Source organism: Streptomyces sp. Ru73 (genome assembly GCF_002920575.1).
Lineage (GTDB): Bacteria > Actinomycetota > Actinomycetes > Streptomycetales > Streptomycetaceae > Streptomyces.
On sequence record NZ_PQSQ01000062.1, the window covers coordinates 1 to 48,886 of the forward strand.

The 48,886-nt window shown below is 72.9% G+C and carries 35 protein-coding genes, 1 tRNA gene and 1 riboswitch; of the genes, 25 read left to right on the forward strand and 11 right to left on the reverse strand.

The genetic code is table 11. From position 1 onward, the window contains the following. The 3 genes from C3486_RS23965 to C3486_RS37425 form a co-directional block, all read left to right on the forward strand. Positions 1-1,677, forward strand: a 1,677-nt coding sequence (locus C3486_RS23965) for an SUKH-4 family immunity protein (RefSeq protein WP_181138667.1), incomplete at its 5' end; no start/stop codon positions are given. Between the two features lie 224 nt (positions 1,678-1,901). Further along, a complete protein-coding gene (locus C3486_RS23970) occupies positions 1,902-2,837 on the forward strand; it encodes an LCP family protein (protein WP_103834851.1) in 936 nt (311 codons plus the stop codon). Positions 2,838-3,008: 171 nt separating this feature from the next. Beyond that, complete coding sequence (locus tag C3486_RS37425; protein ID WP_181138668.1) at positions 3,009-4,325, forward strand: cellulose-binding protein; 1,317 nt, start codon at positions 3,009-3,011, stop codon at positions 4,323-4,325. A 34-nt stretch (positions 4,326-4,359) separates the two neighbouring features. Here C3486_RS37425 and C3486_RS23980 read toward each other — a convergent pair whose 3' ends face one another. Beyond that, positions 4,360-5,892 (reverse strand): MFS transporter, encoded by a 1,533-nt coding sequence (locus C3486_RS23980; protein ID WP_103834852.1) that lies wholly within the window; start codon positions 5,890-5,892, stop codon positions 4,360-4,362. An 838-nt stretch (positions 5,893-6,730) separates the two neighbouring features. On the opposite strand from C3486_RS23980, the gene mfd reads away from it, so the two are divergent. Continuing rightward, complete coding sequence (gene mfd, locus C3486_RS23985) at positions 6,731-10,267, forward strand: transcription-repair coupling factor (protein WP_103834824.1); 3,537 nt, start codon at positions 6,731-6,733, stop codon at positions 10,265-10,267. 150 nt (positions 10,268-10,417) lie between these two features. On the opposite strand, the gene C3486_RS23990 is transcribed toward mfd, so the two are convergent. Next, a complete protein-coding gene (locus C3486_RS23990) occupies positions 10,418-11,884 on the reverse strand; it encodes a DUF2079 domain-containing protein (protein WP_103834825.1) in 1,467 nt (488 codons plus the stop codon). 218 nt (positions 11,885-12,102) lie between these two features. Here C3486_RS23990 and C3486_RS23995 point away from each other — a divergent pair, with 218 nt between their 5' ends. Beyond that, a complete protein-coding gene (locus C3486_RS23995; protein WP_103834826.1) occupies positions 12,103-12,867 on the forward strand; it encodes an HNH endonuclease family protein in 765 nt (254 codons plus the stop codon). Between the two features lie 53 nt (positions 12,868-12,920). Here the strand turns inward: C3486_RS23995 and C3486_RS24000 are convergent, their stop codons facing one another. Continuing rightward, the gene (locus tag C3486_RS24000; RefSeq protein WP_103834827.1) at positions 12,921-13,742 is read right to left on the reverse strand and encodes a DUF4190 domain-containing protein; all 822 of its coding nucleotides are present in this window, start codon (positions 13,740-13,742) and stop codon (positions 12,921-12,923) included. A gap of 269 nt (positions 13,743-14,011) precedes the next feature. On the opposite strand from C3486_RS24000, the gene C3486_RS24005 reads away from it, so the two are divergent. The 14 genes from C3486_RS24005 to C3486_RS24070 all read left to right on the forward strand — a co-directional run bounded on the left by C3486_RS24005 (position 14,012) and on the right by C3486_RS24070 (position 31,764). Continuing rightward, a complete protein-coding gene (locus C3486_RS24005) occupies positions 14,012-16,204 on the forward strand; it encodes an N-6 DNA methylase (protein WP_374936912.1) in 2,193 nt (730 codons plus the stop codon). A 144-nt stretch (positions 16,205-16,348) separates the two neighbouring features. Further along, positions 16,349-17,026 (forward strand): hypothetical protein, encoded by a 678-nt coding sequence (locus C3486_RS24010; RefSeq protein WP_103834828.1) that lies wholly within the window; start codon positions 16,349-16,351, stop codon positions 17,024-17,026. Then, the gene (locus C3486_RS24015; RefSeq protein WP_103834829.1) at positions 17,023-18,870 is read left to right on the forward strand and encodes a serine/threonine-protein kinase; all 1,848 of its coding nucleotides are present in this window, start codon (positions 17,023-17,025) and stop codon (positions 18,868-18,870) included. Before C3486_RS24010 ends, C3486_RS24015 begins: the two co-directional genes overlap by 4 nt. Positions 18,871-19,068: 198 nt before the next feature. Continuing rightward, positions 19,069-19,698 carry a SurA N-terminal domain-containing protein gene (locus C3486_RS24020; RefSeq protein ID WP_103834830.1) on the forward strand — a complete coding sequence of 210 codons (630 nt, stop codon included), beginning with the start codon at positions 19,069-19,071 and terminating at the stop codon, positions 19,696-19,698. Between the two features lie 88 nt (positions 19,699-19,786). Then, positions 19,787-20,752, forward strand: a complete 966-nt coding sequence (locus tag C3486_RS24025; protein WP_181138669.1) for a nucleoside triphosphate pyrophosphohydrolase — start codon at positions 19,787-19,789, stop codon at positions 20,750-20,752. A gap of 177 nt (positions 20,753-20,929) precedes the next feature. Beyond that, entirely contained in the window at positions 20,930-22,210 is a 1,281-nt protein-coding gene (locus tag C3486_RS24030; RefSeq protein WP_103834831.1) for a cytochrome P450, read from the forward strand. Between the two features lie 282 nt (positions 22,211-22,492). Beyond that, positions 22,493-23,440, forward strand: coding sequence for a transglycosylase family protein (locus C3486_RS24035; RefSeq protein ID WP_308461263.1), 948 nt, complete (start codon positions 22,493-22,495; stop codon positions 23,438-23,440). Positions 23,441-23,673: 233 nt separating this feature from the next. Next, positions 23,674-23,885: riboswitch (cyclic di-AMP (ydaO/yuaA leader) on the forward strand. A 4-nt stretch (positions 23,886-23,889) separates the two neighbouring features. After that, on the forward strand, positions 23,890-24,567 hold the full coding sequence (locus C3486_RS24040; protein ID WP_103834833.1) for a transglycosylase family protein: 678 nt from the start codon (positions 23,890-23,892) through the stop codon (positions 24,565-24,567). A 276-nt stretch (positions 24,568-24,843) separates the two neighbouring features. Further along, a complete protein-coding gene (gene eno, locus C3486_RS24045; protein ID WP_103834834.1) occupies positions 24,844-26,133 on the forward strand; it encodes a phosphopyruvate hydratase in 1,290 nt (429 codons plus the stop codon). Between the two features lie 126 nt (positions 26,134-26,259). Further along, positions 26,260-26,730, forward strand: a complete 471-nt coding sequence (locus C3486_RS24050) for a septum formation initiator family protein (protein ID WP_103834835.1) — start codon at positions 26,260-26,262, stop codon at positions 26,728-26,730. Between the two features lie 86 nt (positions 26,731-26,816). Further along, complete coding sequence (locus C3486_RS24055; RefSeq protein ID WP_103834836.1) at positions 26,817-27,371, forward strand: DUF501 domain-containing protein; 555 nt, start codon at positions 26,817-26,819, stop codon at positions 27,369-27,371. After that, on the forward strand, positions 27,368-28,360 hold the full coding sequence (locus C3486_RS24060) for a Ppx/GppA phosphatase family protein (protein WP_103834837.1): 993 nt from the start codon (positions 27,368-27,370) through the stop codon (positions 28,358-28,360). The genes C3486_RS24055 and C3486_RS24060 overlap by 4 nt, the downstream gene beginning before the upstream one ends. Positions 28,361-28,781: 421 nt before the next feature. Then, positions 28,782-30,176: an NAD(P)/FAD-dependent oxidoreductase gene (locus C3486_RS24065; protein ID WP_103834838.1), complete on the forward strand. Its 1,395-nt coding sequence runs from the start codon at positions 28,782-28,784 to the stop codon at positions 30,174-30,176. Positions 30,177-30,450: 274 nt separating this feature from the next. Beyond that, complete coding sequence (locus C3486_RS24070; RefSeq protein WP_103834839.1) at positions 30,451-31,764, forward strand: cyclopropane-fatty-acyl-phospholipid synthase family protein; 1,314 nt, start codon at positions 30,451-30,453, stop codon at positions 31,762-31,764. A gap of 76 nt (positions 31,765-31,840) precedes the next feature. On the opposite strand, the gene C3486_RS24075 is transcribed toward C3486_RS24070, so the two are convergent. After that, positions 31,841-34,378 (reverse strand): ABC transporter permease, encoded by a 2,538-nt coding sequence (locus C3486_RS24075; protein ID WP_103834840.1) that lies wholly within the window; start codon positions 34,376-34,378, stop codon positions 31,841-31,843. Between the two features lie 60 nt (positions 34,379-34,438). Beyond that, the gene (locus tag C3486_RS24080) at positions 34,439-35,221 is read right to left on the reverse strand and encodes an ABC transporter ATP-binding protein (protein ID WP_103834841.1); all 783 of its coding nucleotides are present in this window, start codon (positions 35,219-35,221) and stop codon (positions 34,439-34,441) included. Between the two features lie 427 nt (positions 35,222-35,648). On the opposite strand from C3486_RS24080, the gene C3486_RS24085 reads away from it, so the two are divergent. From C3486_RS24085 to C3486_RS24100, 4 genes are all read left to right on the forward strand, one after another. Next, positions 35,649-35,730: transfer RNA gene (locus C3486_RS24085), tRNA-Leu, on the forward strand. A gap of 210 nt (positions 35,731-35,940) precedes the next feature. Continuing rightward, on the forward strand, positions 35,941-36,495 hold the full coding sequence (locus tag C3486_RS24090; RefSeq protein ID WP_103834842.1) for a MarR family winged helix-turn-helix transcriptional regulator: 555 nt from the start codon (positions 35,941-35,943) through the stop codon (positions 36,493-36,495). Beyond that, positions 36,492-39,107, forward strand: coding sequence for an MFS transporter (locus tag C3486_RS24095; RefSeq protein ID WP_258052969.1), 2,616 nt, complete (start codon positions 36,492-36,494; stop codon positions 39,105-39,107). The genes C3486_RS24090 and C3486_RS24095 overlap by 4 nt, the downstream gene beginning before the upstream one ends. Before the next feature lie 278 nt (positions 39,108-39,385). Then, the gene (locus tag C3486_RS24100) at positions 39,386-40,246 is read left to right on the forward strand and encodes a Bax inhibitor-1/YccA family protein (RefSeq protein ID WP_103834843.1); all 861 of its coding nucleotides are present in this window, start codon (positions 39,386-39,388) and stop codon (positions 40,244-40,246) included. A 129-nt stretch (positions 40,247-40,375) separates the two neighbouring features. Here the strand turns inward: C3486_RS24100 and C3486_RS24105 are convergent, their stop codons facing one another. Next, on the reverse strand, positions 40,376-40,606 hold the full coding sequence (locus C3486_RS24105; protein WP_103834844.1) for a DUF4287 domain-containing protein: 231 nt from the start codon (positions 40,604-40,606) through the stop codon (positions 40,376-40,378). A 98-nt stretch (positions 40,607-40,704) separates the two neighbouring features. On the opposite strand from C3486_RS24105, the gene C3486_RS24110 reads away from it, so the two are divergent. Continuing rightward, a complete protein-coding gene (locus C3486_RS24110) occupies positions 40,705-41,025 on the forward strand; it encodes a hypothetical protein (protein WP_103834845.1) in 321 nt (106 codons plus the stop codon). A 110-nt stretch (positions 41,026-41,135) separates the two neighbouring features. Here the strand turns inward: C3486_RS24110 and C3486_RS24115 are convergent, their stop codons facing one another. The 3 genes from C3486_RS24115 to C3486_RS24125 form a co-directional block, all read right to left on the reverse strand. After that, positions 41,136-42,026, reverse strand: coding sequence for a hypothetical protein (locus C3486_RS24115; protein ID WP_103834846.1), 891 nt, complete (start codon positions 42,024-42,026; stop codon positions 41,136-41,138). Positions 42,027-42,570: 544 nt separating this feature from the next. Beyond that, a complete protein-coding gene (locus C3486_RS24120) occupies positions 42,571-43,791 on the reverse strand; it encodes an acetyl-CoA C-acetyltransferase (protein WP_103834847.1) in 1,221 nt (406 codons plus the stop codon). Between the two features lie 282 nt (positions 43,792-44,073). Next, positions 44,074-45,105 carry an SGNH/GDSL hydrolase family protein gene (locus C3486_RS24125; protein WP_181138670.1) on the reverse strand — a complete coding sequence of 344 codons (1,032 nt, stop codon included), beginning with the start codon at positions 45,103-45,105 and terminating at the stop codon, positions 44,074-44,076. 202 nt (positions 45,106-45,307) lie between these two features. Here C3486_RS24125 and C3486_RS24130 point away from each other — a divergent pair, with 202 nt between their 5' ends. Next, complete coding sequence (locus C3486_RS24130; protein ID WP_103834848.1) at positions 45,308-46,690, forward strand: cystathionine beta-synthase; 1,383 nt, start codon at positions 45,308-45,310, stop codon at positions 46,688-46,690. 332 nt (positions 46,691-47,022) lie between these two features. Here the strand turns inward: C3486_RS24130 and C3486_RS24135 are convergent, their stop codons facing one another. Together C3486_RS24135 and C3486_RS24140 are read right to left on the reverse strand one after the other, a co-directional pair. Continuing rightward, on the reverse strand, positions 47,023-47,427 hold the full coding sequence (locus C3486_RS24135; RefSeq protein WP_103834849.1) for a hypothetical protein: 405 nt from the start codon (positions 47,425-47,427) through the stop codon (positions 47,023-47,025). Positions 47,428-47,436: 9 nt separating this feature from the next. Further along, entirely contained in the window at positions 47,437-48,849 is a 1,413-nt protein-coding gene (locus C3486_RS24140) for a cytosine permease (protein ID WP_103834850.1), read from the reverse strand. Positions 48,850-48,886: the final 37 nt, after the last annotated feature.

The window sequence follows — 48,886 nt, forward strand, 5'->3', positions numbered from 1 at the left end:
GGTACGCCTCCGGCTCCGGGTACGCCAGCGCCGCCCGGTGTTCCCGGAGCGGACCGGCCGTCTCCCGCGGAGGTCGCGGACGAGGCGGCCGACAAGGCAGAGGCCCGTCCGGCGGGTCCCGGTACGCCGCCGCCCGCGGCACCCGGTGGCCCGGCGGGCGGCTACGTGCCGACCCAGATGGTGTCCCAGCTGGACCCGAGTGCCGCGGGACCCGAGGGCACGCCGGACACGGCGGACGGCGCGCAGACGCCGCCGCCCGGCGCCCCCGGTGCTCCTGGCGCCCCCGGTGCGCCCGGTGGCGGGGTGCACGCGGCCGCCACGATGCTGGCCGACGGCGCCTCGCTGCCCGGCAACTCCGCCGCTGGCCGGACCGGTGGCGGTGCGCCGCCGCCTCCCGCGCCGCCCGGTACGCCCGGCGCGGCCGGTCCCGGCACGCCTCCGCCGCCGCCCGCCGCCCCCGGTACGCCGCCTCCGGGCGCGCCCGCCGGGCCCGGGGCGCCCGGTGGGGGCGTGCACGCCGCGGCCACGATGCTGGCGAGCCCCGGTACGCCGCCGCCCGGTCCGGGTGCGCCGCCCCCGGGCCCCGGAATGCCGCCGGCCGCGCCCCCCATGGGGCAGCAGCCCGGCGCGCCCATGGGGCAGCCGCCCGTCGGTGGCCCCGCGTACGGCTATCCGCAGGCGCCCGGCGGTCAGCCGACCGTCGGCCCCGGCTACATGGCCGTACTGCGCTACCGCGCGCCGGACGGTTCCGAGCAGCAGATCATCCGGCGTTCGGCGCCGGGCACGCCGCATCCGGAGTGGCAGATCCTGCACGAGCTGCGCGGCCTGAACGTGCCGCCGCAGCAGGTGCTGGAGCTCCACACCGAGCTGGAGTCCTGCGACCTGCCGGGCGGCTACTGCGCCCGGATGATCCGGGAGACCTGGCCGCAGGTGCGGATCAGCCACACCGCCGCGTACGGCCACGACCACGCCTCGCGGCAGCAGGGCGTACGCCATCTGATCGAGCATCAGGGTGAGCTGCACCAGGTGGCGGACGGCCCGGCGCGGCCCGCGCCGGTGCGGGTGCCGCTGCCGCACCCGTCGCAGATCCAGCTCGCGCCGCCGGTGCCGCCGCAGGTGATCGGCCAGGAGCTGGAGCAGGCGTTCGGGCCGCAGGGGGTGTTCCGCTTCGACCAGCGGGCCGTGTCCCGGCAGGGCGTGCCCGACGTGGTGGCGCAGACCCTGGTGTGGGCGGGTGTGCCGGTCGATTTCGGCCCGTTCTTCTGGGGGCAGGCGCAGCCGGGCCGGCCGGTGCCGACGCTGGCGGAGCTGGCCCAGGAGCGGGGCGTGCAGCCGGCTCCGGACGCGGGTTCGTACCTGGTCATGGGCACCGACTTCGGGCGTCAGCTGTGCGTGCAGTACGGCACGGCGCACATCGTGGCGGTGCCGCTGGAGGCGGGGCCCGGCGGGCAGGCGGCGACGCCGCAGTTCGTGAACACCGGGCTGCCCGAGTTCGTGCGCTGCATGGCGATGCTGGGCCGGATGTGGCGGCTGCGGTACGGGCTGAACCCGGAACAGGCGGGCCGCTGGACCACGGACTTCCAGGCGCAGCTGGTGGCGCTGGACCCGCAGGCGCTCGGTTCGCCGGAGAGCTGGTGGTCGGTGCTGCTGGAGCAGATGTGGGACGGCCTGCTGTAGCCGGCGTCCGAGGGCGCCGGCGTGGGGTGATGTCCTCCGTGATGTCCCCCGTACGGCGGTGACGGTGCGTCATACGTGGCGCTCGACCTGCGCGGCGGGCCGGGCGCCACGATCATGCCGGTATGGCCCCACCGTCCTTGCCGCCGCCGAGTTCGCCGACGCTGTACCGGGGCGGGCGCGGGCGGCGGCGCGGTGCGCGACGGTCGTGGCCGCGGCGGATCGCGCTGCTGGTGACGGTGGTGGTGCTGCTCGCCGTGGCGCTGGCGGTCGCGCTGTTCTTCTGGGCGGGCGGACAGCTGCACCAGATGGACGCGCTGAGCGGCTACCCGGGCCGGCCGTCCTCGGGCAAGGGCACGAACTGGCTGCTGGCCGGCTCCGACAGTCGGCGTGATCTGACCCCTGAGCAGCAGCGGAAGCTGCACGTGGGCCGTGATGCCGGGCGCAACACCGATACGGTGCTGCTGCTGCACTACGGGGACAGCGGCCCGTATCTGGTGAGCCTGCCGCGGGACAGCTATGTCGAGGTGCCGGGGCACGGCAGGAACAAGCTGAACGCGGCGTACGGGATCGGCGGCGCGAAGCTGCTCACGCGCACCGTCGAACAGGCGACGGGGCTGCGCGTCGACCACTACGCCGAGCTCGACTTCCTCGGCCTGGTGCGGGTGGTGGACGCGCTGGGCGGGGTCCGGCTGTGCCTGGACGCGCCGCTGAAGGACGAGAAGTCGGGCGCGGACTTCCCGGCGGGCTGCTCGCACATGGACGGCGTGCGGGCGCTGGCGTACGTACGGGCCCGTTACAGCGATCCCCGGGGCGATCTGGGACGCGTGACGCGGCAGCGGGCACTGATGAGCGCGGTGGCCGGGGAGATGCTCGGCCCGGGTGTGCTGCTGAACCCGTTCCGGCTGGTGCCGGCGCTGGACGCGGCGCTGGCCGCGCTGCGGGTGGACGAGCGTGCGGGGGTGGTGGACCTGACGCAGATGGGACTGTCGATGAAGCAGGTGGCGGACGGCTCGGGGAAGGCCGTGACGGTGCCGGTGACCGGCCCCGGCGAGCAGGTGGCCGGGGCGGGCGACGTGCTCGTGTGGGACCGGGAGAAGGCCCGGCGGCTGTTCCGTGCCGTGCGCGCCGACGAGCCGATTCCGACTTCTGCTGAAAAGTGACGCATCCTTGGGCAGGGATAGGTGCGGAGTGTCGCGTTATGGGTGCTTCGGACGGATCAACAAAGATGTGCGCGGACCACGTCATGTCGGAGAGGGGCTTGAGGGATGAGCGCATCGGTGTCGCCTCACGGGTTCGAGGTCGTACGAGGGCGTGGTTACCGTCCGGAGGACGTGGACCGCAGGGTCGAGGGGCTCTCCGTCGACCGCGACTCGTGCTGGGAACGGGCGGCCCGCCTCACCGTGCTGGCCAACGAGATGACGGCCGAGCTGGAGCGGCTGCGCGAGTACCTGGCCCAGATGCCGCCCCAGACGTACGAATCGCTGGGTGAGCAGGCCCGGCTGATCCTGACCACGGCGGAGTCCGAGGCGGAGCGGCTGCGCACGGAGGCGGCCGAGGCCGCCGAACGGCTGGCCGAGGAGACCGCGGAGTACGCGCGGGAGCAGGGTGACGCCGCCGACGCCTTCGCGGTCAAGCTGCACCAGGACACGGAGGACGCCGCGGTGCGCGCCGTGGAGGCGGCGGAGGCCGAGGCCAGGACGATGGTCGCGGAGGCCGCCCAGGAGGCCGAGGATCTGCGCCGGGAGGCGGAGGAGTCGCTGCGCGAGATGCGGCGGCGCACCGCCGAGGTCCTGGAGGAGCAGGAGAAGAGCCTGGCCGACAAGTGGGCGGCGGCCGAGCAGGAGCTGGCCGAGCGCGAGGCGGCCGTGGACCAGCGGATCGCGGCCCTGGAGGAGCGCGGCGAGGCGCGCATCGTGGAGGTGCAGCGGTACTACGCCAAGATGGAGGAGACCGCGCGGGAGATCGACGAGGAGGCCGCGGCCCGTGCCGCCGAGGTGATCGCGCAGGCCGAGGCCGAGGCGACGCGCGTCGAGCGGGCCACCGAGCGGACGCTGCGCGAGCACGAGGAGCGGCGCGAGGAGCTGCGCTCCCACATGGCACACGTGCGCAGCAGCCTGGCCGCCCTCATGGGCAAGGACCCGGACGCGGCCGAGCGGGACGCGGCGGACGCCGGGGACGCGGCGGAGGCGCGGGAATCCGGCCATGCGCACGACGTGGCGGCGGACGGCACGGAGGCCGTGCGCGAGCACACCGAGGAAGCGCGGGACGCCCGCCACGAGGGGGACGCGAACGCCGCGTACGAAGAGGCCGCGAACGCGTCGTACGAAGGGGGCGCGAACGCGTCGTACGAAGCGGGCGTCCACGAGACCCACGAAGGGGCGCCCGACGCCGGGTACGAGGGCCACCGGGACGACGGCCACGAGGCGCGCGGCGGGACGGCGTACGAGGGGCACGAGGCGGCGGCGTACGAAGCTGACGCCTCCGGCGCGGCCGGTGCGGGCGAGTACGCGCGGGCCCGGGAGGCGCGGCACGGCTCCGGGTACGCCGCCGAGGCGTCCGCCGCGCCCGAGGAGGCGCCCGCCAAGCGCGGCGTCGACCCGGACGAGGAGGACACCCTGGAGACCGAGCTGCCGCGCACGGAGGGCTGAGCCGGGGCCCCGGGCCAGGAGGGCGCGGCGTCCGTCAGCCCTTCCGGACGGGCGTGCCCTCCGTCGTGTCCCGCGCGTCCGCGTGCACGGGGAAGCGGCGCGGCGCGAACAGCAGCGCCGCCAGCGCGAGCAGCCCGGCGACGGCGGCCCCGTAGTAGACGTGCTCGACGGTGACGTCCACGGAGCGGCGCAGGTAGTCGGCGGCGCGCTCGGTGAGCGTGCCGGCGTGCTCCAGGGCCCGCGAGACGGCGTCCAGGCCGTCCGGCAGCCCGGCACGGAGGCCGGCGGGCGCGTCGGCCAGCCGCCCGGCGAGGGTGGCGTTGGCGACGGCCCCGAAGAGCGCGGCCCCGACGGACTGGCCGACCTGGCGGCAGAAGAGGATCGAGGCGGTGGCGGTGCCGCGTTCGGCGTACCCGACGGAGGACTGCACGCCGATGATCAGCGGCAGCTGGAACAGCCCGAGGGTGGCGCCCAGCGCGAGCGAGAGCAGGGCCGGCTGCCAGGCGGCGCCGGGGTAGGGCAGCTGCGGGAAGGCCAGCAGCACCAGTGTGGCCGCGCTCATCCCGAGGAGCGCGCAGGTGCGGATGCCGAAGCGGTTGTAGACGTGGCTGCTGAGCGCTGCGGCGATCGGCCAGCTCAGCGTCATCGTGGACAGCACGAAGCCGGCCGCGATCGGCCCGAGGCCCAGCACCGCCTGGGCGTAGGTGGGCAGGAAGACGGTCGGGGCGACCATCAGCAGGCCCAGGGCGCCGAGCGCCAGGTTGACCGTGGAGATGGTGCGGCGGCGCCATACCCAGCCGGGGATGATCGGTTCCGCGGCGCGCCGCTCGATCAGTACGGTGACGGCCGCGCACACGGCGCTGGCGCCCAGGAGGAGCAGCGACGGCAGGGACAACCAGGGCCAGGCGACGCCGCCCTGCACGAGTGCGGTCAGCAGCAGCCCGCCCGAGGCGAAGATGGCCAGCGCGCCGGGCCAGTCGATCCGTGGCCGCACCGTACGGGAGCGGCCCGCGGGATCCTCGAGGCCCCGCTTGTCCTCGAAGCCCCGCTTGTCCTCGAAGAAGTGCCGCAGGACGAGCCAGAGGGCGACCGCGCCGACCGGCAGGTTGACGAGAAAGATCCAGCGCCAGTCCGCGTACGCCGCGAGCAGCCCGCCGAGCGCGGGTCCGGCCACGGAGGAGGTCGCCCAGACGGTGGAGAGCCTGGCCTGGATCCGGGGCCGCTCCTTCATCGGGTACAGGTCGGCGGCGATGGTCTGCACGGTGCCCTGCAGCGCGCCGCCGCCGAGGCCCTGGAGCACGCGGAAGGCGATCAGCGAGGCCATGTTCCAGGCGCCCGCGCACAGCAGCGAGCCGGCGAGGAAGACCGCGATGCCGGTGACGAGGACGGGCTTGCGGCCGAAGGTGTCCGAGAGCTTCCCGTAGACCGGCAGGGTGACGGTGACGGCCAGCAGGTAGCCGGAGAAGAGCCAGGAGAAGACCGAGAAGCCGCCGAGGTCGCCGACGATCTGCGGGACGGCGGTGGCGATGATGGTGGAGTCCAGCGCGGCCAGCGCCATGCCGAGCATGAGGGCCGCGACGACCGGACCGCGGCGGGTGACCGTGGCGGGCGCGGGACCGCCGCCCTTCTTGGACGCCGCGCCGCCCTTCTTGGGCCCCGCGCCACCCGCCGCCTCAGGTGCCGCGTCGGCCGCTGCCTCCGGTGCCGCGCCGCTCGACGTCTCCGGTGCCGCGTCCGCCGTCCGCTCCCGGCCCGCCCGCTCGCCGGTCCCGTTCACCGCGCCACCGCCACCGGTCCCGCTCACCGTGCCCCCTCCCAAGTCCGTGTACCGGACACCATTCCACGCCGGCCCGCGTTGCGGAACGGGGCCGCCCACGGACCGGGACGGCCCCGCACGGGCCGCGGTGTCCGAGGGGCGCGGGGACGCACGGGGCCGGAGAGACGCGGACCGGGCCGGGCGGAGAGGAGCGGGGCAGGGCGCACCGGCGCGTGCCGCGGCGGCCGGACGCGGGTCGGGGCGGCCTGGCGCGGGTCGGGGCGGCCTGGCGCGGGCCGGGGCGGCGGCCGGATGCGAGGCGGGGCGGACGAGCGCAGACCGGGGTGGACGAAGCGTCGCAGGCGGGGCACGGACGCGTACCGCGGGCCGGTGCCGCCTGGCTCCGGAGACCGGTGCGGCCGGGCCCCCGGCGATCGGTGCGGCCGGGCCCCGGAGGCCGGTGCCGAGGGGCCCCGGAGGCCGGTACGGCCGGTGGCTGTCGGCGGTCGGGCGTACCCTGGGAAACCCCGGCCCGCTCTCCGCGCACCGGCTGCCGGCGTCACGTACGCCCCGTGCGTCGCGCCCAGCCCGCGGTACTGAAGCGGCCGGTCGTTCGCGTTGTCCGACTCCCTGGGACGGAAGCCTTTTCATGAGCCTGACAGGACTGCTCGACGCCGTCGTACGGGACCCGGCGCTGGCCGAAGCGGTCGAGGCCGCCGTCGACGGGCACCGCCCGCACGTGGACCTGGTCGGCCCGCCGGCCGCCCGCCCCTTCGCCGTCGCCGCGCTCGCCAGGGACGCGGGGCGCCCGGTGCTCGCGGTCACCGCGACCGGCCGGGAGGCCGAGGACCTGGCGGCCGCGCTGCGCTCGCTGCTGCCCGCCGACGGCGTCGTGGAGTACCCCTCCTGGGAGACCCTGCCGCACGAGCGCCTCTCGCCCCGCTCGGACACCGTCGGCCGCCGCCTCGCCGTGCTGCGCCGCCTCACCCACCCCAGCAAGGACGACCCGGCCGCCGGCCCCGTCTCCGTCGTCGTCGCACCCGTCCGCTCCGTCCTCCAGCCGCAGGTCAAGGGGCTGGGCGACCTGGAGCCCGTCGCGCTGCGCACGGGCGACACCGCCGACCTCGGCGACATCGTGGACGGCCTCGCGGCCGCCGCGTATGCCCGCGTCGAACTGGTCGAGAAGCGCGGCGAGTTCGCGGTGCGCGGCGGCATCCTCGACGTCTTCCCGCCCACCGAGGAACACCCGCTGCGGATCGAGTTCTGGGGCGACGACGTCGAGGAGATCCGTTACTTCAAGGTCGCCGACCAGCGCTCCCTGGAGATCGCCGAGCACGGCCTGTGGGCCCCGCCCTGCCGCGAGCTGCTGCTCACCGACTCCGTACGGGAGCGCGCTGCGGCGCTCGCCGAGGACCACCCCGAGCTGGGCGAACTGCTCGGCAAGATCGCCGAGGGCATCGCGGTGGAGGGCATGGAGTCCCTCGCCCCGGTCCTGGTGGACGAGATGGAGCTGCTGCTCGACGTCCTCCCGGCCGGCGCGATGACCGTGGTCTGCGACCCCGAGCGGGTCCGCACCCGCGCCGCCGACCTGGTCGCCACCAGCCAGGAGTTCCTGCAGGCCAGCTGGGCCGCCACGGCCGGCGGCGGGGAAGCCCCCATCGACGTGGGCGCGGCCTCCCTGTGGGGCATCGCCGACGTCCGCGACCGCGCCCGTGAGCTGGGCATGATGTGGTGGTCGGTGTCCCAGTTCGCCGCCGACGAGGCGGGCGAGGACGACGGGGACACCCTCAAGCTGGGCATGCACGCCCCCGAGACGTACAGAGGCGACACCCAGCGCGCGCTCGCCGACACCAAGCAGTGGCTGGCCGACGGCTGGCGCACGGTCTACCTCACCGAGGGCCACGGCCCCGCCTCCCGCACGGTCGAGGTGCTCGGCGGCGAGGGCATCGCAGCGCGCCTGGACCCGGAGCTGACGGAGATCTCGCCGTCCGTCGTGCACGTCTCCTGCGGCTCGATCGACAACGGCTTCATCGATCCGCAGCTGAAGCTCGCCGTCCTCACCGAGACCGACCTCTCGGGCCAGAAGGCGGCCGGCAAGGACGCCACGCGGATGCCGGCCCGCCGCCGCAAGACCATCGACCCGCTCACCCTCGAAGCCGGCGACTACATCGTCCACGAGCAGCACGGCGTGGGCCGGTACATCGAGATGGTGCAGCGCACGGTCCAGGGCGCCACCCGCGAGTACCTCCTCGTGGAGTACGCGCCCGCCAAGCGCGGCCAGCCCGGCGACCGCCTCTACATCCCCACCGACCAGCTGGAGCAGGTCACCAAGTACGTCGGCGGCGAGGCCCCGACGCTGCACCGCCTCGGCGGCGCCGACTGGACCAAGACCAAGGCGCGCGCGAAGAAGGCCGTCAAGGAGATCGCCGCCGACCTGATCAAGCTCTACTCGGCGCGGATGGCGGCCCCCGGCCACGCCTTCGGCCCGGACACCCCCTGGCAGCGCGAGCTGGAGGACGCCTTCCCGTACGCGGAGACGCCCGACCAGCTCACCACCATCGCCGAGGTCAAGGAGGACATGGAGAAGTCGGTCCCGATGGACCGGCTGATCTGCGGCGACGTCGGCTACGGCAAGACCGAGATCGCGGTGCGCGCCGCCTTCAAGGCCGTCCAGGACGGCAAGCAGGTCGCCGTACTGGTGCCGACCACGCTGCTCGTGCAGCAGCACTTCGGCACCTTCACCGAGCGCTACGGCCAGTTCCCCGTGAACGTCCGCGCGCTCTCCCGCTTCCAGACCGAGACCGAGTCCAAGGCCACCCTCGAAGGGCTCAAGGACGGCTCGGTCGACATCGTCATCGGCACCCACCGGCTGTTCTCGTCCGAGACCAAGTTCAAGGACCTGGGCCTGGTCATCGTCGACGAGGAGCAGCGCTTCGGCGTCGAGCACAAGGAGCAGCTGAAGAAGCTCCGCGCCAACGTCGACGTGCTGACCATGTCCGCGACGCCCATTCCCCGTACGCTCGAGATGGCGGTGACCGGCATCCGCGAGATGTCGACCATCACCACCCCGCCCGAGGAGCGGCACCCGGTTCTGACCTTCGTCGGGCCGTACGAGGAGAAGCAGATCGGCGCCGCCATCCGCCGTGAACTGCTCCGCGAGGGCCAGGTCTTCTACATCCACAACCGGGTCGAGTCCATCGACCGCGCGGCCGCCCGGCTGCGCGAGATCGTCCCCGAGGCACGCATCGCCACGGCGCACGGCCAGATGTCGGAGTCCGCGCTGGAGCAGGTCGTGGTCGACTTCTGGGAGAAGAAGTCCGACGTGCTGGTCGCCACGACCATCGTGGAGTCCGGCATCGACATCTCCAACGCCAACACCCTGATCGTCGAGCGCGGCGACAACTTCGGCCTCTCCCAGCTCCACCAGCTGCGCGGCCGCGTCGGCCGTGGCCGGGAGCGCGGGTACGCCTACTTCCTGTACCCGCCGGAGAAGCCGCTCACCGAGACCGCGCACGAGCGCCTGGCCACCATCGCGCAGCACACCGAGATGGGTGCCGGCATGTACGTCGCGATGAAGGACCTGGAGATCCGCGGTGCGGGCAACCTCCTCGGCGGCGAGCAGTCGGGCCACATCGCGGGCGTCGGCTTCGACCTGTACGTCCGCATGGTCGGCGAGGCCGTGGCGGACTACCGCGCCTCGCTGGAGGGCGGCGCTGAGGAGGAGCCGCCGCTGGAGGTGAAGATCGAGCTGCCGGTCGACGCGCACGTCCCGCACGACTACGCGCCCGGCGAGCGGTTGCGCCTCCAGGCCTACCGTGCGATCGCCTCCGCCAGCACCGAGGAGGACATCGCCTCGGTGCGCGAGGAGCTGACCGACCGTTACGGCAAGCTGCCGGAGCCGGTGGAGAACCTGCTGCTCGTCGCGGGCCTGCGGATGCTCGCCCGCGCCTGCGGCGTCACGGACATCACCCTGCAGGGCTCCAACGTCCGCTTCGGCCCGGTCGAGCTGCGCGAGTCCCAGGAGCTGCGCCTGAAGCGGCTCTACCCGCGGTCGGTCATCAAGCCGGCCACCCACCAGGTGCTGGTGCCCCGCCCCGCCACCGGCAAGATCGGCGGCAAGCCCCTGGTCGGCCGCGAATTGCTGTCGTGGGTGGGGGAGTTCCTGACGACGGTGCTGGGGTCGTAGGCCGGGTCAGGGCAGGCTCGGTCAGGCCAGGCCAGGCCAGGCTCGGTCAGGTCAGGTCAGGCCAGGCCGGGCCGGGGCGCCCGCTCCGTGAACGGGGGCGGGCGGGGCTGTCGCGGGTCCGTTGGGGCCGGTAGCCGGCGACCCCGTGCGTCAGTTCTTGGCGGCGCGCTTCAGGAGCGTCAGGCCGCCCGCCTCGCCGTCCGGGACGTACACCGTGCCCGGGTGGCGGGCGGCGGCCTCCGCGACGGCCTGCGAGGTGGTCCGGCCGTCCTGGAGCTGCACCGCGATGTAGTCCGGCGCGATGCCGCGGGTGTCACCTATCCAGTACACCGTCGTACGTCCCGTGAGACGGCTGATGGGCCGTACGTCGGCCTCCACGGTTGCCCCGTCCGGGATGCGGCCGAGCAGCGCGTCGGCCTCCGCGACGGCGGGCGGCGTGCGGTAGGTGTCCGCCTCGGTGAGCCGGGCGAGCGGCAGCGTCGTGGTCAGCGCGAGCGCCGCGGCCAGCGCGGCGGCCGGCAGGTGCGCGGCGTAACTGCGCAGCCAGGGCCGGCGGCTCGCGCGCAGCCTCGGCAGCGCGTCGGTCAGCGCCAGGAAGACCACCGGCATCAGGACGGCGCTGTAGTGCCAGTCGGTGCCCCAGTAGTGGTCGTCGTGCGAGACGAACCGCCAGCCGAGGGTCGGCACGGCGGCGAGCAGCAGCGGTGAACGCATCGCCAGCAGGCCGGTCGTGGGCAGCAGCGTCCACAGCAGCGTGCGGACGGCCGTGTCCACGGGGATGACGGGGGCGGGGCCGCCGTCGCCGCTCAGCTTGTTCCAGTAGTCGTAGGAGCCCGCGCCGTTGAAGGCCGGGATGATCACGCCGAGCGTGAGCGCGGTGGCGGCGAGCCCGAAGAAGACCAGCGCGACGGCCGCCGGCACCAGCCGCCGCGCCCGGATCACCACGATCACGCCGATGGCCGCGGCGGTCACCCCCAGGTCCTCCTTGACCAGGACCAGCGGGGCCGCCCAGCACACCGCAGCGGTCCAGCGCCGGTGCACCACCGCCTCCAGCGAGAAGGCGAGCAGCGGCAGCGCGAACGCGATCTCGTGGAAGTCGAAGTCCACGGCGCGCTGGACGCCCCAGGACAGCCCGTACGCCATGCCGATCGCGAGCCCGGCGCGGCGGCCGAGCAGCCGGCCGGCGCAGCGGGTGACCGGGACGGCGGACAGCGCGAAGAGCGCCGCCTGCGCGACGAGCAGGGTGACGGGGGAGGGGAACAGCCGGTAGAGCGGGGCGAGCAGGACGAGGACGGGGCTGAAGTGGTCGCCGAGGATGTTGGCGCCCGGCCCCTTGAGGTCGGCGACGGGTGCCCGGAGGTGGGCGTAGGCCCGTACGACCTGCTCGAATATCCCGAGGTCCCAGGAGAGCGTGCCCAGGGTGCGGTAGCGCTGCACGGACAGCACGGCGAAGAGGACGAAGAGGGCGGCGGCCGTCCAGTACGGGTCCAGGCGCGGGGAGCGGAGCGCTGCGGCCCGGGACCGGACACGGGCGGCCGGCGCCGCGGTCTCCCGGCCGTCCGCGGTGGCCGTACGGGCGCCGGTGCTCTCCGCCGCGGTTCCTGCGGCCGTGTCCATACCGATCCTTACTCCTCGACTTCCGAAAAGGTACTCGAAACCATCGAAACGGACGGGCCGTCCTACAAGGCGGCCGGGGCGACGTACGGTCGCCTTGATCACCCCGGCCCGGAGCCGCCCGGTCAGGCGGGTGCGGCCCTCGGGCCCGATGGCCGGCCCGGCCGGCCGGGGCGTGCCGCGTCCTGGCCCGCCCGTGCCGTGACTCAACCGAAGATTGGATGTCCCCCTTGATACGGTCCGTGCTTCCCGTGCGCCGTGCCGCGCTCCCCGTGACGGCTCTGGCCGCGACCCTCGCCCTCGCCGGCTGCAACCCGTCGGGCGGCAGTACTCAGGGAGACGGACGGGGCAGCCCGGACGTTCCCCCGGCGACCGGCGAACCGGGCAGCGCGCTCGCGGCGCTCGGCACCCTGCCGGTCAAGGGCCGTGCCCCGAAGACCGGTTATGAGCGGGAACGCTTCGGCACCGCCTGGGCCGACACCGACAGCAATGGCTGTCCGACCCGCGAGGACATCCTCAAGCGCGATCTGACGCGGGTGCGCTTCGAGGACGGCCACTGCAAGGTGGCCTCGGGTGAACTGGCCCGGGACCCGTACACGGGGAAGCGGGTGATGTTCCGGCGCGGCAGCAGCCAGGTGGACATCGACCATGTGGTGGCGCTGTCGGACGCCTGGCAGAAGGGCGCCCAGCAATGGCCGGCCGGCAAGCGGATCGCGCTGGCCAACGATCCGCTGAACCTCATCGCGGTCGACGCCTCCGCCAACCGGCAGAAGAGCGACGGCGACGCGGCCACCTGGCTCCCGGCCGACAAGGGCTACCGCTGCGACTACGTCGCCCACCAGGTCGCGGTGAAGAAGAAGTACGGCCTGTGGGTGACCCGGGCGGAGAAGGCGGCGATGGGCAGGATCCTGAACACCTGCCCGGCCGAGAAGCTGCCCACCGGCGGCAACCCGACGGCGGCGCCGCCCCGCTTCCACGCGAAGTGACGACACGACGGGGCCCGGCCGTGGTGGCCGGGCCCCGGGCGGTGGTGAGCTGACTACAGCTTCAGCTCCCACTGGGACGCCTCGTGGTCCAGACCCGGCGTCACCTCGACGTCCAGCTCCTTCGCGGCCGCGGGGGTGTCGAAGGCGAACTCCACGGTCGCGGTCTTGCCCGGCAGGATCTTGCCGCTGAAGCCCTTGCCGACCGACTCGTCGAATATCTGCTCGGCGTTCTTGCCGTCAGCGCCGGCCCGCGCCTCGACCAGGGTCAGGGTGCTGTCGAACTTCTTGTCGCCCTTGTTCTGCAGCTGCACGGTGACCTTGTAGGCCTTGTTGCTGCCCTTGTGGCCGACGGCGTACTGGCCGACGGCGTACGGCGACGCCTTGGACACGGTCACGCTCAGGCCGGTGTCGTACTCGGCGGTGTCGCCGGCGTGCAGCGCCTCGGTCTCCGAACCGCTCCCGCCGTCCTCGGTGCCGGCCGCGTCCTCGCCCTTCGAGCCGGTCTTCGGCTCCGCCGTGGAGGACTCCAGCGACTTGTTGATGTCGTCCACCGCGCCCTTGACCGCGGTAAAGGTGATCACCGCGCCGATCACCGCCACCACCATCGCGGCGATGCCCAGCAGCACGCCCGCGAGCGCGACGCCCTTGTTGGTGGCCTCACCGCGCTTGGCGCGGCCGCGGCCGACGAGGCCGAAGATCAGGGCCAGCAGGCCGAGGGTGCCGGCGAGCCAGAACAGCAGCGGTATCAGGCCGGACAGGACGCCGATCACGCCGAGCACGAGGGCCGCGACGCCCAGGCCGTTGCGCGCGGCCTGCGGAGCGGGGGCGCCCATCGGGGCCGGCGGGCCGGGCGGGAACTGCATCTGCTGGGACATGGCTGTGGGTCCCTTCCGGGAGTCTCGATCGGTTCTGGCGAAGCGACCTGGTGGAGAAAGAGGAGAAGACGCAAAAGAGAGGCAAAAGCTGAGAAAGGCGAGCAGGTGGCTCGATGGCTCAATAACACCAGAGGCTGTGAACCGAGTCAACACGATTCACGGGAAAGTGTGTATTCACGTCGTGAAGGGGTCGGTGGCGATGTCGTGGGTATGCTCGCTGACACAGGCGACACAGCGCGCGACGGAGCGATCGGACGGGAGCCAGTCAGGTGCCGGAGAACGCAACACCGGAGACCCCGGCGGAGACCCCGCTGGAAGCCGCGGTCGCGGCGGAGGTGACCGCGGCCGGCATCGCACGCCTGGCCGGCGTGGGCCGCGCCGCGGTCAGCAACTGGCGCCGTCGGCACGCCGACTTCCCCAAGCCCGTGGGAGGGACGGAGGCCAGCCCCGCCTTCGCTCTGACCGCCGTCGAGCAGTGGCTGCGCGAGCAGGGCAAGCTCGCCGAGGTCCCGCTGCGCGAGCGGGTCTGGCAGCAGGTCGCCGGGCACCCGGCCGGCGCCGCCACCGCCCTGCGGCACGTCGGCGCCGTGCTCCTCCTCGTCCGCGACCGCCCCGCCGTCTGGCGCGGCCTGGCCCGCGCAAGCGACGACGCCGAGCTGACCGGCCTGCTGCCGCCCGCCCTGGACACCGTCCTCACCGCCCGGCTCGGCCCCGCCCACCCCGTCACCGGCCTCACCCGCGAGGCCCTCGCCCCCTCCAGCGCCCTCGTGCGCGCGGCGGCGGAGCTGGCCGAGGACGCCGAAGGCGCGCCCCAGGCCTACGAATTCCTGCTCGGCCGCCACCTCGACGCCAACTCCCGGCAGTACACCCTCACTCCGCCCGGCCTCGCCGCCCTCATGGCCGAGCTGGCCGGCCCCGCCGCTTCCGTCCTCGACCCGGCCGCCGGCACGGGCACCCTTCTGCACCCCGCGCGCGAGCCGGCCACCGGCGCCGGTACGGACGAAGGGAGCGCACCGCCCGGGACGCGCCCCGCGGACGGCGCCGAGGACCGGGCCCGCCCGGGACCCGCCGCGCTCTACGGGCAGGAGGCCGACGCCGACCTCGCCGCCCTCACCGCGCTCCGCCTCGCCCTGCAAGCACCGCAGGCCCAGGTCCGCGTGCAGGCCGCCGACACCCTGCGCGCCGACGCCTTCCCCGACCTCACGGTCGACGCCGTCCTCACCCACCCGCCGTTCAACGAGCGCAACTGGGGCCACGACTCCCTGGCCTACGACCCCCGCTGGGAGTACGGCTTCCCCGCCCGCACCGAATCGGAGCTGGCCTGGGTCCAGCACGCACTGGCCCGCCTCAAGGCCGGCGGCACGGCCGTCCTGCTCATGCCGCCCGCCGCCGCCTCCCGCCGCTCCGGCCGCCGCATCCGCGCCGACCTGCTCCGCCGCGGCGCCCTGCGGGCCGTCATCGCCCTGCCCGCCGGTGCCGCCCCGCCGTACGGCATCCCGCTCCACCTCTGGGTGCTGCACCGCCCGGGCAGCGCCCCGCCGCCCGCGCCGCATCTCCTCGTCGTCGACACCGCCGAACTGGCCCCCGGCGGCCGGGACAAGCTCGACTGGCAGACCGTGCGCGCCACGGTCCTGGACGCCTGGCGCACCTTCGACCACGAGGGCGGCATCGAGGAACGGCCGGGCGTACGGCGCTCGCTGGCCGCCATCGACCTCCTCGACGACGACGTCGACCTCGCCCCCGCCCGGCACCTCCCGCCGCCCGCGGCGGCCGGCGGCCCCGCCGAACTGGCCCGCGCGCACGAGGAACTGACCGCGGCCCTCGCCCGCACCGCCGAACTCACCCCGGAGCCCGCCCCCGAGGGCCGGACCGCGCCCGCCCGCTGGCCGCTCACCACCGTCGGCGAGCTGGCCAGGGCCGGCGCCCTCCTGCTGCGTGCCGGCGGCCCCGGCACCGCAGCGCCCGGCGAAGGCCCCGTCCAGCTCACCGAGCACGACGTCATCGGCGGCACCCCGCCCTCCGGCACCCTCCCCGAACCGGCCACCGGCGACGCCCCCGAAGAGCCCGTCCTCCTGCGGGCCGGCGACGTCGTCGTACCGGTCCTGGGCGGCGGCGCCATCGCGCGGGTCGTCGACGCCGCCACCGAAGGGGCGGCGCTCGGCCGGAACCTCTTCCTGCTCCGGCCCGACCCGGCCGCGCTGGACCCCTGGTTCCTGGCCGGGTTCCTGCGCGGCACCGCCAACAACCGCCAGGCCAGCAGCTACGCCTCCACCGCCACCCGGCTCGACGTCCGCCGCCTCCAGCTGCCCCGGCTGGCCCCCGCCGAACAGCGCGAGTACGGCGAACGCTTCCGGGCCCTCGCCGCCTTCGAGGAAGCCCTGCGGGAGTCGGCCCGCCTGGGCGAGCGGCTGACACAGGGGCTGTACGACGGCCTGACGGACGGCTCCCTGCCGCCGGGATGAGCCCCGCCCGGGGACCCGGCCCGGGCGGGGCCGCGGTTGTGACCGGACCGCGATGCGGTTCCGTACAACCCCGGAGGCATTGTCAGTGTCGGTATATACGCTCGAAAACAACCGCCATGACGGCCATACCGACCAGGAGCAGCAATGCACGGCCCAGCCCCGGCCCCGCCGCCCCGCCCCCTCCAGCAGGGCACGGCCGTGCTGCTGCGGGTGGTCTTCGTGGCGGTCGCCGTGCTCAGCCTCGGCATGCTCGCCTGGGTCACGCTGCTGCGCGCCGCACTGGTCCACCGCCGGCCGGTGGCCTGGTGGCTCTTCGGGGTGAACGCGGCCCTGACCGTACCGCTGCTGGCCGTCGTCGGTTCGGTACCCGAGAGCGACTGGCGCGGGGACGCCGCACTGGCCCTGATCCTCCTTCAGCTGGTCGGCGCCGTCGCCTACTACCTCGTCATCGACATCCGCGCCCGCACCCGCTCCCTCGCGGCGTACGGCCCCGGACACGCCCGGACCACCCATCCGTTCGGGACCCCGGCGTACGGAGCGCCCGCGTACGGAAGCACCGCGATACCGGGAGCCCCGGCCGGGTACCCGAGTGGTGCGATGTACGAGCAGCAGACGATGCCCAGCGCGCCGGCGAGGCCGTACGCCTCCCCGCAGCCCCCGTACGCACCGCCCGCCCCCGCCCCCGCACCCGCGCCGCCGCAACCGCACCCGCGACCGCAGCGCATCGACCAGGTCCGGGCCGAACTGGACGAACTCAGCGACTACCTCCGCCGGGGCGACGGCCACGGAGGCCGGGCGCCACAGGGGGAGGACGGACGGTGAACGGCAGAGTCATCGCCGGGCGGTACGAACTCTCCGCACTGCTCGGCCAGGGCGGCATGGGACAGGTGTGGATCGCCTACGACCGGCGCCTGGACCGCCGCGTCGGCGTCAAGCTCCTCCGCCCCGACCGGCTGGCCGGCGCCCCGGACGCCGAAGAGCTGCGCCACCGCTTCGCACGCGAATGCCGGGTGACCGCACAGGTCGACCACCCCGGCCTGGTCACCGTGCACGACGCGGGCAGCGACGGCGACGACCTCTACCTGGTCATGCAGTACGTCGAGGGCGCCGACCTGGCCGACCATCTCGCCGAGCACGACCCCTACCCGTGGCCCTGGGCCGTGTGCGTCGCCGCCCAGCTCTGCGCCGTACTGGCATCCGTGCACGCCGTGCCGATCGTGCACCGCGACCTCAAACCGCGGAACGTCATGGTCAAGGCGGACGGCACCGTCACCGTCCTGGACCTCGGCATCGCCTCGGCGCTGGACACCGACACCACCCGCCTCACCCACACCGGCTCGCCCATCGGCAGCCCCGCCTACATGGCCCCCGAGCAGGCCATGGGAGGCACCGTCGGCCCCTACACCGACCTCTACGCGCTCGGCGTGCTGCTGCACGAACTGCTCAGCGGCAGCGTGCCGTTCGCCGGTTCCACCGCGCTGGGCGTGCTGCACCGCCACCTGTACGAACAGCCGGTACCGGTACGGCAGCTGCGGCCCGACGTGCCGGCCGAACTGGAAGCCCTGGTCCTGCGGCTGCTGGCCAAGGACCCCGAACACCGCCCGGCCGACGCGCAGGAGGTCTACCAGGCACTGGCCCCCCTCCTGCCCCGCGCGGGAGCCGGCCGAGAAGACGGCACGGGGGCCGAAGCGGCCGGCGGACTGCCACTGCCCGTGGCGCCCATGGACCCGACCCGCCCCTTCCTCCTGCCGCACGCGCCATGGCCCGGGCGCGCGGCACAGCCGGCCGGCGCCGCCCGGCCCGCGGTCACCGCCGTACCCGTCCCGGCCGCCGGCCCGGACGGCACCCCGGGCGAGGCGTACCTGCTGGCACCACCCGCCTCCACTCCGCCCGCCCCGGCCCCGCTCGCCGCAGCGCAGGCCGCCTCCGCCGCACCCGGCCCCGTACCGCCCGGCGCCGCGCCCCCTCCGCCCGCACCCGGCGTCCCCGTCCCGGTCCCCGTCGTACCGGGCGCAGCGCCGTACCCCGCTGCCGCCACCCCCGCCACCGGCACCGACCCCCGCACACCCGCCCCCGCCGGCGCGCCCGGCGGACCGGACGCCCCCGTCGCCGTGGACGTCGCCGCCGCCGTCGACGAGGTCAAACGGCTGCTGGACCACGGACGCATCACCCGGGCCGTCGACATCCTCGGCGGCATCCTGCCCGCCGCGGCCGCCCGCCACGGCGAGCACTCGCCGGTCGTCCGCACCCTGCGCAAGCAGTACGCCGCCACGCTCATGGACGACGGACAGTACCGCCGGGCACTGCCCGAACTACGCCTGCTGGCGGAGGAGTTCGCCCGCGACCCCGGACCGCACGCGGCCCGCCAGGCCCTGCAGTTCCGCTTCGAGGCCGCCCAGTGCCTGGAAGCGCTGGGCGAGGCGGCGGCCGCCCTGGAGGAGTACCGCACCCTCCTCCCGCACTTCGAAGCCGCCCCCGACGACGCCGTACGCCCCCTGGAAATACGCCGTTCCATCGGCCATCTCCTGCTCGCGCTCGGCGAGCGCGGCGCCGCACAGGAAACGCTCGCCCGGCTGCTGTACGACGCGGAGCGGGTGCACGGGGCACACCACGCCTTCCCCGCCGAGGTGCGCCGCACCCTGGAATGGCTGGCCCGGGTCCGCTGAACCGGCCGGTGCCGCCGGGCCCGTGAACCCGGCGGCACCCGCCCGGCACGGGGCACGAAACACAAAAGTGCCGCAATCGTTGGTCGAATTGCTGGTCCGCGCCGCGCGGACTCCATACCATCGATCAACGCCAGGACTGGGACGCCCGCGAGGTGCCGAACGCCCCGCAGTCGTTCATGATCTTCGCCGGGAGGCCGAATGCTCCGCCGTAGGACTGCGCTCTCCGTTTCCGCCGTCGCCGTCGTGGCGGCCCCGCTCCTGTCCGCGTGCGGCAGCGACGCGCACCCCGGTGCCGCGGCCGTCGTGGGCGGCGAGCGGATCACCGTGGCGCAGCTCCAGTCGCGCGTGAAGAACGTCCGCACCGCCCAGGAGGGCGCCCCGCAGGGTGCACAGATGGTCCAGAACACCGGGCGGCTCAGCGTCACCATGCTCAACAGCATGATCTTCGACAAGGTACTGGCGCGCAGCGCCAAGGACGCGGGCGTCGAGGCCAGCCGCTCCGACGTCCAGAAGTGGCGGGCAACGGCCGAGCAGCGGGCCGGCGGCGCCGAGCGGCTGAAGGCGATGTCGCTCCAGCAGGCCATCGCGCCCAGCGAGATCGACGGCATGGCCCGCAACCAGATCCTCATGGACGGCCTCGCGAAGAAGCTGGGCGTGAACCGCCAGACGCCGCAGGGACAGCAGAAGCTCGCCCAGGCACTGGCCAAGACCTCGCGCGACCTCGGCATCGACGTGAACCCGCGCTTCGGCAAGTGGAACGACAGCCAGGTCATGCTCGGCGAGGCCAAGACGCCGTGGGTGCGTACGGAGCAGAAGCAGCAGACCTGACGGCCGCGCGAGGGCCCGCCCCCTGCGGGTGGGCCCGGCGGTCCGGCCTGGCGGCGCCTCCGTACCGGCGGTGCGTTACGTTCGACGGGTGAACGCTTCCGCCACCGGCCGCCTGGTCCTGCTCACCACCAGCCACCGGGTCGCACCCGGCCTGCTGTCCTGGCCCGCGTGGCAGACGCTGCGCGCCGCCGACCGCGTGCTGTGCGCCGACCCCGACCACCCGCAGCTGCCGTACCTCGCCGAGGCCGGCATCGCCGTCGAGACCGCGGCCGTGCCGAGCGCCCGTGAGCTGGTCGACTACTGCGTCGCTGAGGCCCGTACCGCTGTCGTGCTGACCTCCGCCGAGGGGGAGAGCACGCTGACCGACGGGCTGGCGCGGCTCGCCGGCTCGGGCCGCGAGGCGATGCCGGACCTGGAACTGCTGCCCGGTTCGTACGATCTGCCGGGCGCCCGGCTGCTGGACCTCGTACAGGTCATGGACCAGATCCGCCTCGCCTGCCCGTGGAGCGGCGTCCGCACCCACGAGGACCTGGCGAAGTACGGCCTGGAGGAGATGTACGAGCTGGTCGAGGCCATCGAGGAGGGCGACCGGGAGGCACTGGCCGAGGAGCTCGGCGACGTGCTGCTCCAGGTCGTCTTCCACTCGCGGATCGCGCAGGACGACCCCGACGAGCCGTTCTCCGTCGACGACGTCGCGGGGATCATCGTCGACAAGCTGATCCGCCGGCACCCGCACGTCTTCGGTGACGAGGAGGCCGCGACGCCCGAGGACGTCAGGGCGCACTGGCTGCGGACCAAGGCCGCGGAGAAGCAGCGCGAGTCCGTGACCGAGGGCGTGCCGCTGGGCCAGCCGGCCCTGGCGCTGGCCGCGAAGCTGGCCTCCCGCGCCCGCACCGCCGGTCTGGACGTGCCGATCGCGGGCGAGGGCATCGGGTACGAGCTGCTGGCGCTGGCCGCGCGGGCCCAGGAGGAGGGCACGGACCCGGAGACGGCACTGCGGGCGGCGGCGCGTACGTACCGGGACGCGATCGTGGCGGCGGAGCGGGGGGCTTAGGGGGAGCGGGGGCGAGGCGTTCGCCCCCGCTGTTTCCTGGCAGGGCCCCTCCCTCTCCCCATCCAGCGGGAGTCTGCCGGCGAAGACCCCTCCCCCACCTCCACCGCACTCCCACAAACGCTAGCGCCCGCCACGGACAGTGACCGGGGCCTGTGGACAACCGGTTACGGTCGAGGGGTGCACGACACCACACCCCCCGCCTGCCCCGAGCTCTTCACCTGGGAGTTCGCCGCCGACCCCTATCCCGCGTACGCCTGGCTCCGCGAGCACGCGCCGGTCCGCCGTACACAGCTGCCCAGTGGGGTCGAGGCATGGCTGGTCACCCGGTACGCGGACGCCCGCGAAGCACTCGCCGACCCACGGCTCTCGAAGAACCCGCAGCACCACAGCGAGGCCGCGCACGGCAAGGGCAAGGTCGGCATCCCCGGCGAGCGCAGCGCCAACCTGATGACGCACCTCCTCAACATCGACCCGCCGGACCACACCCGGCTGCGCCGGCTCGTCTCCAAGGCGTTCACCCCGCGTACGGTGGCGCGCTTCGCGCCGCGCGTACAGGAGCTGACCGACCAGCTCATCGACGGCTTCGCGGCGCGCGGCGAGGCCGACCTCATCCACGAGTTCGCCTTCCCGCTCCCCATCTACGCCATCTGCGACCTGCTGGGCGTGCCCCGCGAGGACCAGGACGACTTCCGCGACTGGGCCGGAATGATGATCCGGCACGGCGGAGGGCCGCGCGGCGGCGTCGCCCGGTCCGTGAAGAAGATGCGTGCCTATCTGGCCGACCTGATCCACCGCAAGCGCGAGTCGCTGGCGGCCGAGGAGACCGAGGACGAGGACCTGATCTCGGCCCTCATCCGCGCCTCCGACCACGGTGAGCACCTCACCGAGAACGAAGCGGCGGCGATGGCGTTCATCCTGCTCTTCGCCGGTTTCGAGACGACGGTCAACCTCATCGGGAACGGTACGTACGCACTGCTGCGCAACCCCGGGCAGCGGAAGCGGCTGCAGGACGCGCTGGCCGCGGGCGACGAGGAGCTGCTGGCGACCGGGGTCGAGGAACTGCTGCGCTACGACGGGCCGGTGGAGCTGGCGACCTGGCGGTTCGCGACGCAGGAGCTGACCATCGGCGGCCAGGTGATCGCCGAGGGCGACCCGGTACTGGTGGTACTGGCGGCCGCTGACCGGGACCCGGCGCGGTTCGACGCGCCGGACACGCTGGACCTCGGCCGCCGTGACAACCAGCACCTGGGGTACGGGCACGGCATCCACTACTGCCTGGGCGCGCCGCTCGCCCGCCTCGAAGGGCGGACCGCGCTGGCGACCCTGCTGACCCGGCTGCCCGACATCGGACTGGATGCCGATCCGGACGATCTGCGCTGGCGTGGCGGCCTCATCATGCGCGGGCTGCGGGCACTGCCGGTGCGGTTCACGCCGGAGGGTACGGGGAGCGGAGCGTAGGGCCGGAGCGCTGCGGACGGGCCGTCAGAACGGGCATTCCCGTACGTACCGGCGTGCCTCAAGAGGGCGCGAAAAGGGCTCAACTGACGCGTCGTCAGCGGCGTGATCTGCGCGTGATCTCCGCTACACCGGGTTGAGACCGGACCGGGCCCCCGCTACCTTGCGTGCGACAACTCAAGCCGCCGCTCGAAAGGCATTCGCATGCGCTCCGGCAACGGTAGACACCGCCGCCCCCGTCAGGCCCCCGCCCTCTTGGTGGCGGCCTCCGTCACGGGCGCAGGGATGGCCCTGCCGCTGCTGGCGGCGGGCGGTGCGCAGGCCGCCGACGCCACCACTTGGGACCGTGTCGCGCTGTGCGAGAGCGGCGGCTCGTGGACCGCCAACTCCGGCAACGGCTTCTACGGCGGGCTCCAGCTGACCCTGGAGATGTGGAAGGACTACGGCGGCGAGTCCTACGCCGAGCGCCCGGACCTCGCCAGCCGCGCCCAGCAGATCGCGGTCGCCGAGTCGGTCCTGAACGACCGCGGCCCGGACGCCTGGCCCAGCTGCGCGGTCCACGCCGGTCTGGACGTGGACGGGCTCATACCCGACGTGGACCCGGGCGGTACGGAGACTCCCGAGCCGCAGCCCACCGAGCCGGGTGGCGACGCCTCCGGCAGCCCGTCCGCCGGTACGGACGCGGACGGCGGCGACACGCAGCAGCCCTCCGGCGACACCAGTACCGAGCCCTCCGGCGGGCCCACGGCGCCGGACGCGACGCCGTCGGCGGGCGGGACCGACTCCCGGCCGTCGGGCGACGCCACCGGCGACGCGCACACGGGCACCGGCGGCAAGGCCGGCAGCGACGACGGGAAGACCGGCGACGGCAAGGCCGGCGACTCCGTCGACCGGCCCGCGGACGAGCCCTCCGGTGACGCCGCCACCCCCTCCGGCGAGCCCTCGGCGCCCGGCACCGGCCGCCACCGCGGCGACTCCGGCGACGCCAAGGGCGGCGACAGGGGGGACGGGAAGCCCGCCGGGCGGCACGCCTCGCGCGGCGGTGACGCGCACCGCGGTACCCCGGTCGTTGACGGCATGTACACGGTGCGGCCGGGCGACAGTCTGTCCGCCATCGCCGAGGCGCAGGGGCTCGCGGAGGGCTGGACGGGTCTGTACGACGCCAACGAGAGCGTCATCGGTGCTGATCCGGACCTCATCCACCCTGGTCAGCGCCTCGATCTGGGGCAGTGAGGCGGAGCCTCGGGGGGTAAGTGCGGCCCGGTTGTGCTCAATTGGGGAAAGTGAGACATGGGTCTCGTCCCGCGCCGTTCCAGCCTCCTGTGCCCGTTGTTTCCATACCGGGTGCGACCTGCGAAAACGGGCACTTTCGAGTGTCGAAAGCGGTCAACTGTCCTACGAATGGGTGGTTTGAACCCTCGAAGGGTGTGTGTTTAGTTTCTTCACCGCTCGCATCGAGTGAGCCCGCCGATCATTCGCCGAATCCTGCCGGTGATCGGTCGGACAACCGTCGCGCAAGCGCCGTAGGCAGGAGCGGGGGACCCAGGTAAGTGCCGGGCCGCAGCGGAGACGCAGCGGAACGGCTTGGGGTGAAGCCGGGTGTGCGGAAGCGCATCCGGCCGGGCCACTCACAGCCCGAACCCGACAGCTCACCTCGCAGGCGTCGGTGAGGAAGACACAACATGCTCAAGGGCAAGCACCGCCGCCCCTCGAAGGCCGTCCGCGTCGCCACGCTCGCCGGTGTCGCCGGCGCCGCCGTGGCCGTCCCGCTGATGACCGCCGGTTCCGCGAACGCCGCCTCGGTCGCCACCTGGGACAAGGTCGCCCAGTGCGAGTCCGGTGGCAACTGGCACATCAACACCGGCAACGGCTACTACGGTGGCCTGCAGTTCAACAACAGCTCCTGGGCCGCCGCCGGCGGTACCAAGTACGCGGCGCGCGCCGACCTGGCCACCAAGGACCAGCAGATCGCCACCGCCGAGAAGCTGCTCGCCATGCAGGGCCCGGGTGCCTGGGGCTGCGCCGGCGCCGGCGGTCTGACCTCCGGTGGCCCGGCCGCGCAGGTGAACACCGGCTCCGGCCAGGCCCAGCAGCAGGCTCCGAAGCAGGAGGCCCCCAAGCAGCAGGCGGCCCCGCAGCAGCAGGCGCCGAAGCAGCAGGCCGCCCCGAAGCCGCAGCCGGTCCAGCCGCAGGCCGCGCCGAAGCAGGGCCACGGCAACTACACCGTGAAGTCCGGTGACACCCTCGGCAAGATCGCCAAGGCGCACGGCAAGGACTGGAAGACGGTCTACGAGAACAACAAGTCGACCGTCGGCGGCAACCCCGACCTGATCTTCCCGGGCCAGAAGCTCGAGGTCTGATCCCGTCGGCCTGCCGGCCGCCCGTGAGACCGCCCCGCCGCGACGCGCAGCCCCCGAGCGCGTCACGGCGGGGCTTCACGTTTGTGGGCCCTGCCGCTCAGGTGGCCTGGCCCGATTTACCCGTTACGTCCTCCGCGAAAAGCGGTTCTTACCTCCCGTATTGAGGGCCTTTGGGTCCTTTTTCGTCTCACGGAAGGGGCTAGGGGCAGGCGGACGGGCCACGGGCCGTTAGGCTCGTGTTGCAGAACTCCAGATGACACCCATGAAGGAGACAACGTGCCGTCGATCGACGTCGTCGTAGCTCGCGAGATCCTCGACTCGCGAGGCAACCCCACGGTCGAGGTCGAGGTCGGCCTCGACGACGGCAGCACGGGCCGCGCTGCCGTGCCGTCCGGCGCCTCGACCGGTGCCTTCGAGGCCATCGAGCTGCGTGACGGCGACCCGAACCGTTACCTCGGCAAGGGCGTCGAGAAGGCCGTGCTGGCCGTCATCGAGCAGATCGGCCCCGAGCTGGTCGGTTACGACGCCACCGAGCAGCGCCTGATCGACCAGGCGATGTTCGACCTGGACGCCACCGACAACAAGGGCTCCCTGGGCGCCAACGCGATCCTGGGCGTCTCCCTGGCCGTCGCGCACGCCGCCTCCGAAGCCAGCGACCTGCCGCTCTTCCGCTACCTCGGCGGCCCGAACGCGCACGTCCTGCCCGTCCCGATGATGAACATCCTCAACGGTGGGTCGCACGCCGACTCCAACGTCGACATCCAGGAGTTCATGATCGCCCCGATCGGCGCGGAGTCCTTCTCCGAGGCGCTGCGCTGGGGCGCCGAGGTCTACCACACCCTCAAGAAGGTCCTGAAGGCCAAGGGCCTGGCCACCGGCCTGGGCGACGAGGGCGGCTTCGCCCCGAACCTGGGCTCCAACCGTGAGGCCCTCGACCTCATCCTCGAGGCCATCAAGGAGGCCGGCTACGCCCCCGGCCAGGACATCGCGCTGGCGCTCGACGTCGCCGCCTCCGAGTTCTACAAGGACGGCGCCTACGAGTTCGAGGGCAAGTCCCGCTCGGCCGCCGAGATGACCGAGTACTACGAGGAGCTCGTGGCCTCGTACCCGCTCGTGTCCATCGAGGACCCGCTGTTCGAGGACGACTGGGAGGGCTGGAAGGTCATCACCGACAAGCTCGGCTCCAAGGTCCAGCTGGTCGGCGACGACCTGTTCGTGACCAACCCCGAGCGCCTGGCCCGCGGCATCGAGGAGGGCTCCGCCAACGCCCTCCTGGTCAAGGTCAACCAGATCGGTTCGCTGACCGAGACCCTGGACGCCGTCGAGCTGGCCCAGCGCAACGGCTTCAAGTGCATGATGTCGCACCGCTCCGGCGAGACCGAGGACGTCACCATCGCCGACCTGGCCGTCGCCACCAACTGCGGCCAGATCAAGACCGGCGCCCCGGCCCGCTCCGAGCGCGTCGCCAAGTACAACCAGCTGCTGCGCATCGAGGAGATCCTCGACGACGCGGCGGTGTACGCCGGCCGCAGCGCGTTCCCGCGGTTCCGCTCTGCCGGCCAGTAAGCGCAGCAAGGGCTGACCGGCCCGAAGGCCCCGGCGGCCGGAAGGTCTCAGCTTCCGTACGTCCCCGGCGGCGGTCCCGTACCGTTGCCGGGGACGTATGTACGAGGCGAGGCAGGGGAGGCCACATTGTCCGGTGAACGGTTCTCGACCGCGACCCGGCTCAAGGCGCTCGGCGAGCAGGCCGCTGCGCGGGTCTACCGTGCGCGCTCCCCGCGGCGCAGCCGGCTCACCGGCCGGGCCGCGCTGCTCGCGCTCGTCCTGTGCTCGCTGGTCGTGGCCCTGGCCTACCCGATAAGGGCCTACGTCTCGCAGCGCTCGGACATCGCCGAGCAGCGCCGCGAGGCCGACGCGGCGCGGGACGCCGTGCGGCGGCTGCGCCAGGAGAAGGCCCGCTGGCAGGACCCCGCGTACGTACGCCAGCAGGCCCGCCGCCACCTGCACTACGTGCTGCCCGGCGAGACCGGTTACACCGTCGTGGACGGCACCGGCGCCGGCCGGCCGCGCGCGGGCCGGGACGCCGTGGAGCGCCCGTGGTACGAAGCGATCTGGTCCGGCCTGGACTCCGCCGACGCGCGCGGGCGCGCCGCCGGGGGATGATGGGGCGGCCGACCGCACACCGCCGACGACACGTACGTCCCTGACGACAGACGACACGTACGTCCCTGACGACAAGAGAAACCTGCATGGAAACGCCGCCTCCCCAGACCGAGCCCACCGAGCCCACCGACGCGGACGTCGCGGCGTTCCGTGAGCAGCTGGGCCGCCCGCCCCGTGGCCTGCGCGCCATCGCGCACCGCTGCCCCTGCGGCAACCCGGACGTCGTCGAGACGGCCCCGCGCCTGGAGGACGGCACGCCCTTCCCCACGCTGTACTACCTCACCTGCCCGCGTGCGGCCTCCGCGATCGGCACGCTGGAGGCGAACGGCGTGATGAAGGAGATGACCGAGCGGCTGGGCAGTGACCCGGAGCTGGCCGCTGCCTACCGCGCGGCGCACGAGGACTACATCCGCCGCCGGGACGCGATCGAGGAGCTGAAGGGCTTCCCGAGCGCCGGCGGCATGCCGGACCGGGTGAAGTGCCTGCACGTCCTGGTCGGGCACTCGCTGGCGGCCGGGCCCGGGGTGAACCCGCTGGGCGACGAGGCCATCGCCATGCTGCCGGAGTGGTGGAAGAAGGGGCCGTGCGTGAGCCCCTGCCAGGACGCCGGCCCGACCACGGACGAGGGAGCCCCCGAGTGAAGCGCGTCGCCGCCATCGACTGCGGTACCAATTCGATCCGCCTGCTCGTCGCGGACCTCGACCCGGAGACCGGCGAGCTGAAGGACCTGGACCGCCGGATGAAGATCGTCCGGCTCGGCCAGGGCGTGGACCGTACCGGCCGGCTGGCGCCCGAGGCGCTGGAGCGGACCTTCGCCGCCTGCCGCGAGTACGCGGAGATCATCGAGGAGCTGGGCGCGGAGAAGCTGCGGTTCGTGGCGACGTCGGCCTCCCGTGACGCGGAGAACCGGGACGACTTCGTGCGCGGCGTGGTGGACATCCTGGGCGTCGAGCCCGAGGTGATCACCGGTGACCAGGAGGCGGAGTTCTCCTTCACCGGCGCGACGAAGGAGCTGACGGGCCTGGAAGCAGCAGGCGCGGAGCGCCTCCCCGTGGAGGGTGGTGGCGGGCGACGGGTGGGCCTTGAGAAGCCGTACCTGGTCGTGGACATCGGCGGTGGCTCCACGGAGTTCGTGCTGGGCGCCGACTCGGTGCGGGCCGCCCGCTCCGTGGACGTGGGCTGCGTCCGGATGACCGAGCGGCACCTGGTCAGGGACGGCGAGGTCATCGACCCGCCGGGGGCCGAGCAGATCGCCGCCATAAAGGCGGACATCGAGGCGGCGCTGGACAAGGCCGGCGAGACGGTGCCGCTGGACGCGGCGCACACCCTGGTGGGGCTGGCCGGCTCGGTGACCACGGTCGCCGGCATCGCGCTGGGGCTGCCGGAGTACGACTCGGCCGCCATCCACCACTCCCGGATCCCGCTGGCGAAGGTCCGTGAGATCACCGAGTGGCTGGTCGGCTCCACGCACGCCGAGCGCGCCGAGGTCCCGGTGATGCACGCGGGCCGGGTCGACGTGATCGCCGCGGGCGCCCTCGTCCTGCTGGCGATCATGGAACGTACGGGCGCTGAGGAGGTCGTCGTGTCCGAGCACGACATCCTGGACGGCATCGCCTGGAGCATCGCCTGAGTGGGCCGCTGAGGGGCTCGACGGGCCGCTGAGAGGGGTCCCGGAGGGTGCGGAAGACGCGTTCCGGGGGCCCTTCGCGGGGTGCCGACGAAAAAGTTCGTGAAACTCTTCACATGAAAAAACCGCCCGATGGGGCAACAAGTCGGCCCCCGCTCGCCCTTCCGGGGCTCACATGTGGCGCGGCACCGGGGAATGTGCGGTTTCGGCGGGCTTAAAGAAGCGCTTATGCGACCGGTGGTTCGGCCTCACAGTGGGGCTCAAGCCCTGATGAGGAGGGGTGTCCAACGCCCGGCCGGGTCCTGTGGTTCCCCCGCGGCGCTATGGCGTCGATCACGAAGGCGCGGAGTGTAGCAGATACCCCTTCGGTGCTTGTGAAGGCCCTCACGAGCCACCCCCCAAGTGGGGGTGGATACTCGATGACATGAGCACCACGGAGCGTCCCAGGATCCTCGTAGTAGGCGGTGGGTACGTAGGCCTGTACGCGGCACGTCGCATCCTCAAGAAGATGCGGTACGGCGAGGCGACCGTCACGGTCGTCGACCCGCGCTCGTACATGACGTACCAGCCCTTCCTCCCCGAGACTGCCGCCGGCAGCATCTCGCCGCGCAACGTCGTCGTCCCGCTGCGACGCGCTGTGCCGGGTGCCGAGATTCTCACCGGCCGCGTCACCTCCATCGACCAGGACCGCAAGGCCGCCACGATCGCCCCGCTCGTGGGCGAGGCGTACGAGCTGCCCTTCGACTACCTGGTCATCGCCATGGGCGCGGTCTCCCGCACCTTCCCGACCCCCGGCCTGGCCGAGCAGGGCATCGGCATGAAGGGCGTCGAGGAGGCCATCGGCCTGCGCAACCACGTGCTCGAGCAGCTCGACAAGGCCGAGTCGACGACCGACGAGGAGATCCGCCGCAAGGCGCTCACCTTCGTCTTCGTCGGCGGTGGCTTCGCGGGCGCCGAGACCATCGGTGAGGTCGAGGACCTGGCGCGCGACGCGGCCAAGTTCTACAAGAACGTGAAGCGCGAGGACATGCGCTTCGTTCTGGTCGACGCCGCCGACAAGGTGCTGCCGGAGGTCGGGCCCGAGCTCGGCACGTACGGCCGCAAGCACCTGGAGTCCCGCGGTATCGAGGTCTACCTGAAGACCACGATGCCTTCCTGCGTGGATGGCCACGTGGTGCTCAGCAACGGCCTCGAGGTCGACGCCAACACCATCGTGTGGACCGCCGGCGTGAAGCCGAACCCGGCGCTCGCCCGCTTCGGTCTCCCGCTCGGCCCGCGCGGCCACGTGGACACCGCCGCCACCCTCCAGGTGCAGGGCACCGACTACATCTGGGCCGCGGGCGACAACGCCCAGGTCCCGGACCTGGTCGGCCGCGCCAACGGCAACGAGAACGCCTGGTGCCCGCCGAACGCCCAGCACGCGATGCGCCAGGCCAAGGTCCTCGGCGACAACGTGGTCTCCGGCATGCGGGGCTTCCCGCAGAAGGAGTACAAGCACGCCAACAAGGGTGCGGTCGCCGGTCTCGGCCTGCACAAGGGCGTCGCGATGATCGTCATGGGCAAGATGAAGATCAAGCTCAAGGGCCGTCTCGCCTGGTACATGCACCGCGGCTACCACGGTCTGGCGATGCCGACCTGGAACCGCAAGGTCCGTGTGATCGCCGAGTGGACGATCAACATGTTCCAGAAGCGCGACATCACCTCGCTCGGTGCCCTGGAGTCTCCCCGCGAGGAGTTCTACGAGGCCGCCAAGCCGGCGCCGAAGCCGGCCGCCGCCGAGGAGAAGAAGGACGACAAGACGGCCGCCAAGGCCTCTTGAGCGAAGGCTTCCCGGCCCGGCCGGGAAGCCTGAGCATCCGCACGTACGCCGAAGGGCGCCTGCCATCCGTGGGGCAGGCGCCCTTCGGCGTACGCGTGTGCGGGCCCGTGCGCCGGTACGCACCCCGGCTCCGCTCCTTCGGCGTATTCACAATGGCGTCCGTACCGGGCTTTGCTGTTCCCTTACGAACGAACGGGACTACCCGGGCCCCGCCGAGCGTTTACGTGGTGGGTGAAACTATCTCGCCCGACTCGTCAATACGGAGGTGTGCGACATGGCCGACGCCGCTGGACGGCTCACCAAGCTCGCCGAGGAGGTACTGGGCGCCCCGCTCCCCGTACGCATCCGGGCCTGGGACCGCAGCGAGTCCGGTCCGCCAGGAGCCCCCACTCTCGTCTTCCGCAGCCGCCGCGCCCTGCGCCACCTGCTCTTCAAGCCCGGCGAACTGGGCCTCGCCCGCGCCTGGGTGGCCGGTGACCTCGACATCGACGGCGACCTCTACACCGCCCTCGACGGCCTCGCGGGACTGATCTGGGAACGCGGCGCCGACCAGGACAAGAAGCCGCAGCGCGCCGCCGTCCTGCGCGCCCTGGCCCGCCCCGAGGTCCGCAGCGCCGCCCGCGAACTCGTCTCCCTCGCCGGCGCCCCCGTCCCGCCCCGCGCCCCCGCCGAAGAAGCCCCCAAGAGTCACGGCCCGCTGCACACCCTGCGCCGCGACAAGCAGGCCATCAGCCACCACTACGACGTCGGCAACGACTTCTACGAGCTGGTCCTCGGCCCGTCGATGGTCTACTCCTGCGCTTACTGGGAGAGTCCGGAGGCGACGCTGGAGGAGGCCCAGCGCGACAAGCTCGACCTCATCTGCCGCAAGCTCGACCTCAAGGAGGGCGAGCGGCTGCTGGACGTCGGCTGCGGCTGGGGCTCGATGGTGCTGCACGCCGCCGAGCACTACGGTGTCTCGGCCGTCGGCGTCACCCTCTCCGAGGAGCAGGCCGCGTACGCGCGCAAGCGCGTCGCCGAGGCCGGCCTCACCGACCGCATCGAGATCCGCGTCCAGGACTACCGCCTGGTCAAGGACGGCCCGTACGACGCGATCTCCTCCATCGGCATGGCCGAGCACGTCGGCCGGGCCCGGTACGCCGAGTACGCGGCCGACCTGTACGCCCTGCTCAAGTCCGGCGGCCGGCTGCTCAACCACCAGATCGCCCGCCGCCCGCTGGCCGACGAGGACAGCTACCACGTCGACGAGTTCATCGACCGCTACGTCTTCCCCGACGGCGAGCTGGCCCCGGTCGGCCGGACCGTCGCGCAGCTGGAGGAGGCCGGCTTCGAGGTGCGCGACGTGGAGGCGATCCGCGAGCACTACGCGCTGACGCTACGCCAGTGGGTGGCCAACCTGGAGCGCCACTGGGACCGCGCCGTGCGCCTGACGACGCCGGGCCGGGCCCGCGTCTGGCGGCTCTACATGGCCGCCTCGGCGCTGTCCTTCGAGCGCAACCGGATCGGCGTGAACCAGGTCCTCGCGGTCCGTACGCCGGAGAGCGGGGCCTCCGGCATGCCGCTGCGGGCCCGGGAGTGGCGGGGCTGAGCCCCCCGCCCGGGAGAACGGACGAGGGAGCCCCGGTCCGCGGGACCGGGGCTCCCTCGTGCTCAGCGGCGCGGGCTCACTCCGCCTTGATCGCGGCGAGCATGTTCAGCCGGGCCGCGCGGCGGGCCGGCCAGAGCGCGGCCGCCACGCCGACCAGCGCGGCGAGCGCCAGGAAGAGCGCCATCCGGCCCCAGGGCAGCACCATCTCGTAGGTGCCCATGCTGTCCGCGATGAGGCGGCCGCCGGCCCAGCCGAAGAAGACGCCGAGGCCGATGCCCAGCACCCCGCCGAACAGCGAGATCACCAGGGACTCCAGGCGGACCATCCGCTTGATGCCGCGCCGGTCCAGGCCGATGGCGCGCAGCATGCCGATCTCCTGGGAGCGTTCGAACACCGACATCGCGAGGGTGTTGACCACGCCGAGCACCGCGACGATCACCGCCATGGCGAGCAGCCCGTAGAGGACGTTGAGCAGCAGGTTGATCTGCTGGGCGATGCCGTCGGAGACGTCCTGCTTGTCCTGGACCGCGACGGCCGGGTTGTCGCCGAGCGTCTTCTGCAGCGCGTCCTTGGCGGCGTCCGAGGTGCCGCCCGCGGTCTTCACCATGACCTGCATGTCGGCCGCGTCCTTCACGTGCGGCGTCAGCGTTCCGGTGTCCAGCAGGATGCCGCGCATCATCTCGTTGCCCCGGTAGATGCCGGAGACGGTGAGGGTGCCGCGGCTGCCGTCCTCGTACGTCACCTTGGTGCGGGAGCCGAGGTGCCAGCCGCGCTCCTTGGCGGTGTCGCTGTCCACGACGGCCTTGTCGCCGGCCAGCCCGGCGAACGAGCCCTTGGTGAAGTCCAGAGAGGTCAGCTCGGCGATCGAGGCACCGTCGACGCCGGTGAGGTACTCGATCTCGCCGCCCACCCGGGAGGGGGAGTTGCGCAGCGGGCTGGAGGCCGTGACCTCCGGGTCCCCGGCGATCTTCTTCGCCACGTCGGGCGAGAGCGGGCTCTTGTTGACCATGCTGACGACGTAGTCCGCCTTCAGCGAGTCCGTGGCCATCTTGTCGATGCCCTTCTGGACGCTGCCCGCGATCACCGTCAGGCCGGTGATCAGGGTGAGGCCGATCATCAGCGCGGAGGCGGTGGTGGCGGTGCGGCGCGGATTGCGCACCGCGTTCTGGCGGGCCAGCTTGCCGGAGACGCCGAACACGCGGAGGACCGGGGCCACCGCCGCGATCAGCGGCCGGGACAGCAGCGGCGTCAGGATGAAGACGCCGATCAGCAGCAGCGCGGCACCGGCGCCCATGGGGGCCTTGCCGCCGTCGCCCATGCCGGTGGCCAGCAGGACCAGGGCGGCGCCGGCCGCGGCGACGAGCGCGCCGAGGGTGTTCCGTACGACCAGGGACTTGGTGGTGGCGGTGGCGTGCACGCTGTTCATGGCGGCCACCGGCGGGATCTTCGCGGCGCGGCGGCCGGGCAGCCAGGCGGCCAGCACGGTGACGACGATGCCGACGACCAGCGAGACCAGGACCGTGCCGGGGGAGACGACCAGCGGGCCGTCGGGGATGCTCTGGCCGGTGGCGCCCATCAGGGAGCGCAGCCCGGCGCCGATGCCGATGCCGGCGGCCAGGCCCGCGACGGCGGCGACGGCGCCGACCACGAACGCCTCGATGAGGACCGAGCGGGTCACCTGGCGGCGGCTCGCGCCGACCGCGCGCAGCAGGGCCAGTTCCTTGGTGCGCTGGGCCACCAGCATGGTGAAGGTGTTGGCGATGATGAAGATGCCGACGAAGAGGGCGATGCCGGCGAAGACCAGCAGGCTGGTCCGCATGGAGCTCATGCCGTCGGCGATCATCTTCGCCTGGTCGTCCGCGAGCTGCTGGCCGGTGGTGGTCTTGGCCGTGTTCGCGGGCAGCATCGCGTCGATGCGGTCCTTCAGCTGCGCCTGGGAGGTGCCGGGCGCCGCCTTCACGTAGATCTCGTCGAACCGGCCGGGCGCCGCGTAGAGCTTCTGCGCGGTGGCGGTGTCGAAGAGGGTGAGGCTGCCGCCGGCCATGGTGTTGCCATCGTCGGTGGTGAAGACGCCGGTGAGCTTCTCCTTACGGACCGGGCCGTCGACGGAGAGGCGTACGGTGTCGCCGACGCGGAAGCCGGCGCGGTCGGCGGTCTTCGCGTCCAGCGCGACCTCGCCCGCCTTCTGCGGCGCGCGGCCGTCGCGCATCGGGTAGCGGCTGTCCTTGCCGTCCTTGCCCGGGTAGTAGTTGTGGCCCTGGCTGCTGAAGCCGTCGCCGAGGAGCTTGCCGTCCTTGCCGGCGACGGCGGCGAAGCCGGAGACGTCGCCGGTGACGCGGGCGGCGCCGGGCACGGCGGCGGTCTTCTCCAGCAGGTCCTGGCTCAGCCGGTCGGGCGCGCCGGGCTCGTCGGCCGGTCCCGCGGTCCGGTCGGGCTCGACGGCGACGTCGACGTCGCCGTAGCCCTTCTGGGAGGAGTGCTGGTAGGCGTCGGAGATGGTCGAGGTGAAGACCAGGGTGCCGGAGACGAAGGCGACGCCGAGCAGCACGGCGAGCACGGTCATCAGCAGCCGGGCCTTGTGCGCGAGGACGTTGCGCAAGGCGGTACGGAACATGAGTGGGTCAGTCCTGAGGGTGAGGTCCGGAGGGCGGGGCGGCGGGCGCGTACGGGGCGGTCAGCTCGTACGGCCCTTGGCGTCGAAGCCCTTCATGCGCTCCAGCACCTTGTCGGCGGTGGGTGCCGCCATGTCGTCGACGATCCGGCCGTCGGCCAGGAAGACCACGCGGTCCGCGTAGGAGGCGGCCACCGGGTCGTGGGTGACCATCACCACGGTCTGGCCGAGCTCGCGCACGGAGTTCCGGAGGAAGCCCAGTACCTCGGCGCCGGAGCGGGAGTCGAGGTTGCCGGTGGGCTCGTCCGCGAAGATGATCTCGGGCCGGGAGGCCAGCGCGCGGGCCACCGCGACGCGCTGCTGCTGGCCGCCGGAGAGCTCGCTCGGGCGGTGCTTGAGCCGGCCGGAGAGGCCGACCGTCTCCACGACCCGGTCCAGCCACTGCTTGTCGGGCCTGCGGCCCGCGATGTCCATCGGCAGCGTGATGTTCTCCAGCGCGCTGAGGGTCGGCAGCAGGTTGAACGCCTGGAAGATGAAGCCGATCTTGTCCCGGCGGAGCTGGGTGAGCTTCTTGTCCTTCAGGCCGGTCAGCTCGGTGTCGCCGATCCGCGCCGAGCCGCGGGAGATGCTGTCCAGGCCCGCCATGCAGTGCATCAGCGTGGACTTGCCGGAGCCGGAGGGGCCCATGATGGCGGTGAACTCGGCCTGCCGGAACTCGACGCTCACGCCGTCCAGGGCGACCACCTGGGTCTCGCCCTGTCCGTAGACCTTGGTGAGATCCGTGGCGCGTGCGGCCACCGCGGTGGCGCGGGTGGCGGTGGGGACGCCGGTGTGGGTGGTGGTCACGGGATGGTGCTCCTGTCGGGACGTAGGGGCCGTGTAAACGGTCGGATTCCATCGTCGGGGAGCGGATCGTGCGGGGCGTCAGCCCCTGCGCCGGTCTCTCTGGGGGCCTGCGGTCTGACCCGGCGGACCCCGGGTCCTCCTTGGGGATGAGGGTGACCCTGAGGCGCTGACGCGGCGGCGGAGGCGCGGGGGAGCGGCGGTGCCGCTCCGGGAGACAGCGAGTTTCCGTCAATCCGGTGACAGCGGTGCCGGTGGGGCGTGACCGGGGCGGTCCGGCCCTGGGCATGTGCCGAAGGCCAGTACCACGTGCTGATGCACCCTCAGGTGCCAATAAAATAAGACAACCTCAGGCCCTCCCGCCGCTGTTCGAGTGGTGTCGCGGGCTAGGCTCGTGGTGCCGTCTTCGTGACGGCGTGGGGGGTTTCGGGCCCGGATGGTGGAATGCAGACACGGCGAGCTTAAACCTCGCTGGCCTTCGGGCCGTGCCGGTTCAAGTCCGGCTCCGGGCACACCTCTCGGAAGGTGACCTTCTCCCCTCTTCGCGCCCCGTGGGCGCCCCTTCTCGCGCCGGTGGGCGCGGCTTCACCGTAACGCTCCTTCTGCCGTACCGGCATGCCCCCTGAATCGACTTGCTGAATACAAGCAATATCGGGGAGACTTTATTGGTAGCCACAAGCAACCTGATGAAGCAGGGTACGCACATGACAGGGGGAGGGGCGATGGATGACGACGTCCGCGCCCGGGAGGACAGTGCCGCCGAAGAGGCCGCCGCAGCGCGGCTCGGCGAGGCGGCGGCCGGGCTCGGCTCGGAGATCGTCCGGTTCAGCAGGCTGGTCACCGCATGGCGGCGGCACGCCAAGACGGACGCCGGAGCCGCGGACCGCGTGCTGCTCGCCAAGCTGGTGAATCACGGGGACCGGCGCGCCACCGATCTGGCCGCCGACGCGCTGCTCGACCTCTCGACCGTGAGCCGCCAGGTGCGCTCGCTGGTGGAACGGGGGCTCGTCGAGCGCTACCCGGACCCGGAGGACCGCAGGGGGACACTGCTGCGCGCCACCGAGGCCGGGCACGCCGCCTTCGGGGAGTACCGCCGGCAGCGCGACACCAAGCTGGCCGCATTGCTGGAGCCGTGGCCCGAGGAGGACCGGGCACACCTGGTCCGGCTGATGGGCCGCCTCAACGACGACTTGGAACAGGCGCGGCACGCCCGCCCCGCACACCCCGCCCCTGAGAGCGGGGAGACCGCCGTGAAGGAGAAAGACGCAGCAGCGTGAGCACCACGACAACCCCCCGCATATCCGGGGCGGCGCCGAAGGCCGGAGGGGCACTCAGCCACCGGCAGATCCTGACCATCCTCAGCGGCCTGATGCTGGGCATGTTCCTGGCCGCGCTCGACCAGACCATCGTCAGCACGTCCATCCGGACCATCGCCGACGACCTGCACGGCCTGAGCCAGCAGGCCTGGGCCACCACCGCCTACCTGATCACCTCGACGATCGCCACACCGCTGTACGGCAAGCTCTCCGACCTGCATGGGCGGAAGCCGTACTACCTGACGGCGATCGGCATCTTCGTCGTGGGCTCGGTGCTCTGCACCTTCTCCACCTCGATGACCGAACTGGCCGTCTTCCGGGCCATTCAGGGCCTCGGCGCCGGTGGCCTGATGTCGCTGGCCCTGGCGATCATCGGTGACATCGTCCCGCCGCGGGAGCGCGCCCGGTACCAGGGCTACATGCTCGGTACGTTCGCCACCTCCAGCGTCGCCGGACCGCTCATCGGCGGCGCGCTGGCCGGCCAGGACACCCTGCTGGGCATCACCGGCTGGCGCTGGGTCTTCCTCGTCAACGTGCCGGTCGGCATCGTCGCGCTCTTCGTGGTCGCCAAGGTGCTGAACATCCCGCACACCCGCCGCGACCGGCGCATCGACTGGTGGGGCGCGCTCACCATCGCCATCGGCGTGGTCCCGCTGCTGCTCGTCGCCGAGCAGGGCCGCGAGTGGGGCTGGGACTCCACGCGGTCGATCGCCTGCTACGTCATCGGCGTCGTGGGCATCATCGCCTGGATCTTCGTCGAGCGGCGGATCGGCGACGACGCGCTCATCCCGATGCGGCTCTTCCGCAACGGCACCTTCAGCAAGACCAGCCTGCTGTCCGTCTTCATCGGCATGGGCATGTTCGGCGGGATGATGATGATCCCGCAGTACCTCCAGATCGTGAAGGGTTCCAGCCCCACGAAGTCGGGCCTGGAGATGCTGCCGCTGATGGCGGGCATGATGATCGCCTCCATCGTCACCGGCCAGATCACCTCCAAGACCGGCAAGTACAAGATCTTCCCGGTCATCGGAACGGCCCTGATGGTCGCGGCGCTGCTGCTCTTCCACTTCCGGGTCCAGTGGGACACCCCGCTGTGGCAGACCATGGTCTTCATGGTCGTCTTCGGCCTGGGCCTCGGCTCCTGCATGCAGACCCTGGTGCTGGCGGTGCAGAACGCGGTGCCGCCGGGCGACATGGGCGTGGCGACCGCCTCGTCCACCTTCTTCCGGCAGATGGGCGCCACGGCCGGTACCGCGATCTTCCTGTCGCTGCTGTTCAGCACGGTCGGCGACAAGATCAGCTCGGCGTTCAGGGCCGCAGCCGGCACGGACCGCTTCCAGGCGGCGCTGCACGACCCGGCGGTCCTCCAGGACCCCGCCAACAAGCCCGTCCTGGACATGTTCAAGGGCGGTGGCGGCTCCGGCGGCTCCACGTCGGTGCTGAACGACTCCTCCTTCATCCAGCACCTGGACCCGCGGCTGGCCGAGCCCTTCCAGCGCGGCTTCACCGACTCGATGCACGGCGTGTTCCTGCTGGGCGCGATCATCATCGCGGTGGCGTTCGTGCTGGTGCTCTTCGTCAAGGAGGTGCCGCTGCGCCAGGTCTCCGGCCTTCAGGCCCGTGCCTCGGAGGAAGCCGGGGAGAACGGCGGCGACCAGGCGGCCGACGGCGCCGGAGCGGCCGCCGGCACGCCGGTGACCGAGCAGACCGCCGCTGCGGACGCCGGGGCGCCCGCCGCCGCTGCCGTACCCGAGCCGGCGCCCGCCGCCGTGCCCGCCGCGCTCCCGGCCTCCGCCGGCCCCCTCACGGGCCCCGGCGTCACCGGCCAGGTCCGCGACGGCCAGGGCGACCCGCTGGCCGGCGCCGCGGTGACCCTGATCGACATCGGCGGCCGCCAGCTCGGCCACGCCGGTACCGCCCAGGACGGCAGCTACGCGCTGGCCGCGCCGGGAGCCGGTACGTACGTGCTGATCGCGTCCTCCGGCACCCGTCAGCCGCAGGCGGCGACCGTGGTGGTCGGCGACGAGCCGATCCAGTTCGACCTGGCCCTCAAGGGCGCGGCCGGACTGACCGGGCAGGTGCGTGACAGCCGGGGCGCGGCCCCGGTGCCGGGCGCGCTCGTCGTGGCGACGGACCTGCGCGGCGACGTGGTGGCCACGGCCGTGGCCGGCGACGACGGCGGCTTCGTCTTCGGCGACCTGGTCCCGGGCAGCTACACGCTGGCCGTCAGCGCCGCGGGCCACCGTCCCGCCGCGCTCCAGGCCGAGGTCGGCTCCGGCGAGGCCAACTGGTACGAGGCACGCCTCGCGCCGTGCGCCCGGGTCACCGGCACCGTGCGCACCCCCAAGGGCGAGCCGCTCGCCGACGCCCGGGTGACCCTGCTGGACCCGGCGGGCAACACGGTGGGCTCCGTCATCACCGGCGCCGACGGCGCGTACGCCTTCACCGACCTGGACGGCGGCCAGTACACGGTCATCGCCAGCGGCTACGCGCCGGCCGTCGCCTCGCTGCGGCTGGAGGACGGCGGCCGCACCGGGTTCGACCTCGACCTGTCCCACGACACGGTCGCGTGACGCAGGCCGCGTGACCAAGGTCGCGCGACGAACGGGCCGGGCACGCTCCAGGGCGTGCCCGGCCCGCTGCGTTGCCCCTCGGAGCGCTCCCCCCCTGCTCCCGCCCGGCCGTCCCCGCGTGTCACTCCCGGCCCGCCGGGCATACGCGCCGGAAACCGGCCCTGCACCACAGCGACGAGGGAAATCCGTAAAGATCCTGCCTGAGGAGTAGGGACGAGGCTTTGCCAAGCCATTACCCTTGAGGCCAAGGCCGCGCACGGCGGCCACGGAGGAGTGAGATGAGGAGCAGCAACCCGGTCTTCTCGCGACGGGGGTTCAGCCGAAACGGCTACGCCGGCTTCAATGCGCCGCCGCAGGCCGGGGGCGCCGCCAACCCTTACGCGGGGAACAACCCCTACGCCGGTACCAACCCGTACGCGGGCGGCAGTCCCTACGCCCAGCAGGACGTGACCCAGGCTCCGCCGTACGTCCCGCAGACCCGCCCGATGACCATGGACGACGTCGTCGTCCGCACGGGCCTCACGCTCGGCACCGTCATCGTCGGCGCCGCCGTGGCATGGATCATGGACCTCTCCATGGGCCTGGCCATCGGTGCCGCGCTCGTCGCGATGGTGCTCGGCCTGGTGCAGTCGTTCAAGCGCAAGCCGTCGCCGCCGCTGATCCTGGCGTACGCGGCCTTCGAGGGCCTCTTCCTCGGCGCGCTCAGCAACGCGATCAACCAGTGGGTGGCCCCCGGCGCGCCCATGCAGGCGGTGCTCGGCACCATGGCGGTCTTCGTCGTGATGCTCGTCGCGTACAAGACCCGCATCGTGCGGGTCAACGCCCGCTTCACCCGCTTCGTGCTCATCGCCGCCATGGGCTTCCTGCTGCTGCAGGTGGTCAACCTCCTGTTCATGGCGTTCGGCGGCGGCGAGGGCCTCGGCTTCCGCAGCGGCGGCCTGGGCATCGTCTTCGGCATCGCCGGCGTGCTGCTCGGCGCGCTCTTCCTCGCCCTGGACTTCAAGCAGGTCGAGGACGGCATCGCCTACGGCGCGCCGCGCGAGGAGTCCTGGCTCGCGGCCTTCGGTCTCACCATGACCCTGGTGTGGATCTACCTGGAGATGCTGCGCCTGGTCGCCATCCTCAACGGCGACGACTAGCGTCCGCCGGCTCCGGCGCCGCGCGGTGACCGGATACGGCGAAGGGCCCGCGGGAGGTACGCCTCCCGCGGGCCCTTCGGTTTTCCGGCGCGGCCCGGCCACGGGACCGGGCCGGGCGCGGGACGTCCGCTAGAACAACTTCCGGGCCGCGCGCCGCAGGTCGTACTCGTGGACGATCGCCTTGGCGTGTCCGTAGGCGAGGTTGTGCTCGCCACGGAGCCAGCTGACCTTCTCCTCGAAGCGGAAGAGTGCGGGGCCTTCCTCGACCGTGCGAAGCCACTCGGAGACTTCGCGGCCGGTGCAGTGGGGAATACGGGAGAGCAGGTTCCGGTGGGTCTCTTCGGAGAAGACTTGGGACATCGGCGCCTCCGGACGCGTTCGATGCTGGTCCTTCAGCACACCGTGCCTGAGCGTTCGGGCGTTGGCAACCACCCGGGAGTGGCGCATAGGCTCACGGCGTGCTTGACGTGATGCCTTTGCAGACCGCCGCTGACGCCCTCGCCGACCGGCTCCGCGCCCTCCCGCAGAGCGCCCTGGCGCGCGGCGCCGCGGCCGAAGGGCTCGCCCTCGCCAGGGAGTTCGCGCGCCGCGCGCAGCTGCTGGAGGAGCCGGGGAGCGAGCCGCGCGAGCTGCCGGACGCCGGCCTGTTCGCGGTCGGCGACCAAGTGGCGGTGGCCGGTCATGACTTGGCGTACGCGCTCCGGGACGCGGAAACGGCCCGTGCCGAGGACGTGGCACAGGCCGTGGAAGAGGTACGGCGGACCGCTGCGCGCTGCTGAGCGGAGGGCGCCGGGTGGCGGGCGCCGGGCAGTGGTGCGGTCCGGGACCGGGCGGGTACTGGGCCCGGTCCGAGGGAAGGGCCGCCGGTCCGGCGGCGGGCGGGCCGGCCTCAGAGGGAGGCGATGACCCGGTCGGCGAGGATGTAGACGCTGTCGTCGCGGCCCTCGCCCCAGGCGAAGGTCAGCGCGTATGCGCCGGAGACGCCCGAGCCGCCGAGCAGCACGGGGGAGCGGCCCTCGCGGAGGGCCTCGGCGACCCGCTCGGCCGTCTCGCGGTGGCCCGGCGTCATGCAGACGGTGGTGCCGTCGGCGAAGACGTAGACGTCCAGGGTGCCCAGCGGGCCCGGCCGGACGTCGGCCAGCGGCGTACGGTCCTCCGCCAGCTCCTCCAGGCGCGCCACGGTGCGCTCGTGGTCGCCGATGGCGGGGGAGGGCGAGAAGTCCGGGTGCGAGGGGTGGCGCCGGCGCGCGGCGGCCAGCTCGGCGGACTCGGTCTCCTCGACGGCCCCGTCGGTGGGCGCGTCCACCGGCTCCAGGTCGACCTCGTCCATGCCGAACAGCGGCTCCGAGCCCAGCACGTCCGGGTCCAGGCCCGCGAAGTCGGCCTGTCGCGGCAGGTAGAAGCGGTCGAAGCCGTCGCCGGGCGCGAGCTCCTCGCCCGGCGCCGCGGGGCCGGTCATGAGCGAGGGCGAGTCGGCGGCGTCCCTGGCCTCCTGGGCGGCCCAGAAGGCGCGGGCCTCGGCGAGCTCGCGTTCCCGCTCCTCGGCCAGCGCGTCGGCCACCGCGGCACGTATGTCGTCCAGCGGGGTCTCGGCGGCGGGTGCCGGGCGGGCGGCGGGAATGGCGGCGAGGGCCGCGGCGCCGTCCTCGCGGGCGGCGCGGAGCTCGGCCCGCAGTCCGGCGACCTCGCGGCGCAGGGTGCGAGCGGTGTGCAGGGAGGCCGCTCCCAGAGCCACGGCGATGGCCGCGGCCGGCAGCAGGAGGGTGGTGATGGCGGTCACTGGCGTACTCCCGGTAGCAGAATGTCCCCCCGACTTCCTACCTCAGCCTGCCGGGGGTCGGCGACCGTTTGCAGTGCGCTACGTCCTTGAAAGCTGGGGGCCTTGGGCCTCGTACGAACGGGTGACCCCCGCGCGACCTGGGAAAACGCGACTCCCCCAGGGTGTTGGTCACAATCCTGGGGGAGTTAGCACAACGATCTTGTCACCAGGTGACGGGGGTCACCAAGCGTTGCTGTGGGTGCCGGAGTTGATACGTACGGTCCCCACGGGGGCGGGTGGGATGGCGGTGACCGTCAACCACCCCGCTGCGGCTCAGCTCAGCCGCTCGACCCCGGCTCGGCTCAGCCGCTCGTGCTTGTGGTCGCGCTGAGCTTCGCCTTCGCTGCGGGCAGGTGCCGGGCACTCGTTCCTCGCGCCCGACCCCTACCCTCCGCTGCGGCTCGGCTCAGCCGCTCGTGCTTGTGGTCGCGCTGAGCTTCGCCTTCGCTGCGGGCAGGTGCCGGGCACTCGTTCCTCGCGCCCGACCCCTACCCTCCGCTGCGGCTCAGCTCAGCCGCTCGATGACCATCGCCATGCCCTGGCCGCCGCCCACGCACATGGTCTCCAGGCCGAACTGCTTGTCGTGCCACTGCAGCGAGTTGATCAGGGTGCCGGTGATCCGGGCGCCGGTCATGCCGAAGGGGTGGCCGACCGCGATGGCGCCGCCGTTGACGTTCAGCCGGTCCAGGTCGATGCCCAGCTCCCGGTAGGACGGGATGACCTGCGCGGCGAACGCCTCGTTGATCTCGACCAGGTCGATGTCGCCGATGGACAGGCCCGCGCGCCGCAGCGCCTGCTTCGACGCCTCGACCGGGCCCAGGCCCATGATCTCGGGGGAGAGGCCCGAGACCCCGGTGGAGACGATGCGGGCCAGCGGGGTCAGGCCCAGCTCGCGCGCCTTGGTGTCGGACATGATCACCAGCGCCGCCGCACCGTCGTTGAGCGGGCAGCAGTTGCCGGCCGTGACCAGCCCGTCGGGGCGGAAGACCGGCTTCAGGCCCTGGACGCCCTCCAGCGTTACGCCGGGGCGCGGGCCGTCGTCCTTGCTGACGACCGTGCCGTCCGGGGTGGTGACCGGGGTGATCTCCCGCTCCCAGAAGCCGTTCTTGATGGCCTGCTCGGCGAGGTTCTGCGACCGCACGCCGAACTCGTCCATGTCCTGGCGGGTGATGCCCTTGAGCCGGGCGAGGTTCTCCGCGGTCTGGCCCATCGCGATGTACGGGTCGGGGACCAGGCCGTCCTCGCGCGGGTCGTGCCAGGTGGTGCCCTCCTGCTGGGCCACCTCGGCGGTGCGCGCCTCGGCCTCGGCGAAGAGCGGGTTGTGGGTGTCCGGCAGGCTGTCGGAGTTGCCCTTGGCGTAGCGGGAGACGGTCTCCACGCCGGCCGAGATGAAGACGTCGCCCTCGCCGGCCTTGATGGCGTGCATCGCCATGCGGGAGGTCTGCAGGGACGAGGAGCAGTACCGGGTGATGGTGCAGCCGGGCAGGTGGTCCATGCCCATCTGCACGGCCACGATGCGGCCCAGGTTGTTGCCCTGCTCGCCGCCGGGCAGGCCGCAGCCGAGCATCAGGTCGTCGATGTCCTTCGGGTCCAGCTCGGGCACCTTGGCCAGCGCCGCCTTGATGATCTCGGCGGTCAGGTCGTCCGGGCGCAGGTCCTTCAGGGAGCCCTTGAAGGCGCGGCCGATCGGGGAGCGGGCGGCAGAGACGATCACGGCTTCGGGCATCACGGCTCCAGAGGAGAGACGGCACGGGTGAGGACTGTGAGGCAAGCTACCTGCGCGTACAGCGAAGGTCACGGCTCCTGCGCTGTGATGCGGGCCTCTTTTCTAAGCGGCTGCTTACCTCCGTACTGAGCGGATGCTTACTCATCGGCGGAGGATACGCAAGGGTGCGAAGGGCGAGCGGCCGCCCGCCGGGGGCCGGCACCCCGCCGCTCACCCGTGGCCGTCGTCCGCCCGGACACGCCGCCCGCCCGGCCCCGTGCCACAGGCCGCCCCGCCGCGGCGCTACGGCGTCTCCTCCCCGTGCTCCGCCGCGGCGGCGGCCGCCGCCTCCGCGTCCTGGGCCGAGATCCGGTGCCGCCTGCGGTGCTTGAGCAGGGCCCACGGCGCCCGGCTGCCGGCGACCTCCGTGCCGCCCTCGGACGCCGCCTGCGCGGCCGCCTCGGCGACCGGCAGGAACCGCTCGCGCCGCTCCGGCTCCGGGCTCTCCTCCTCCGGCCACAGACCGAGCGCCGCGCACAGCGTCGGCAGCACGGCCATCGCCGCTGTCGCGTACCCCTCGGCCGAGGGGTGGTAGTTGTCCGCGCTGAACAGCTCGCGCGGATTCGCCTCGAACTCGGGCCCGAGCAGATCGCCCAGCGACACCGTCCGGCCGCCGTTCTCCACCACGCCGATGGTCTGCGCGGCGGCCAGCTGCCGGCTCAGCCGCCGGGCCACCCAGCGCAGCGGCTGGTACACCGGCTCGATCGTGCCGAGATCGGGGCAGGTGCCCACCACCACCTCGCTGCTGGCCGCGCGCAGCCGGGCCACCGCCTCCGAGAGCATGCGGACGGAACGGGCGAGCGGCATCCGGTGCGTGACGTCGTTCGCGCCGATCATGATCACGCAGACGTCCGGCGGCGGGCCGTCCGCGAGCAGCAGCGTCACCTGGCGTTCCAGGTCGTCGGACTGGGCGCCGGGCAGCGCGACGTTGCGCAGGTCGACCGGGCGTTCGGCGAGCGCGGCCAGGCCGGAGGCCAGCAGCGCCCCGGGCGTCTGGCGGGCCCGGGTGACGCCCTGGCCGGCCGCCGTGGAGTCGCCGAGGAAGCCGAGCCGCAGCGCGGGCCGGTCGGTGCGGTACCAGAAGGTGGCGCCGTAGCGTCCGTCGGCGGGCGGCGGCAGCTCGCTGGAGCCGCCGACCGTACGGCGCGCGAGCCGCACTTCGGTCAGGAGGAGGCCCACGGCGGCGACGCCGAGCAGCCCGACTCCTCCGCTGCCGAGGGCCGCGGCCGTGGCGATCCGGCGCGCCACTCTCGCCCTGGACATGGTCATCGGCATCGGCCGGGCACCTCCCCGCAGTGCGTGTACGGGGGGCGTCGGGGAGCGAAACCCGGCGCGCGCCCCGCGGAATCGCGAAACTCGTGTCAAGAACGTCTTGCCCCGCGGGGCCGTCGCCGCAACGCACCCGCCCTGCAGGGGTGAGCGCAATAGGCTGGCCGGACGGGCGCAGGACAGCGCGCCCCCTACCGCGGAGACCACCGTGCAGGTTTATGAATCGATGATTGACCTCGTGGGCAACACCCCGCTTGTGAGGCTCAAGAACGTCACCGACGGCGTACGGGCCACCGTCCTCGCCAAGGTCGAGTACTTCAATCCGGGCGGGTCCGTGAAGGACCGGATCGCGGTGCGGATGATCGAGGCCGCCGAGCGGTCGGGCGCCCTGAAACCGGGCGGCACGATCGTGGAGCCGACCTCGGGGAACACCGGCGTCGGCCTGGCGATCGTGGCCCAGCAGAAGGGCTACAAGTGCATCTTCGTCTGCCCGGACAAGGTGTCGACGGACAAGATCAACGTGCTGCGGGCCTACGGTGCCGAGGTCGTGGTCTGCCCCACGGCCGTCGACCCCGACCACCCCGATTCGTACTACAACGTCTCCGACAGGCTGGTACGCGAGACGCCCGGCGCCTGGAAGCCGGACCAGTACAGCAATCCGGACAACCCGCGCTCGCACTACGAGTCCACGGGGCCCGAACTGTGGGACCAGACCGACGGCCGAATCACGCATTTCGTGGCGGGCGTCGGCACCGGCGGCACCATCAGCGGGACCGGGCGCTACTTGAAGGACGTCAGTGACGGCAAGGTCAAGGTCATCGGCGCCGACCCGGAGGGCTCCGTCTACAGCGGCGGCTCCGGGCGCCCGTACCTGATCGAGGGCGTCGGCGAGGACTTCTGGCCCACCGCCTACGACCGCACCGTCGCCGACGAGATCGTCGCGGTGTCGGACAAGGATGCCTTCCAGATGACCCGGCGGCTGGCCAAGGAGGAGGGGCTGCTGGTCGGCGGCTCCTGCGGGATGGCCGTGGTGGCGGCGCTGAAGGTCGCCGAGGGCCTGGGCCCGGACGACGTCGTGGTGGTGCTGCTGCCGGACAGCGGCCGCGGCTACCTCTCGAAGATCTTCAACGACGACTGGATGAACGACTACGGCTTCCTGGAGACCGGGGACACCGACCGGGTCGCGGACGTCATGCACAACAAGCACGGCGCCATCCCCGAACTGGTGCACATGCACCCCGAGGAGACCGTCGGCCAGGCCATCGAGGTGCTGCGCGAGTACGGCGTCTCGCAGATGCCGATCGTGAAGCCGGGCGCCGGACACCCGGACGTGATGGCCGCCGAGGTCATCGGCTCGGTGGTGGAACGCGAGCTGCTGGACGCGCTGTTCGCGCAGCGGGCCTCGCTCGGCGACCCGCTGGAGAAGCACATGTCCCCGCCGTTGCCGCAGGTCGGCGCGGGCGAGCCGGTCGCCGACCTGATGGCCGTGCTCGAAGGTGCCGACGCCGCGATCGTGCTGGTGGAGGGCAAGCCGACCGGGGTCGTCAGCCGGCAGGACCTGCTGGCGTTCCTGGCCCGCGGGGCGCGCTAGCCGCGTCCGGCGCACGGGAGGGAGCCGCAGGCCGGCGGGGCGGCCGGGGCCGATGCGGCGTCAGGTGTCCGTAAGGAAAAGGCCCGTGGACGCAAGGTGTACGTATGCGTCACGCGGACGCAGCACGGACTTAACACGCGTCGGGCAGATTGGTTGGTGCGGCGGCCAGGAACTCCGGAGCGGCTCCCGGACCTCCCAGCCGCCAGGACGCGTCCGACCGGCCCTGACCCGGTCCGTGTCCCCCGCGGGGACCGCCGTCGTCCCGCCCCCGGCGCGAGCCGGGGTGCGGCGGTCCCCGCAAGAACGTTTCGGCCGCTCCCGCTGCCCGCGGGTCAGTCCGCGTCGCGGGCCGCCCGCTCGCGGCGGGAGCGCCCGAACGAAGGGCTCGCCTGCGCCACGTTCACCCCGACGATGCCGGCCCAGGACACCAGCAGGCCGGTCAGCCCGGCGTTGGCCGCGCCGATCGCGGAGAGCGGCACGGCCAGCACCAGCGACACCGCGGCGAAGCCGAACCGCTCGCCGAAGCCGCCGGCCGGGCCCGCCGGGCGCCGGACGTCCCCGCGGGCCACCTGCATCTGCCGCTCCGCGACCCCGCGGCGCACCCGCTGGTCCACCGCCCGGTCGAGCTTCTCCATGAAGGAGTCCAGCAGTTCGGCCTCGTAGTCCGGGCCGAGCTCCCTGCGGGTGTGCAGGGTCGCGTCGAGCTCTTTCCTCAGCTCCGGGTCACCAGTCGTCATGCCCGGAGGCTACGGGCGGGAGGCCGCACGCGCAGTGGGGCTGGCCCCCGTATCCGCCGCCGGGATGCGGGCGGTGTCGTGCCGGGCGACGGCCCAGTACAGCGCCGCCGGCACGGCGAGGCCGACCAGCCAGGAGACGTCGGCGCCGCCCAGCGGGGCGACCAGCGGCCCGGTGTAGAAGTGCGTGGCCAGGAAGGGCAGCTGGGCGACCAGGCCCACCCCGTAGACCAGCAGCGCCTTGCCGTTCCAGGCGCCGTAGCGGCCCGCCGGGTCGCTCAGGGCCGGGATGTCGTACCGCTCCTTGGAGATCAGGTAGTAGTCGACCAGGTTGATCGCCGACCAGGGCGTGAAGAAGGTCAGCAGGAAGAGCAGGAAGTCCTTGAAGGAGGTCAGGAAGGAGTCCTTGCCCAGCAGGGCCACCGAGGTGCCGACGACCATGATCCCGGCGAAGTAGAGGCTGCGGCCGCGCGGCGAGAGCGTGCGCTGCCCGCGGAAGCCGCTGATGCTCGTCACCATCGACATGAAGCTGCCGTAGGTGTTCAGCACGTTGATGGTGAGCTTGCCCAGGGCGATGACGAAGTACAGCACCGACGCCATCAGGCCGGCCCCGCCCAGCCCCACGATGTAGGACACCTCGTGGCCGACGAAGGCCGTCGGGGCCGCGGCCGCCGCCAGCGCGCCGAACGTCATCGACCACTGCGAGCCGAGCACCGAGCCGGACAGCGTCCACCAGAAGGTCGCGCGGGCCGAGGTCTGCCGCGGGAGGTAGCGCGAGTAGTCCGCGACGTACGGGCCGAAGGCCAGCTGCCAGGACGCGGAGAGCGAGACGGCCAGCAGGAAGACCGGGAAGTCGAAGGCGCGGTCGTGCAGCAGCGCCGCCAGGTCGGCCCGCTCCAGCAGGCGTACGCCGAGGTAGACGAAGGCCACCGCGCAGACCAGCCCAGCGACCCGGCCGAGGGCGTGGATGAGGCGGTAGCCGACGGCGGCGGCGAAGGCGGTGATCGCGCCGAACACGATGATGCCGGTGGCGTCGCCGAGGTGCGTCAGATGGCCGACCGCCTGCCCGGCGAGCACGGTGCCGCTGGCGAAGAAGCCGATGTACATGACGATGACCAGGGCCAGCGGGACGACGGCCCCGCGCACGCCGAACTGGGCCCGCGAGGAGATCATCTGCGGCAGCCCGAGCCGCGGCCCCTGCGCCGAGTGCAGCGCCATCACCGCGCCGCCCAGCAGGTTGCCGAGCAGCAGGCCGAGCACCGACCAGAAGGCGTTGGCGCCGAACACGACGGCCAGCGCGCCGGTGACCACCGCGGTGATCTGGAGGTTCGCGCTCAGCCAGAGGGTGAACTGACTGAAGGCGGTGCCGTGCCGTTCGGAGTCCGGTACGACGTCGATCGACCGTTGTTCCACCACGCCTGCCATGGGCCGTCCCTCTCTCGCTGCATGAGTTCATTCAGCA

What these genes read in the sequence shown, in the direction of transcription:
- C3486_RS23980 (WP_103834852.1), bottom strand. Translation starts at nt 5,892, where the DNA reads ATGCTCGGCATGGCGCTGGCCGCGCTGGACTCCACCATCATCGCCACC.
- mfd (WP_103834824.1), top strand. Translation starts at nt 6,731, where the DNA reads ATGAGCCTGACAGGACTGCTCGACGCCGTCGTACGGGACCCGGCGCTG.
- C3486_RS23990 (WP_103834825.1), bottom strand. Translation starts at nt 11,884, where the DNA reads ATGGACACGGCCGCAGGAACCGCGGCGGAGAGCACCGGCGCCCGTACG.
- C3486_RS23995 (WP_103834826.1), top strand. Translation starts at nt 12,103, where the DNA reads ATGTCCCCCTTGATACGGTCCGTGCTTCCCGTGCGCCGTGCCGCGCTC.
- C3486_RS24000 (WP_103834827.1), bottom strand. Translation starts at nt 13,742, where the DNA reads ATGTCCCAGCAGATGCAGTTCCCGCCCGGCCCGCCGGCCCCGATGGGC.
- C3486_RS24010 (WP_103834828.1), top strand. Translation starts at nt 16,349, where the DNA reads ATGCACGGCCCAGCCCCGGCCCCGCCGCCCCGCCCCCTCCAGCAGGGC.
- C3486_RS24020 (WP_103834830.1), top strand. Translation starts at nt 19,069, where the DNA reads ATGCTCCGCCGTAGGACTGCGCTCTCCGTTTCCGCCGTCGCCGTCGTG.
- C3486_RS24035 (WP_308461263.1), top strand. Translation starts at nt 22,493, where the DNA reads ATGGCCCTGCCGCTGCTGGCGGCGGGCGGTGCGCAGGCCGCCGACGCC.
- C3486_RS24040 (WP_103834833.1), top strand. Translation starts at nt 23,890, where the DNA reads ATGCTCAAGGGCAAGCACCGCCGCCCCTCGAAGGCCGTCCGCGTCGCC.
- C3486_RS24055 (WP_103834836.1), top strand. Translation starts at nt 26,817, where the DNA reads ATGGAAACGCCGCCTCCCCAGACCGAGCCCACCGAGCCCACCGACGCG.
- C3486_RS24065 (WP_103834838.1), top strand. Translation starts at nt 28,782, where the DNA reads ATGAGCACCACGGAGCGTCCCAGGATCCTCGTAGTAGGCGGTGGGTAC.
- C3486_RS24070 (WP_103834839.1), top strand. Translation starts at nt 30,451, where the DNA reads ATGGCCGACGCCGCTGGACGGCTCACCAAGCTCGCCGAGGAGGTACTG.
- C3486_RS24075 (WP_103834840.1), bottom strand. Translation starts at nt 34,378, where the DNA reads ATGTTCCGTACCGCCTTGCGCAACGTCCTCGCGCACAAGGCCCGGCTG.
- C3486_RS24090 (WP_103834842.1), top strand. Translation starts at nt 35,941, where the DNA reads ATGGATGACGACGTCCGCGCCCGGGAGGACAGTGCCGCCGAAGAGGCC.
- C3486_RS24100 (WP_103834843.1), top strand. Translation starts at nt 39,386, where the DNA reads ATGAGGAGCAGCAACCCGGTCTTCTCGCGACGGGGGTTCAGCCGAAAC.
- C3486_RS24105 (WP_103834844.1), bottom strand. Translation starts at nt 40,606, where the DNA reads ATGTCCCAAGTCTTCTCCGAAGAGACCCACCGGAACCTGCTCTCCCGT.
- C3486_RS24120 (WP_103834847.1), bottom strand. Translation starts at nt 43,791, where the DNA reads ATGCCCGAAGCCGTGATCGTCTCTGCCGCCCGCTCCCCGATCGGCCGC.
- C3486_RS24125 (WP_181138670.1), bottom strand. Translation starts at nt 45,105, where the DNA reads ATGCCGATGACCATGTCCAGGGCGAGAGTGGCGCGCCGGATCGCCACG.
- C3486_RS24135 (WP_103834849.1), bottom strand. Translation starts at nt 47,427, where the DNA reads ATGACGACTGGTGACCCGGAGCTGAGGAAAGAGCTCGACGCGACCCTG.
- C3486_RS24140 (WP_103834850.1), bottom strand. Translation starts at nt 48,849, where the DNA reads ATGGCAGGCGTGGTGGAACAACGGTCGATCGACGTCGTACCGGACTCC.